Source organism: Janibacter indicus (assembly GCF_900176385.1).
GTDB lineage: Bacteria > Actinomycetota > Actinomycetes > Actinomycetales > Dermatophilaceae > Janibacter > Janibacter indicus.
Window position 1 is genome coordinate 168,510 of record NZ_FWXN01000001.1, and the last position, 57,671, is coordinate 226,180.

Sequence of the window (57,671 nt, forward strand, 5' to 3'; positions counted from 1 at the left end):
GCCGCCCGGTCCGCTACGCCAGCGCCTACGGCAAGTACAAGTGGCCCACGGTCCGCCTGGCCAAGAAGCGCGCCATGGGCAGCTCGACCGCCGGCACGGTCAAGACCCGCGCCTACGTCTGCACCACGCGCTACTACTGACAGACCGCGCTCCGCACGCAGGGCCGTCCCGACACCGTCGGGGCGGCCCCGCGCCGTACCCGGGTCACCTGGTGAGCACGGTCTCCTGATCCACGGCGAGCAGCTTGTGCGGGTTGCGCACAATGTAGGCCGCGGTGACCCGACCCTGCGTCACGGCAAAGGTGACGATCGCCTCGAGCGCGCCGTCGAGCTCCAGGCGAAGGGCGGGGGCGCCGTTGACGAGGACCGGCGCACCCCGTGTGGCCGCCACATAGACGCCGGTGAGGAAGCGCAGGACCTTGTCCACGCCGACGATGGGGCGCAGGGCGGCCTGCTTGACGCCGCCGCCGTCGGTGAGCAGCACGACCTCGGGGTCGAGCACGTCGACGAGCAGTTGCAGGTCGTCGCCGGCGACCGCCGCGAGGAAGCGCTCGACCACTGCCTGCTGCTCGGCGACCGTGACCTCCCGGCGCGGTCGACGGGCCGCGACGTGCTCGCGCGCCCGGTGCGCGATCTGCCGCACGGCCGCAGGGCTGCGAGCGGTCGCCTCGGCGATCTCGTCGTAGGGCAGCTCGAAGACCTCGCGCAGGACGAAGACCGCCCGCTCCGTCGGGCCGAGGGTCTCGAGGACGAGGAGCATCGCCGTCGAGACGCTCTCGGCCAGCTCGACGTCTTCGGCGACGTCGGGGGTGGTGAGCAGCGGCTCGGGCAGCCACGGGCCGACGTAGTCCTCGCGACGTCGGCTGTGCGCCCGCAGGGCGTTGAGCGACAGGCGCGTGGTGATCCGCACGAGGTAGGCGCGGGGGTCGTGCACCGTGTCGGTCACGCGGGACCAGCGCAGCCAGACCTCCTGAAGCACGTCCTCGGCGTCGGCGGCTGACCCGAGCATCTCGTAGGCGACGGTGAAGAGCAGGTTGCGGTGGGTCACCCACGCGTCGGTGCCGGGGTGGAGGCTCACCCGGTCACCGTCCCATGTCCGTGCCCGTGCCGGCGAGGGGCAGCTCGCACACGTCGGAGTAGCCCTGGCTGGCCAGGCCGGCGGCGCAGTTGAAGCGGGAGCGTTCGTTCTCCACCGCGATGATCATCGTCAGCTCGACGAGCGCAGGGGTGCCGAGCTGCTCGCGCAGGCTCGTCGACATCTCGTCGGTGACCGTCGGCGGGGTGGCGGTCATCGCCTCGGCGTAGCCCATGACCTCGCGCTCCAGGGGTGAGAAGACGTCGGACTGGCGCCAGCGCGGCACCTCCCGGACCTTGTCGAGGTTGAGACCGTCCTCGTGGGCGACGTAGTAGCCGAAGTCCAGGCACCACGAGCAGCCGATGACCGCGGCGGAGGCCATGACGGCGTAGGACTTCAGGTGCGGGTCGAGGGCGTCCCAGCCGGCGACCTTGCGCTCGAAGCCGAAGACGCTCCACGCCACCTTGCGGTCGTGGGCCAGGACGTAGGCGTTGTCGGGCACCTCGCCGTAGAGGCGTCGGCAGATCGCGACGACGAGACGGCCGAAGGGGGAGGACATGTCGTTGCGAGGGATGCGGAAGGTGCTGGGCACGGTGGTCTCCTGGGTCCGTCGGCCCCGGGTCGGGCCGCTCACCATGGAGACACCGCTCGCTCTGCGGGTGTGACAGGCGGTCGGTGAGCGCCCAGTCACAGGGGCAGCGTCAGATGACGGAAGGTCGAGACGACCTCCATCCCCAGGTGCTCGTAGAGACCCAGTGCGCCGGTGCTCATGCGAGCCCAGCGTCTTCCCTTCGCCCTCGTGTCGTCACCCGAGTTGTCGTGGGTACCGCTCCCCATGGCGCGTCCGGCGACGCAGCGGCAGGATCGGATCAGACCGGAAACCGCCACGTACACAAGGGGAACCGTGAGCCAGCAGACCAGCACGACCGACGGTGGGACGCCCACCCAGCCCACGACGAACCACCCCAAGGCGCTGCCGAAGCCCTTCTGGGTCGGACTGGCCTTCGCGCTCGCCGCATTCGTGGTCCACCTGTCGTCCACGCGCACGAGCAGGGTCAATGGCGTCGTCGTCGAGTGTTCCTACATGGACTACTTCGCGCTCCTCGCGGCCGTGGCCGTCGCCGCGTGCGCGGTGGCCGTCGCCAAGACGGCCTTCGCGCGCCACAACCCGTGGTCGAAGATTGCCCGCCCGACGCGCGGTCTGCTCTTCGGCGCCAGCGCGGTGCTCCTCGTCTTCGCGGTCGTCCACGTGCTCCGGGGGCTGGGGATGCTCGGCGGTCCCTGCTGAGCCGCCGCCCGGCTCCCGACGGCCGCGTCCCACATCGTGGGCGCGGTTGTCTCATTCATTGACACGCTCGCTGCCGCGGGAGAGAGTTGTCCGCATGGCCCTCCTCCTCGTACTTCCCCGGCGCGCTGCCTGAGCGACGACCCGTTCGTCGACGCAGCGCGCGCCCTTCACGTCCGGACCAGGACTGAAGGGCTTTTTCATGCCGGGAGAAGATGTGAGGAGCAGGACGGATGGCACGGCAAACCGAAGGACACACGGTGACTGACACGACCAGCAGCGCCCCGACCCCGGCAGCGCTGGCGCGCCGGGCGGAGGCCCGACCGACCCCAGAGCAGGTGACCGGAGCGCAGAGCCTCGTCCTCTCGCTCGAGAGCGTCGGTGCCGAGGTCGTCTTCGGGATCCCCGGTGGCGCGATCCTGCCCGCCTACGACCCGCTGATGGACTCGGTCAAGGTGCGTCACATCCTCGTGCGGCACGAGCAGGGCGCCGGTCACGCCGCCGAGGGCTATGCCTCCGCGACCGGCAAGGTCGGCGTGTGCATGGCGACCTCCGGGCCGGGCGCCACCAACCTCGTCACGGCCATCGCCGACGCCCACATGGACTCGGTCCCGATCGTCGCGATCACCGGGCAGGTCGCCTCGAGCTCGATCGGGACCGACGCCTTCCAGGAGGCGGACATCCGCGGCATCACCATGCCGATCACCAAGCACAACTACCTCGTGACCGACGCCGCGGAGATCCCGCGGGTCATCGCCGAGGCCTTCCACATCGCGAGCACCGGCCGACCCGGCCCCGTCCTCGTCGACATCTCCAAGGACGCGCTGCAGGCCACCACCACCTTCGCGTGGCCGCCGCAGATCGCCCTGCCGGGCTACCACCCGGTGACGCGTCCGCACGCAAAGCAGATCCGTGAGGCCGTGCGCCTCATGGCCGGCAGCCGTCAGCCGGTCCTCTACGTCGGCGGCGGCGTCATCCGCGCCGGCGCCGCGGAGGAGCTGCGACGGCTTGCCGAGCTGACCGGCATCCCGGTCGTCACGACGCTCATGGCCCGCGGTGCCTTCCCCGACGGGCACCCGCTGCACCTGGGCATGCCCGGCATGCACGGCTCCGTCGCCGCGGTCACCGGTCTGCAGCGCAGCGACCTGCTCATCGCCCTCGGCGCCCGCTTCGACGATCGCGTCACCGGCCAGCTGTCGTCCTTCGCCCCCGGGGCCAAGGTCATCCACGCCGACATCGACCCGGCCGAGATCTCCAAGAACCGCGTGGCCGACGTGCCGATCGTCGGTGACGCCAAGGCGATCATCGGCGAGCTCATCGCCGCGATCGAGGCGGGCGAAGGGGAGGCCGCCAGCATCGGCCCCGACCTCTACCGCGACTGGTCGGCGACGACGACGCGGTGGTCGCAGGACTACCCGGTCGGGTACACCTCGCACGGCGAGGGTGCCCTCATGCCCCAGCAGGTCATCGAGCGGCTCGGCGCGATCGCCGGCCCCGAGGCGATCTACGCCGCCGGCGTCGGCCAGCACCAGATGTGGGCGGCGCAGTTCATCGGCTACGAGCGCCCCAATGCCTGGCTCAACTCCGGCGGCGCCGGCACGATGGGCTACTCCGTGCCGGCCGCCATGGGAGCCAAGGTCGGCGAGCCCGACAGGGTCGTGTGGGCCATCGACGGCGACGGGTGCTTCCAGATGACCAACCAGGAGCTCGCGACCTGCGTCATCAACGACATCCCGATCAAGGTCGCGGTCATCAACAACTCCAGCCTGGGCATGGTCCGGCAGTGGCAGTCGCTCTTCTACAACGAGCGCTACTCCAACACCGACCTGCACACCTCGGTCGGCAGCCGGATCCCCGACTTCGTCAAGCTCGCCGACGCCTACGGGTGCGTCGGGCTGCGCTGCGAGCGTCCCGAGGACCTCGACGCGACGATCGAGCAGGCGATGGCGATCAACGACCGCCCCGTGATCATCGACTTCGTCGTCGAGCGCGACGCCATGGTGTGGCCGATGGTCCCCGCCGGCGTGAGCAACGACGCCATCCAGATCGCCCGCGACGCCGCCCCCGAGTGGGACCGCGAGGAGTCCGAGGCGATCGAGCAGTCCACCGACGCCGACCACGACGGCAAGTGAGGTAGCGCCACCGTGAGCACCAAGCACACCCTGTCCGTCCTCGTCGAGAACAAGCCCGGCGTCCTCGCCCGGATCTCGGCGCTCTTCTCCCGGCGCGGGTTCAACATCGACTCGCTGGCCGTCGGCCCGACCGAGCACGACGAGATCTCGCGGATGACCGTCGTCGTCGACGTCGAGGACCTGCCGCTGGAGCAGGTGACCAAGCAGCTCAACAAGCTCGTCGAGGTGCTCAAGGTCGTCGAGCTCGACCCGCTCGCGTCGGTGACCAGCCAGATCGTCCTGGTCAAGGTCCGCGCCGAGGCGAGCAACCGCAGCGGCATCCTCGAGACCGCGCAGATGTTCAAGGCCAAGATCGTCGACACGACGACCGACGCGATGACCCTGCAGGTCTACGGCAACTCCGACAAGATCGCCGCGATGCTCGAGATCCTCGAGCCCTACGGCATCAAGGAGCTCGTCCAGTCCGGCGTCGTGGCCATCGGCCGCGGCCCCCGCTCCATCACCGACCGCTCCCGACACTGACCCCCCCTTCGTCCCCGTCCGAGGAGACGGGAGACGATGACGACCACCCCCGACTGCACCACCACGACACAAGGAGAAGTGCCCCATGGCCGCCGAACTGATCTACGACGACGACGCCGACCTGTCCATCATCCAGGGCCGCAAGGTTGCCGTCATCGGCTATGGCTCGCAGGGCCACGCACACGCGCTCAACCTGCGCGACAGCGGCGTCGACGTGCGCGTCGGCCTCAAGGAGGGCAGCAAGAGCCGGGCCAAGGCCGAGGCCGAGGGGCTGAAGGTCCTCACGCCGCGCGAGGCCGCCGCCGAGGCCGACGTCATCGTCATCCTCGCCCCCGACCAGGTCCAGCGTCACCTCTACGCCGACGACATCGCGCCGGAGCTGAAGGACGGCGACGTCCTCGTCTTCGGTCACGGCTTCAACGTCCGCTTCGGCTACATCCAGGCGCCCGACGGCGTCGACGTCATCCTCGTCGCGCCCAAGGCGCCGGGCCACACCGTGCGTCGCGAGTTCGTCGACGGCCGCGGCATCCCGGACATCATCGCCGTCGAGCAGGACGCCTCGGGCAAGGCCTGGGACATTGCTGCCTCCTACGCCAAGGGCATCGGTGGTACCCGCGCCGGCGTCATCAAGACGACCTTCACCGAGGAGACCGAGACCGACCTCTTCGGCGAGCAGGCCGTCCTGTGCGGTGGCATGTCGCACCTCGTCCAGGCGGGCTTCGAGACGCTGACCGAGGCGGGCTACCAGCCGGAGATCGCCTACTTCGAGGTGCTCCACGAGCTCAAGCTCATCGTCGACCTCATGTGGGAGGGCGGCATCGCCAAGCAGCGCTGGTCGATCTCCGACACCGCCGAGTACGGCGACTACGTCTCCGGCCCGCGGGTCGTCGACGCCAAGGTCAAGGAGTCGATGAAGGGCATCCTCGCCGACATCCAGGACGGCTCCTTCGCCAAGCGCTTCATCGAGGACCAGGACAAGGGCGCCACCGAGTTCCAGCAGCTGCGCGAGCAGGAGGCCGGTCACCCGATCGAGGCGACGGGCAAGGCGCTGCGGGCGCACTTCGCGTGGCAGTCCGGGGACGACGACTACACCGAGGGCTCAGCCGCTCGCTGATCCACCACCTGACCCCCGACGCGGTCACCCCGCGGACGGTCCCCGACGGGGGCGCCCACCGGCTCACCAGCCGGGGCGCCCCCTTCGTCGTGCCCCGGCCCTGCTCCAGGAGGCGGGTCACCGGGCCCACGTGGTGGGTCAGGTCCGGCAGCGCGATGACCGCAGGGGGCGATGGTGGTGACTACGCCCCTGCTCCACGAGGCGGGTCACCGTGACCCGCGTGGTGGAGCAGGGCCGTAGTGCGCGGGAGGCCCCGCCGTCGGCGGCCCCGGCGGTGCTGACCCGTGTGGTGGAGCAGGACCGCCGTGCGTGGACCGGGCTTCGCGAGGTCGGTCAGCCCGCCAGGTGGCCCCACGTGGGGGAGAGCTCGGCCCAGGGCCCGACGGCGGCGGCCCGACCGCCGACGAGGACGACGACCCGGTCGGCCTGCTCGAGCGCGGCGCGCTTGGACGTCGCGCCGATGACCGTGGCGCCGCGGTCGCGCAGACCGCGCCACAGGGCGATCTCGGTCGTCGCGTCGAGCGCCGAGGAGACGTCGTCGGCGAGGAGCAGCTCGGCCTCGGTGGCCAGCGCCCGGGCCAGGGCGAGACGCTGGACCTGACCGCCCGACAGGCGCACACCGCGGTGACCGACGAGCGAGTCGGGACCGCCGGCGGCGGCGACGTCCTCGCTCAGCCGCGCCAGCGCGACCGGCTCGTCGAAGGGCCGCTCGTGCCCGAGCCGGACGTTGTCGGTGAAGGTCCCCGAGAGCACCCGCGGTACCTGGGCGACGTGGGCGACTCGGCCGGGGCGCAGGGTGCGCTGCGCGTCGGTGACGGGGGAGCCGTTCCACAGCAGGGCACCGCGGTGGTCGACGAGCCCGGCGAGGGCCGCGAGCAGGCTCGACTTGCCGGACCCGACCTGCCCGACGAGCAGGACGAGCTCGCCGCGCTCGACGCTCAGGTTGATGTCGCTCGCACCGACGGTGCCGTCGTCATGGACGACGCTGACATCGCGCAGGTCGAGTCGCTGGAGGGGCTCGCGCCCGCCCTCGACGGGAGCGGGAGCGCTGCCGTCGACGAGGTCGACCCCCTCGGGCAGGTCCATCAGGTCGACCCCGCCGGCGAAGCGCGCGGTCTCTGCCTGCCACGCCCGGGTGCCGGGTGCCTCGGTGACGACCATGCTCGCGACGCGGCCGAACCAGTCGAAGCCCATGACCGCCCCCGAGACGAGGATGGCGGTGCCCAGGCCCCATCCGCCCGCGACGTGGATCCACCACGTGACGACGACGCCGCACTGGACCATGACGAGCGGGACGGCGTCGAGCACGGCCTGGACGCGGTGCTCGCGCACGGCTGCCTCGACGCGGCCGCCGTCGACCTCACGCAGGCGCCGGCGGACGAAGGGGGTCGCCGCCGCGAGCTTGATCGTGCGCACCGACTCGAGGGCGGAGACGACCGCCCGACCGAAACGTGCCCGAGCAGCCGACGCCGCCGCGGCCGAGCGCCCGGCGATCGGTCGACCGAAGGTCGCCGCGCCGGCCGAGGTCGCCATCACCGTGAGCAGGACGGCGCCGGCGACCCAGGTGCCGGCGAGCACCGCGGTGAGCGCGGCGATGATCAGGCCGTTGATGAAGTCGACCCACCGGTCGGCGTAGCGCGCGTAGCGGTCGGCGTCCATCGACCGGGCGACGACCTCACCGGGAGGCGTGCGCGGCAGTCGCTCGGCGCGGGTCTGCCCGACGAGCACGGCCATGCGGGTGCGCAGCATGACCTCGATCCACCAGCGCGGGTAGCGGTAGAAGGCCGAGGCGCTGAGGAAGGGCACGACGAGCAGGCAGACCACGAGGACCGCGCCGAGCAGGGTCGGGGTGCGACCCGTCTGGAGGTCCTCGACGACGGTGCCCCACACGAGACCGGTGATCGCGCCCTGCGCGCCGAGCACCGACATGAAGAGGAAGCACAGGGCGCCGGCGATGCCCCACGTCGGCTTGACCGACAGGGCGTGGGCGATGCCGCGGGCCAGCGAGGGTCCGCTGCCGATCTCGACCGCCTCGGGGGGAGTGGTCGTGCGGCGTCGACCGCCGACCGGGTCGAGGTCGGCGTGGTCGACATCGACGAACGAAGGGGGCTGCTCGCCCGGTGCCGCCGACGCCAGGTCGGCCTCGGCCCGGCTGTCGAGCAGGAGGCTGCGGAAGGGGCCGGGCTCTTGGGCGAGCACGGTCCGGCGGCCCTGCTGGATGACCTGACCGTGGTCGAGCACGACGACGTGCGGGGCCCGCTCGATGGTGTTGAGCCGGTGGGCGATGAGGACCCCGGTGCGGCCGACGAGCAGACGGTCGGCGGCCGAGACGACCCGGCGCTCGGTGAGCGGGTCCATGCGGGCGGTCGCCTCGTCGAGGACGACGACGCGCACGTCGCGCACGAGCAGCCGGGCGAAGGCGACGAGCTGCTCCTCGCCCGAGGACAGCGTCGTGCCGCCGGGGCCGAGGAGGGTGTCGAGTCCGTCGGGCAGACCCTCGACCCACTCGCCGAGCCCGAGCTCGCGCACGGCGGACTCGACGTCGTCGCGTGGGGTGTCGTCGAAGAGGGCGATGTTGTCGGCCAGCGTGCCGGCGATGATCTCGGTGCGCTGGGTGACGACGCCGACATCGGTGCGCAGCAGCTGCAGGTCGATCTCGCGCACGTCGACCCCGCCGACGAAGACGCTGCCGCGCGGGGGCTCGACGGCGCGCGAGATGAAGGAGGCGAGCGTCGACTTGCCGGACCCGGTGCGCCCGACGAGGGCGACCGTCTCGCCGGCGGGGACGCTGAAGGTCACGTCGCGCAGCGCAAAGCTGCCCTCGGCGTAGGAGAAGTCGAGCCCGCGCACCTCGACGGCCAGCTGGGCGCCCGCGGGGACGGGGGTGCCCCCCTTCGGCTCCGGCTCGACGGCCAGCATCTGGCGCAGGCGGATCACGGCACCGAGCCCGGCCTGCAGGTCGGGCAGCTGGTGCGAGAGCTGGTTGATCAGGCCGACGAAGGTCGAGGTGACGATGAAGAGGGTGACGAGCGAGCCCACCGAGAGCGAGCCGTCGACGGCGAGGGCGATGCCCGTGACGCCGATGCCCGCCAGGAGCGTGTGGAGCAGGAGCCCGGCCCGACGCGCGAGCCGACTCTCGAGCACGAGCACGTCGGCGAAGCGGGCATGCACCCGCGCGGTGATCGTCGCCAGGCGCTGGACCATGTGGGCCTGACCCAGGCTGGTGCGCAGGTCGTCACGTCCGGCGATGCCCTCCTCGAGCGCGCTCGCGTGGTCGGTCCAGGCCATCTCCTCGATGACCTTGCGGCGGGAGATCTCGCCGAGCAGCGGGCGCACGGCGAGCCCGGTGACGAGCGCGAGCAGCGGGAAGAGCAGCCACGCCGGCCACCACGTCACGCCGGCGACGACCCACATCGGGATCACGGAGAAGGCGGTGCGGGCGAACATCCACACCTGCCACCGCATGAGGTTGCCGACCTCGTGGGTGTCGTCGTCGACGCGGTCGAGGATCTCGCCGGCCGCCTGCTCGGAGAGCGTCGCGACGGGCTGGGCGAGCGCCGCGTCGAGCAGGTCGTCGCGCAGCACGCCCTCGGCCCGGTCGGACAGCCCGACCCACACGACCTTGCCGAGGTTGTCGACGAGGGCGCCCCCGATGACGAGGACGGCGAGGACCTGGACGAGAGCGGTCGTCGGGGTCTCGGCGAGCCGGCCGACGACGAGCGTGCCGAGGGTGAGCGAGACCGCGGCCACGGCCGAGCACACCAGGGCCGCCGCGGCCGCGGGCGAGCGCATCCGACGCCAGTCGACGGTGCGCTCCGGCGGGGTCGGCGCGGTGGTGGTGGGGTGCGGCGGGGCGGTCCGCTCGAGGGTCTGCGTCATGGCCGCTCAAGGCTATGTCCGCTCACCGACACCGCGCCTCCGATTTTTCGAGACGGTGGTCCACGGAGCGGACGGGGCATTCCGTGGCGGGAGGGGAGCGGCGTACCGTCGCTCGATCGGCAGCCACACCCGGCCACGCCCCCTTCGCACCACCGGCACCCCCACCCACGTCGTGCCCACCCGAGTTACCGCACGATCACGAGGAGCCGTCATGAGCGACGAGGCCGCCGAGGCGCGCCGCGCCCTCCAGGAGAGCCTGGACCGCCGCGACAGCGGTGAGTGAGCGCAGCCACCACCCATCACGACCGACCGCCCTGCGTCTCGAGGCTCGCAAGCTCGCACCTCGACGAACGTGGGGCGGTCTGCATGTGAGACGCGGTATCAACCTCCGGACCGGCGGCATACCGTGGATCCCATGCCGCAGCTTCGATCCCGCACGACCACCCACGGACGCAACATGGCCGGTGCTCGCGCGCTCTGGCGCGCGACCGGCATGGGCGAGGGGGACTTCGGCAAGCCGATCGTCGCGATCGCCAACTCCTTCACCCAGTTCGTCCCCGGGCACGTGCACCTCAAGGACATGGGTCAGCTCGTCGCCGGCGCCGTCGAGGAGGCCGGGGGAGTGGGCAAGGAGTTCAACACCATCGCCGTCGACGACGGCATCGCGATGGGCCACGACGGCATGCTCTACTCGCTGCCGAGCCGCGAGGTCATCGCCGACTCCATCGAGTACATGGTCAACGCGCACTGCGCCGACGCCCTCGTGTGCATCTCCAACTGCGACAAGATCACGCCCGGCATGCTCCTGGCCGCGCTGCGGCTGAACATCCCGACCGTCTTCGTCTCCGGCGGCCCGATGGAGGCCGGCAAGGCGATCATCGGTGACGACGGCGAGACCTACACGCGGCTCGACCTCGTCGACGCGATGGTCAAGGCCGTCGACGACAACGTCAGCGACGACGAGATCACCGCGATCGAGCAGTCCGCCTGCCCGACGTGCGGGTCCTGCTCGGGCATGTTCACCGCCAACTCGATGAACTGCCTCACCGAGGCGCTCGGCCTCTCCCTGCCCGGCAACGGCTCGACGCTCGCGACCGCCTCGGCCCGCCGCGACCTCTTCCTCGACGCCGGCAAGCTGGTCGTCGACCTATGCCGCGACTACTACGACGGCGACGACGAGTCGGTGCTGCCGCGCTCGATCGCGACCAAGCCCGCCTTCGCCAATGCGATGCGACTCGACATCGCCATGGGCGGCTCGACCAACACGATCCTCCACCTGCTCGCCGCGGCCCAGGAGGCCGGCGTCGACTTCGACCAGAGCGACATCGACGCGCTCTCGCGGGTCACGCCCTGCCTGGTCAAGGTGGCGCCCAACAGCGGCGACTACTACATGGAGGACGTCCACCGCGCCGGCGGCATCCCCGCGATCCTCGGCGAGCTGCACCGCGGCGGCATGCTCGACGCGAGCGTCCGATCCGTGCACAGCCCCGACCTCGAGACCTGGCTGTCCGACTGGGACATCCGCTCCGGCGCCACCACGAGCAAGGCCACCGAGCTCTTCCACGCCGCGCCCGGTGGCGTGCGGACGACGCAGGCCTTCTCCTCGACCAACCGGTGGGCGAGCCTCGACACCGACAGTGCCGACGGGTGCATCCGCTCCGTCGAGCACGCCTACACGAGCGAAGGGGGCCTGGCCGTCCTCCACGGCAACCTCGCCCCGGACGGCTGCATCGTCAAGACCGCCGGCGTGCCCGAGCACCAGTGGAACTTCTCCGGCCCGGCCCGCGTCGCCGAGTCGCAGGAGGCCGCGGTCGAGATGATCCTGTCCAAGCAGGTGCAGGAGGGCGAGGTCGTCGTCATCCGCTACGAGGGCCCCAAGGGCGGTCCCGGCATGCAGGAGATGCTCTACCCGACCTCCTACCTCAAGGGCACGGGTCTGGGCCCGAAGTGCGCCCTGATCACCGATGGCCGCTTCTCCGGTGGTTCGTCCGGCCTGTCGATCGGGCACGTCTCCCCGGAGGCCGCCTCCGGCGGGGCGATCGGCCTGGTCCGCGACGGTGACGTCATCGAGTTCGACATCCCCGGCCGCCGGGTCAACCTGCTCGTCGACGACGAGGAGCTCGCCCGTCGCCGCACCGAGCAGGACGCGAAGGGGTGGGCCCCCGCCGCCCCCCGTGAGCGCCACGTCTCGCCGGCCCTGAAGATCTTCGCGAAGTTCGCCCAGTCCGCCGACAAGGGCGCTGCCCGCAAGGTCGACTGACCTCGCCCCTTCCGTCCGGAGGCGCCACACAGGCAGGGAGTGGTCGCCGAGGGCGACCACATGTCGGGACGCAGATTTCACATGTCGGGACGCGCGCCTAGCCTGAGCCCATGAGCACCGACGCAGCGCAGACCAGCTTCGACATCGCCGTCATCGGCGGCGACGGGATCGGCCCCGAGGTGGTGGCCGAGGGGCTCAAGGTCCTCGGGGCGCTCGGCTCCGACGTCTCCGTCACGACGACCGAGTACGACCTCGGCGCGGCCCGCTGGCACCGCACCGGCGAGAAACTGCCGGACTCGGTCGTCGAGGAGCTGCGCGGCCACGACGGCATCCTCCTCGGCGCCATCGGCGACCCGACCGTGCCTTCCGGCGTCCTCGAGCGGGGCGTGCTGCTCCCCCTTCGCTTTGCGCTCGACCACTACGTCAACCTGCGCCCGGCCAAGCTCTTCCCCGGCGTCACCAGCCCGCTCGCCGAGCACGTGACGAGCAAGGGCCTCGACTTCGTCGTCGTCCGTGAGGGGACCGAGGGGCCCTACGTCGGCAACGGCGGCGCGCTGCGCGTCGGCACCCCGCACGAGGTCGCGACCGAGGTGAGCGTCAACACGCGCTTCGGCATCGAGCGGGTCGTGCGTGACGCCTTCGCCCGCGCCCAGGCCCGCCCGCGCAAGCACCTGACCCTGGTCCACAAGCACAACGTGCTCACCCACGCCGGCCACCTGTGGCGTCGCACCGTCGAGGAGGTCGGCGCGGAGTTCCCCGACGTCGAGACCGCCTACCAGCACGTCGACGCGGCGACGATCTTCCTCGCGACCGACCCGGCGCGCTTCGACGTCATCGTCACCGACAACCTCTTCGGCGACATCATCACCGACATCGCCGCGGCCGTCGCCGGCGGTATCGGCCTGGCCGCGAGCGGCAACATCAACCCCACCCGCGAGGCCCCGAGCATGTTCGAGCCGGTCCACGGCTCCGCGCCCGACATCGCCGGTCAGGGCAAGGCCGACCCGACCGCCGCGATCCTCTCCGCGGCGATGCTGCTCGACCACCTCGGTCTCGCCGAGCAGGCGACCCGGGTCGAGGCGGCCGTCGCCGCCGACCTCGCCGAGCGCGCGGGGGAGCGCTCCACGAGCCAGATCGGGGATGCGATCGCTGCCCGCGTATGACGTGTCCCACATGGTGGGACTACCCTGCGAGCAGACCCGCACCCCCGAGGAGACGTACCCCAGATGACCGCCGAGCTGACCTTCACCACCACCCGCAGCGACGCCCCCCTTCCTGATGCCGACCGCGAGGCCGTCCTGGCCGACCCCGGCTTCGGGTCGACCTTCACCGACCACATGGCCCTCGCCACGTGGACGAAGGGGGAGGGCTGGCACGACGGGCAGGTGCGCGCCTTCGGGCCGCTGCAGCTCAGCCCGGCCGCGGCCGTCCTGCACTACGCGCAGGAGGTCTTCGAAGGGATGAAGGCCTACCGCCACGAGGACGGCTCGGTGTGGACCTTCCGCCCCGACCGCAACGCGGCGCGCATGGCCCGCAGCTGCGAGCGGCTCGCGCTGCCGGTGCTGCCGGAGGAGGACTTCGTCGGGGCGATCCGCGCGCTCGTCCAGGCCGACGAGCCCTGGGTGCCCGCCTACGGCACCGGTGAGACCAGCCTCTACCTGCGGCCCTTCATGTTCGCCTCCGAGGCCTTCCTCGGGGTGCGCCCGGCCAACGAGGTGACCTTCTCGGTCATCGCCAGCCCGGCCGGTGCCTACTTCTCCGGCGGACTCAAGCCGGTCAACCTCTGGGTCAGCCAGGACTACGCCCGCGCCGGCGAGGGCGGCACCGGCGACGCCAAGTGCGGCGGCAACTACGCCTCCTCGCTCGCCGGCCAGCTCGAGGGTCAGGCCCAGGGCTGCGACCAGGCCGTCTTCCTCGACTCCTCGACGCACACCTACATCGAGGAGCTCGGCGGGATGAACCTCTTCTTCGTCACCAAGGACGGCCGCCTGCGCACCCCGGCGCTCACCGGCTCGATCCTCGAGGGCGTCACCCGCGACTCGATCCTCGAGCTCGCGCCCGACCTCGGCCTCACCCCCGAGGAGTCGCGCATCGAGATCGACTGGTGGAAGGAGGGCGTCGCCTCCGGCGAGATCACCGAGGTCTTCGCCTGCGGCACCGCCGCCGTCGTCACGCCGGTCGGCGAGCTGCGCTGGGCGGGCGGCTCGGCCCCGTCCACCGGCGGCGAGGGCGGAGGCGAGATCACCCGCACGATCCGCCAGAGTCTGCTCGACATCCAGTACGGCGTCGCCGAGGACACCCGTGGCTGGATGACCCGCCTCGTCTGACCGCCCTTCGCACCGGAGTGACTCCTCGGCTCATCGCCACCGACCTCGACGGCACCCTCCTGCGCAGTGACGGGACCGTCTCGCCCCGCTCGATCGACGCCCTTCGTGCCGTCGCCGACGCAGGTCTCGAGACGGTCCTCGTCACCGCGCGCCCCCCGCGCTGGCTCGACGAGCTGGCGCACGTCGTCGGCACGCGCGGGGTCGCGATCTGCGGCAACGGTGCCTTCCGCTACGACGTCGCCGAGCGGCGGGTCTTCGGCGTGCGCGCCATCCCGCGCGAGGTCGTCACCGAGATCGTGCTCGACCTGCGCGACCAGTTGCCCGGCACGGGTTTCGCCGCCGAGCGGCACACGGGGCTGGCCGCGGAGAGCATGTTTGCCGCGATCCACGACCACCCCGAAGACCTCGTGACGACCCCGGCCATCGAGCGGCTCGACGACGCGCTCGTCGGCAAGCTGCTCGCCCGCAACCCCCACCTGACCGACGACGAGTTCATCACCGCGGTCACCGAGATCGTCGGCGACCGCGCGGTCGTCGCCTTCAGCGGTGCCGGCGGGCTGGCCGAGATCTCGGCGAAGGGGGTCACCAAGGCCGCCGCGCTCGCCGGCTGGTGCGCCGAGCTCGGGATCGACGCGGGGGAGGTGTGGGCCTTCGGCGACATGCCCAACGACCTGCCGATGCTCACCTGGGCGGGGCGGTCCTTCGCCGTGGCCAACGCACACGGCGAGGTCCTGGCGGCCGCCACCGACCGCGCCCCGGCCAACGACGACGACGGCGTCGCGCAGGTGCTCGAAGGGCTTCTCTCCCACCTCGCCTGACGGGGTCGGGGGTGGCCCCCTTCGCGCCGGTCCCATGATGCGGACGTGGGAGGCGGTGGGGGTGCGCAGGTGCCATGGTGGTCGGGTGATGCCCCAGATGACGACCCGAGCTGCCACCGCAGCCGAGCTCATTATCTAGGCGCGACGAGCCACCTGCTCGTCGCGCGGACCTCCCACACCCGGGGGGTCTTTCGCTTTTCTCGGGCAGGGGACGAGACAAGCGGACGGGTCCGGAGCATCACCCCCGCCACGGACGGGCGCGACGAGCAGGTGTCACACTCCCTCGAGGAGGCGAGCTCGCCTCCCTTCGTCCGAAGCGAGAGATCCACATGCACGGCTTCCACGTCTACGACACGACGATGCGCGACGGCGCCCAGCAGGAGGGGATCAACCTCTCCGTCGGGGACAAGCTGACCATCGCCCGTCACCTCGACGAGCTGGGCGTGACCCACATCGAAGGGGGCTGGCCCGGGGCCAACCCCAACGACACCGAGTTCTTCCGCCGGGCCCGCACCGAGTTGGAGCTGCGCTGCGCGACGCTCGTCGCCTTCGGCGCGACGCGCAAGGCCGGCGGCTTCGCCGCCAGTGACCCGCAGGTGCAGGCGCTGCTCGACTCCGGCGCCGAGGTCATCACCCTCGTGGCGAAGATGCACCCCGGCCACGTCGAGCGCGCGCTGCGCACGACTCGCGAGGAAAACCTGGCGATGATCACCGACACCGTCGCCCACCTGCGGTCGCAGGGGCACACGGTCATGGTCGACGGCGAGCACTTCTTCGACGGCTACCAGCTCGACCGCGACTACGCCCTCGCCTGCGTGCGCGCCGCCCACGAGGCCGGCGCCGAGGTCATCGCGCTGTGCGACACCAACGGCGGCATGCTGCCCGGACAGGTGCGCGACGCTGTCGCCGACGTGCGCGAGGCGACCGGTGCGCGGCTGGGCATCCACTGCCACAACGACACCGGGTGCGCCGTCGCCAACACGATGGCGGCCGTCGAGGCCGGCGCCGACCACGTGCAGGGCACGGTCAACGCCTACGGCGAGCGCACCGGCAATGCCGACCTCATCACCGTCGTCGCCAACCTCCAGCTCAAGCTCGGCATGGATCTCGTCGAGCCCTACCGGCTGCAGGACGCCACGCGGATCGCCCACGCGGTGAGCGAGGTGACCAACTTCCCGCACTTTTCCCGACAGCCCTATGTCGGCTCGGGGGCCTTCGCGCACAAGGCCGGGCTGCACGCGAGCGCGATCAAGGTCGACCCCGACCTCTACCAGCACATCGAGCCCAAGGATGTCGGCAACGACATGCGCATGCTCGTCTCCGACATGGCCGGGCGGGCCACGGTGGAGCTGAAGAGCCGCGAGTTCGGCGTCGACCTCGCTGGCGACGACGCGGCCCTGACCCGCGTGCTGGCCAAGGTCAAGGAGCTCGAGCAGCGGGGCTACACCTTCGACGCGGCCGACGCGAGCTTCGAGCTGCTGCTGCGGCGCGAGCTGCAGGAGGAGGCGCTGGAGTACGCGCAGGTCGAGTCCTGGCGGATCATGATCGACGCCCGCGGCGGTGACGACGCCCTCTCGGAGGCGACGGTCAAGGCGGTCGCCGGCGGGCAGCGGCTCGTCGCGACGGGGGAGGGCAATGGCCCGGTCAACGCTCTCGACCAGGGCCTGCGGCAGGCCCTCGTCACCGTCTACCCGGAGGTCGAGCAGATCGAGCTCATCGACTACAAGGTGCGCATCCTCGACGCCGCCCACGGCACCGACGCGACGACCCGTGTGCTCATCGAGCACAGCGACGAGCACACGTCGTGGACGACCGTCGGGGTCGCGCCCAACATCGTCGAGGCCTCGTGGCAGGCGCTCGTCGACGGCATCACCTACGGCCTGATGCGCGCCGGCGTGCCCGTGCGCTGACCCCGGGGTCACTGAGCAAGGGAAACTGCCCCTTCGCAAGAGTTTCAAACTCTTGCGAAGGGGCAGTTTCGCGGGTCACCCGAGAATCGTGGGACTCATGAGGTGGGGTCAGCCGGCCACGTGGCCGAAGCGGTGACGGGTGGTGCTCACCGCCTGCTCCCGGACGAAGGGGAGGACCTCGCGTCGTCCCGTGGCCAGCACCTCGCCGGTGATGACGTCCACACCTGCGGCGACGAGCTCGTCGACGAGCGACGGGGCGAGCGCACCGATCGCGCGGACGCGCACGTCGCCGGCGCGGGAGGCGCGCGCGACGAAGGCCGCGTCGTCCTCGCGCACGACCTGCACGTGGCCGATGCTCGACGGGAGGTCGAGGCCTGTCGCCGCCGAGACGACGACGTGGGCACCGGTGAGCGTGGCCGCGGCGACGAGGCGCAGCAGCTCGACGACACGCGTGCCGTCACCGGCGCGCACGAGCACCCGCGGGTGCGGGCGGTAGCGGAAGACATTGGACTCCACGACGAGGGCGCTCTCGTCGTGCTCGACGCCGAGCTCGTCGGCCCAGGCGGCCGCGTCGCTGGCGAGTGCCGCGTCGAGCCACGCCCGCTCGTCGTCGCCGACCGAGGAGCCGAGGGTGGCCAGCTGGGCGTCGACGGTGGCGCGGACCGCGGTGGCGACGGGTGCCCCCTTCGTCGGCAGGCCGGCTGCCGACCACGTGCCGAGCTGCGCGACGTAATTGGGGCCGCCGGCCTTGGCGCCGGGACCGATGGAGCTGGCCTTCCACCCACCGAAGGACTGGCGGCGCACGATGGCGCCGGTGATGTGCCGGTTGACGTAGGCATTGCCGACGGCGACCGTCTCGGTCCAGTGGGCGATCTCGCCCTCGTCGAGGCTGTGCAGGCCTCCGGTGAGGCCGAAGTCGGTGGCGTTCTGCAGCTCGATCGCCTCGTCGAGCGAGTCGGCGCGCATCAGGCCGAGGACCGGGCCGAAGACCTCGGTGAGGTGGAAGAAGGACCCCTGGCGCACGCCGTCCTTGACGCCCGGCGACCAGAGCCGGCCGGTGTCGTCGAGCTGGCGCGGCTCGACGAGCCACGACTCGCCCGGCTCGAGGGTGGTGAGGGCGCGACGCAGCTTGCCGGTCGGCTCCTCGATGACCGGACCCATGCGGGTGCCCAGGTCGGCGGGCCAGCCGACGGCGATCGACTCGACGGCGTCCACGAGCTGGCGGCGGAAGCGCTCCGACGTGCCGATCGAGCCGACGAGGATGCCGAGGGAGGCGGCCGAGCACTTCTGGCCGGCGTGGCCGAAGGCCGAGCTGACGAGGTCGGCGACCGCGAGGTCGATGTCGGCGGAGGGGGTGATGACCAGGGCGTTCTTGCCGGAGGTCTCGCCGAGGACGCGGGCGCCGTGCTCGCGCCCGGCACGCCAGCCGGCGAAGAGTCGCGCGGTCTCGCTCGCGCCGGTGAGCACGACGGCGTCGACGTCCGCGTGCGCGACGAGGTGCTGACCCACCTCGTCCTCGTCGGTGCGCACGACGTGCAGCACCTCGCGGGGGATGCCGGCGTCGTGCAGCGCGGCGACGGTGACCTCGACGCAGACGGGGGTCTGCGGGGCGGGCTTGATGACGACCGCGGACCCGGCGGCAAGCGCCGCGAGGACGCCACCGATCGGGATGGCGACGGGGAAGTTCCACGGCGGCGTCACGAGCGTCAGGGCGAAGGGGGTGAAGCTCGCCCCGTCGACCATGGCCCCGTCCTCGAGCTCGAGGGCCCGGTCGGCGTAGTAGCGGGCGAAGTCGACCGCCTCGGAGATCTCGGGGTCGGCCTCGGCGACGGTCTTGCCGGCCTCGGCGGCCATGACCGCGAGGATCTGCTCGCGGCGGGAGTCGATCTCGCGAGCAGCCTTGCGCAGCAGGTCTGCTCGCTCGGCGACGGGGCGGGCCGCCCAGCCCTCGTGCGCGGTGCGCGCCGTGGCGACGACCTCGTCGACCTGGGCGGTGCTCGTCAGGTGCGGGGAGGTCGGCTCCGGCCGGGGCGCGGCGACGGCGCGAGCGGCCCACGCGCGGTGGCCGGGCAGGGCGGCGTCGGAGTCGGGCGTGTTGTCGAAGGTGTCACCGATCGGCGGGCGCTCGGCGGAGCGGCGCGGCCCGAGGGGCGTGCTGCCGATGGCCTCGACGCTCGCCCGGAAGCGGGCCTCCTGGTCGGGGATCGCCGCGGCGTCCTCGGAGAAGAAGGCGTGGATGTAGTTCTCGGGGGAGGCGCTCTCCTCGAGACGCCGCACGAGGTAGGAGACCGCGGCGTCGAAGTCCTCGGGGGCGACGACCGGGGTGTAGAGGATGACCGTGCCGACCTCGTCGCGCACGGCGCGCGCCTGTGCGGGCGACATGCCTTGGAGCATCTCGATGTCGAGGCTGTCCTGGGCCCCGCGGTCGGTCGCGAGCAGGTGCGCCGCGGCGACGTCGTAGAGGTTGTGCGAGGCGACACCGATGCGCAGGGCGCCGACGGCGTCGGGCCGCAGCGCCCGCTCGACGCAGCGCAGGTAGTTGGCGTCGACGTCGGCCTTGGTCGTGTAGGGGGCCTGCTCCCAGCCGTGCATGACGGCCTCGACGCGCTCCATTGCGAGGTTGGCGCCCTTGACGAGGCGCACCTTGATCGGGGCGCCGCCGGCGGCGCGACGGGCGACGGCGAAGTCGATGAGCCGCTCGAGGGCGGGCAGGGCGTCGGGCAGGTAGGCCTGCAGGACGATGCCGGCCTCGAGGTCGTGGAACTGCGGCTCGGAGAGCATCCGGGTGAAGACCTCGATGGTCATCTCGAGGTCGCGGTACTCCTCCATGTCGAGGTTGACGAAGGAGTGCGGGGTCGACGCCTTGGCGGTCTCGTAGAGCGGACGCAGCCGGGTCAGGCAGCGCTCGACGGTGCCCTCGGTGTCCCACGTGCTGATCTGGCTGACGAGCGAGGAGACCTTGATCGAGACGTAGTCGACGTCGGGTCGCTCGAGCAGCTCGCGGGTGCGCTCGGTGCGGCTGGCGGCCTCGCCCTCGCCGAGCACGGCCTCGCCGAGGAGGTTGATGTTGAGGCGGAAGCCGTCCTCGCGAGCCGCGGCCAGGTGCTTGCCGAGCCTGGGGTCGCGGGCGTCGACGAGCAGGTGGCCGACCATCTGCTTCATCCGGGCGCGGGCGGCGGGCACGACGACCTTGGGCGCGATGCGCGCGGCGCGGGCGCCCAGCCCGAGCAGGCCACGGTCGACCCGGCCGAGGAAGGAGGCCGAGTCCGAGGCGGTGATCCGGCTGAGGGCATTGGCCGCGACCCGGTCGTCCTCCGGCCGGGCGACGCGGTCGACGAAGAAGACGGCCATGTCGAGGCCGGCGTGGTCGGACAACAGCGCGGCGAGCTGACCGGTCGACTGCGCCTCACGCATGGTCTGACCGGCGTGGGCGGCGGCGGCCCAGCGGTCCGCGAGCCGCACCGCGTCCTCGACGAAGGGGGCGAAGGCGGCAGTGGCCGGGTCGGTGTGCGTGGGGGTGGTCGTCATCCTTCGACGGTAGGACGCCGCGGTGGTCGGTGCCACAGACATCTGTCGCGCATGGTCGGCTAGAGGGCATACATTTGTCTGACACCTCGGTGGTCGAGGTGCGACGCAGGAGCCTCGAGACCCACATGCCCCCTGTCCAGGACCTCGTCGACGAGGCCTCCGCGATCCTGCGTGCCCCGGTGACCCTCGAGGACCGGCGCTTCCGACTGCTCGCCTTCGCGGCCCACGAGGGGGACGCGGACAGCGTGCGCGTCGAGACCGTCCTCTCCCGCGGGGCGCACCCGCGCACTCGCGAGTGGTTCGAGAGCTTCGGCATCGCGCGGGCGACCGGCCCGGTGCACGTGCCCGCCGACCCCGAGCGCGGCACGGCTGCCCGACTCTGCCTGCCCGCGCGTTGGCACGGCGTGGTGCAGGGCTACCTGTGGGCGGTCGAGCCCCCCGCCGGGCTGTCGGCCGAGCGGGTGCGCGCGGCGGGTGTCGTCGCCGAGCAGGCGGGGGAGCACCTCGCCCGCCTGACGTCACGGCGGCGCGAGACCGAGCGTCTCGTCCTCGACCTGCTCGACGCCGCGCCCGATGCCCGGATCGGCCCGGCCCGCGAGCTCGCCGACCAGCTGGCCGTCGACCCCGGCGCCCGGGCCGCCGTCGTCATGCTCGGGGCGGCCCCCGGCGTGCGGCTGCGCTCCGACGAGGTCCTCGGCCCCGGGGGCCTCCCGCGCCGGATCGGGGTCGCCGAGCGCTCGGGTGACCTCGTCCTCGTCGTCCCGGCGCGGTCCGATGCGGAGGTGCACGACGCCGCCGAGACGGCGCTCCTCGGCATCGCCAGGGTGTCGGACGCGCACGTCGTCGCCGGGGTCGGGGCCCTGCTGCCGCTCACCAGCACGGCGACGTCGCTGCGGGAGGCGCGCGCCGCCCTTCGCGTGGTGCGTCCGGCGACCCCCGACCTGCCGCGCCCGCCCGCGGCCGCCCGGGTCCACCCGTGGGCCGCGCTGGGCATCGAGCGGCTCCTCGGCGGCAGCGCCGGTGACGAGCTGGTGGAGGCCGTGCGCACGCCGGCGGTGGCCGAGCTGCTCTCTGCCGCAACGGAGCTCGTCGAGACCGCCTGGGTGCACCTCGAGGAGGGGTGCTCCGTCGGGGCCACCTCGACCCGCCTCGGCCTGCACCGCCAGAGCGTCTACGCGCGGCTGCGGCGGATCGAGTCCGTGACCGGACTCGACCTCTCCCGTGGTCGCGACCGCCTCGAGCTCCACCTCGGCCTGCTCGTCCTGCGCCCCTGAGGCTGCATTGCCCTACGGCAATGCGCACCTGAGGCTGCATTGCCCTACGGCTATGCGCACCTGAGGCTGCATTGCCGTAGGGCAATGCAGCCTCAGGGGGTCGTCGCGCGGGTGACGAGGCGTTCGGCGACCTGGTAGACGCCGGTGAGCAGGGCGACGGCCGCCGTCACGTGGAGCAGCAGGGCCAGGGCGACGCCGGCGATGATGCCCGCGGCCCGCAGCCGCCCCCACGTGAGGCCGAGCAGCACAGGGACGACGACGGCGCCGGCGGCACCGGTGAGCAGCTCGACCCACCAGGCCCGCTCGCCCATCCACGGCACGCCGCCGACGAGCGGCACCGCGACGTCGAAGAGGTCGAGCGTGGCCAGCACCCCCAGCACGGCGACGAGCCCCAGGGTCACCACGGCCGTGACCTGCCGGCGCAGCCGCTCGCCCGCCGACCGCGTCCCGCTGCGGTCCTGGAAGATCGTCCCGAGGGTCACCGCGGTCCACATCAGCCACCGCCGGATCAGTCCGGTCCCGGTGTCCGCCATGGCCGCCCGGAAGACGAGGTCGGCGCGCTCGCGGTCGATCCGCACGCCCGGCGCCGCGGCGAAGGAACCGCGCACCAGTCCGTCGTGCAGCAAGGCCGCGGGCAGGTGTCGGCCGGTGCGCGGCACGAGCCAGAGGAAGACCGACGGCACCGAGGTCAGGTCGGTCGTGAAGGTCGTCGGGTCGACGGGCACGAGCAGCTGCCCCAGCTCGCGGTCGCGGTAGCCCAGCCGTCGCCCCATGCGGAACTCCTCGACCGACATGTCGAGGGTGCGCTCGAGGACGATGAGCGGCGGCGACGTGGGGTCGGGCTGCCCGTCGGGCGGCCCGCCGTCGTAGAAGCGTCTCGCCTGGGTCTCCAGCGGCCGGTCCATGACCCCAGCGTGGCAGCGCGCGGTGTCAGCGGGGGAGCAGTCGGTCGCAGACCTCGACGATCCGACGACGAAGGGAGTTGGACGTCACCATGAGCTCTCGCTGGCGGGCGACGTACTCGGCCTTGCCCTCGGGCGTCTCGATGGTCACCGGGTCCAGCCCGAGCCCCGACACGTCGTAGGGCGAGGCCTGCATGTCCAGCCGTCGCACCCGCAGGGCGTGCCGGAAGGCGTCGAGGGTCACCTCCGACGGCATCGCCGGCGCGAGCTTGAAGGCCCACTTGTAGGTGTCCATGCCCGCGTGCAGGCAGGCCGGCTGCTCGTGGTCGGCTTGGTCCTCACGCGTCGGGCGAAGGGTGTTGCGCCCCACCGCATCCGGCGTGAAGAAGCGGTAGGCGTCGTAGTGGCTGCAGCGGATGCGGTGACCCTCGACGACCGCATCGGTCGCCTCCTGCGCCAGGCGAAGGGGGAGCTGCTCGTGCCGCTGCTCGCCGGGCTGGAGGCGGTAGACCATCGCCCACTCGTGCAGGCCGAAGCAGTCGTGGGTGCCGGGGCGCGACAGGGTCGCCGTGAGCAGGTCCCTGACGAAGGTGACGGTCCGCCCCCTTCGCCCGACGAAGTCGTCGACGTCGAGGCGGGCGCTGCCGTCCGAATCCACCGTGTAGCCGGAGCGCCCGGTGTAGACGTCGGCGGCGTCGAGCAGGGTCATGTCGGGTCCCGGGTGCCAGCGGCGCAGGTGCGACGGGCGGTGGGCGTAGTACTCGAAGAGGAAGTCCTCGACCGCGTGGCGCTCGCCGCGTCCCCGCCGGTCACGGTGGGCGGCCGTCAGCTCGTCGACCGCCGCTTCGTGGGCCCGCGCACGAGCACGCCACTCGTCACGGGTCAGGGTCGTCATCGGGGGCAAGGCTAGATGGTCACTAGGGTGGTGCCGTGCGCATCGCGAGATACACCGAAGGTGACGACCCCGTCTACGGGCTCGTCGACGCAGACGGCAAGAAGATCGCCGAGGTGACCGGCGACCCGCTCTACCAGCGGATCGAGCTGACCGGTCGCACGACGACGGTCGACGAGGTGCGACTGCTCGCACCCGTCATCCCCCGCAGCAAGATCATCGGCATCGGCCGCAACTACGCCGACCACGCGGCCGAGATGGGCAACGAGGTCCCGGCCGAGCCGATGATGTTCCTCGTGCCCAACACCGCGGTCGTCGGCCCCGGCGACCCGGTCGTCATCCCGACGGAGCTGACGTCCAAGGTCAGCTTCGAGGGCGAGCTCGCGGTGATCATCGGGCGCATGTGCAAGGACATCGAGCCCGAGGAGGCCAAGAAGGTCATCTTCGGCTACACGATCGCCAACGACGTCACGGCTCGCGACCTCCAGCGCGGCGACGGCCAGTGGGCCCGCGCCAAGGGCATGGACACCTTCTGCCCGCTCGGCCCGTGGATCGAGACCGACCTCGACCCGCAGGACGTCTCGATCGTCACCCGCCTCGACGGCGAGGTGGCCCAGGACGGCCACAGCTCCGACATGGTCCACGGCGTCGCGGCCCTCATCAGCCACGCGTCGAAGTCCTTCACCCTCCTGCCCGGCGACGTCATCCTCACCGGCACCCCGGCGGGCGTCGGCCTCGTCGACCCCGGGCAGCGGGTCGAGATCGACATCGACGCGATCGGGACCTTGTCCAACCCCTTCGTCGCCTCCGAGTGACGCGGGTCTGACGTGGACGTCGCCCGCTCGGTCCCGCTCTTCGTCCTCGCCGCACTCCTCGAGATCGGTGGGGCCTGGCTGGTGTGGCAGGGGCTGCGCGAGCACCGCGGCTGGCTGTGGGTCGGCGCAGGCGTCGTCGCGCTCGGCCTCTACGGCGCGGTGGCGACGCTACAGCCGGACGCGAACTTCGGTCGCATCCTCGCCGCCTACGGCGGCGTGTTCGTCGCCGGGTCGCTGCTGTGGGGCATGGCGCTCGACGGCTTCCGTCCCGACCGCTGGGACGTCGCCGGCGCCTTGATCTGCCTGGTCGGCGTCGCCGTGATCATGTACGCACCCCGGTCCGCCTGACCTCCCTTCGTCACAGCGGCGAAGGGGGGAGTCCTCCCCATGTCCGGCACCGGTCGGGGTGGCTAGGGTCACGGCAAACGGATCGGGAGACCTCATGACCCTCACCCACGGCGCCGACGCCGCGCGCCTTCGCCAGATCGCCGCACAGCTGCGCGGTCAGGCCAAGCTGACCAGTCGGATCGGCGCCGAGGGCGGCGCTCGCACCAGCGTGATCTCGGCGGTGTGGGAGGGGCCCGACCGCGACGACTTCGTGCGGGACTGGCGCGTGGCCGAGCGCTCGCTCGACGACTGCGCGGCGATGCTCACGACGATGGCCGACCGGATGATCGAGCAGGCCGAGCAGCAGCTCGACGCGAGCAACGAGATGGGCGGCCCGGCGCCTGCGGCACCGCCGACGCCCTCGCCCGAGCAGCCCACCGACCCGCGACCTCCGGGGATGCCCGGCCCGACCGGCCCGCCCGAGGGGGTCGACGTCGACCAGCTGCCCTACCACACGAGATCACCCGAGGGCTCGACCTTCGACGACGAGGTGCGCGGGACGGAGGGCAAGCCGGTCGACAAGGAACTGTGGGACCTCGCCTTCTACGCCCAGGGCACCGAGCACCCGCTCTGGGGCATCCCGGTCGTCGGCTACACGCAGCCGCCGCTGCCCGAGGGCTACGAGATCGCCGACCCGGAGGCGCTGGGGCTGGACCCCAACAAGTTCGGGCCCAACTCCAACCCGCAGGCCTACCTTTTCCAGACGCCCGACGGCGGTCTCGTCGTCGCCTTCCAGGGGTCGGTCGAGGGCGGCGACTGGGTGACCAACGGTCGTCAGGCCCTCGGGCACGACGACCCCCAGTACCAGCGGGCCATGGAGCTGGCGGTCGAGGTCAACGAGGCGAGCGGGGGCAATGTCACCTTCACCGGGCACAGCCTCGGCGGCGGGTTCGCCGCAGCCGCAGCGATGGCGACCGGCCAGCCGGCGGTGACCTTCGACGCGTCGGGCGTCCACGACAACACCGCGGCCGCTGCCGCGGAGATGCGGGGCGACGGGTCCACCGCCGCCAGCGTGCAGGCCGAAGCCAGCCAGGGGCAGATGCGTGCCTACCGGATGGAGACCGACGGGCTGACCAACGTGCAGGAGGCGACGGGCCTGCCCGACGCCCCCGGCACCCCGATCACCCTCGAGACCCCGCCGAGCCTCGGCCGCGACATCACGGTGGGCGCGACCGGCGCCGGCGGCGCCCTCGTCGGTGGCGCCGTGGGCGGGGTCACCGGGCTCTTCGACGGCAACCCCTTCGACGTCGGTGACGACATCGCCGAGGGTGCCCAGGCCGGCGCCCGGACCGGCGTCGCGGTCGGCGAGGGCGTCTGGGGCCACAGCTGGTCGCCGATGGACGACGCCATGGAGGAGCGCTACCCCGACTAGGTGACGGGTACCCCCTTCGTCGCGGCGATACGATCGGCGCATCATGAGCCACTCCTCTGCACCGACCGAGCCCACCGCCCCTCGCCTGCGCGTCGCGCCGTCGCCCACCGGCGACCCGCACGTCGGCACCGCCTACATGGCCCTGTTCAACCTCGCCTTCGCGCGACAGCAGGGTGGCCAGTTCGTCCTGCGCATCGAGGACACCGACCGGGCGCGGTTCAACGAGACGAGCGAGCAGCAGCTCTACGACACCCTCGGCTGGCTCGGGCTGCGGTGGGACGAGGGGCCCGACGTCGGCGGCCCCTACGCGCCCTACCGGCAGAGCGAGCGCCTCGAGACCTATCGGCCCTACGTCGACAAGCTCATCGAGGACGGCCACGCCTACTACTGCTGGTGCTCCACCGAGCGCCTCACCGCGATGCGCGAGAAGCAGCAGAAGCTCAAGCTGCCCACCGGCTACGACCGCCTGTGCGTGGGCAAGACGCGTGAGGAGCGGGCCGAGCTCGAGGGCTTCAACGAGACCCCGGTCGTGCGCATGCTCGTGCCCGACGACGCGCCGACGACCTTCGAGGACGTCATCCGCGGCACCGTCTCCGCGCCGCGTCCCGACGACCAGGTGATCCTCAAGGCCGACGGCTTCCCGACCTATCACATGGCCGTCGTCGTCGACGACCACGAGATGGGCATCACCCACGTCGTCCGCGGCGAGGAGTGGATCTCCTCGACGCCCAAGCACGTGCTGCTCTACCAGTGGCTCGGGCTGACGCCGCCGCAGTTCGCGCACATGCCGTTGCTGCGCAACACCAACAAGTCGAAGATCTCCAAGCGCAAGAACCCCGAGGCCCGCCTCACGTGGTTCCAGGAGCAGGGCTACCTGCCCGAGGCCGTCGTCAACTTCCTCGGCCTGCTGGCCTACCCGCCGGCGAAGGGGGAGGACGGTCAGGACGTCGAGAAGTTCACCTTCGCGGAGTTCAGCCGCGACTTCGCCTGGAGCAAGGTCAACACCGTCGGCCCGATCTTCGACCTCAAGAAGCTCGAGTGGCTCAACGGCGCGTGGATCCGCGACCTCGAGCTCGAGGACTTCACCTCGCGCCTGCTGCCCTACCTGCAGGCCGACGGCGTCCTCGGCGACAACCCCTCGCTGGGGGAGCTGGCCCGGCTGAAGTCGGTCGCCGAGCTGATCCAGACGCGCATCGCGCTGCTCACCGAGGCGAGCGCCCTCGTGCGGCCCTTCTACACCGCCGACGCCGACCTGCAGATCGACGAGGACGCGCGAGCAGGCCTGAAGGACAACGCTGCCGAGGTACTCGACGCGGCGATCACCGCCCTCGAGGCGCTGCAGGTGCCGGCCGGGGTCCTCTCGCAGGAGAGCCGCGACGGCAACGAGTGGCACGCCGAGCAGATCGAGGCCACGCTGCGCGAGGTCATCGTCGATGGTCTGGGCATCAAGCCGCGCTTCGCCTTCGGCCCGCTGCGCACCGCCGTCTCGGGGGCGCGGGTCAGCCCGCCGCTCTTCGAGTCGATGGAGATCCTGGGGCAGGCGTCGACGCTCGAGCGGCTGCGCTCGCTGCGCGCCTCGCTGGCCTGAGGCGCGATTTGGGGAGTCGCCGATCGGCGGGTAGCATCGTCTCTCGGTTCACAGGCCGCGCGGACTTCGGTCCGAAGGGTCGGTGATACCCCCTTGGGGTATGGTGTAATTGGCAACACGGCTGATTCTGGTTCAGTTGTTCTAGGTTCGAGTCCTGGTACCCCAGCGCTGAGAGCGGTTCGCCGCTCGATTTCGGAAAGAGCCCCCCTCGGGGTTAAGGTTCTCTCCGTTGCCCAGCCGGTCCGCCGGCCCGGGAAGCACACATGGCCCCGTTGTGTAGTGGCCTAGCACGCCGCCCTCTCAAGGCGGTAGCGCGGGTTCGAATCCCGTCGGGGCTACATCGGTCGAAGGCCCCCGCTCATCCGAGCGGGGGTCTTCGTCGTGTTCTGGGACGCGGTACGAGCCCCGAGACCCCGTTCGCTCCGAGCCTGACGTCGTTGATGCCACCTGGTTGCCCGTCTCTGGTCAGCCAGGTGGCGTGAACGCTGCCGGGTGGCGTCAACGACGACAGGCAGGGCGAAGGGGGGAGCCCCCCTTCGCCCTGTGGTCCCGTCGCGACTCGTCGTCACTCGGTGTCGCGGTCGGCGGCCTCGGCCGCCTTGGCGTGCTTCTCCAGGACCTCGGTGAGCTTGTTGGCGCCGGCGATGACGGTCGCGGCGTGCAGGCGACCGGGCTGGCGGGACAGTCGCTCGATCGGGCCCGAGATCGACACGGCCGCGATGACCCGGCCGGAGGGGGAGCGGACCGGGGCCGAGACCGACGCGACGCCGGCCTCGCGCTCGCCGACGCTCTGCGCCCACCCGCGACGGCGCACCGCCGAGAGCATGGTCGCGGTGAATGCCGCCTCCTGCAGGCCGCGGTGCAGGCGGTCGGGCTCCTCCCACGCGAGCAGCACCTGGGCGGCTGAGCCGGCGTGCATCGACAGCGTCGCGCCGACGGGGATCGAGTCGCGCAGGCCGACGGGGCGCTCGGCGGCCGACACGCAGACGCGGTGCTCGCCCTGGCGGCGGAAGAGCTGGGCCGACTCGTTGGTGTGGTCACGCAGCGCGCCGAGCACGGGCCCGGCGGCGACGAGGAGCTTGTCCTCGCCGGCAGAGGCGGCGAGCTCGCCCAGGCGCGGGCCGAGGACGAAGCGTCCCTGCATGTCGCGCGCGACGAGTCGGTGGTGCTCGAGGGCGACTGCGAGCCGATGCGCCGTGGGGCGTGCCAGACCTGTCGCCGCGACGAGCTGGGCGAGGGTCGAGGGACCTGCCTCGAGAGCGCCCAGCACGACTGCGGCCTTGTCCAGAACGCCGACTCCGCTACCGTTGTCCATGGAGTGATACTGACATCTCATGTCGTGAGACGCAAGATCCGGGGCCCCGGGGACGTGCGAATCTCGAGGTGAGGGACCGTCCACACACCGTGGCACCACCGCTGGGATGGGAAGAGAGAGATGGCTGGAACGCTGGCCGAGAAGGTCTGGGACGCACACGTCGTCCGACGCAACGACGGGGAGCCCGACCTCCTCTACATCGACCTGCACCTCCTGCACGAGGTGACGAGCCCGCAGGCCTTCGAGGGACTGCGCATCGCCGGCCGGCCGGTCCGCCGCCCCGACCTCACGCTCGCGACCGAGGACCACAACGTCCCGACGACGCCGGGCCCGATCACCGACCCGGTGAGCAAGGTCCAGGTCGAGACGCTGCGGGACAACTGCGCCGAGTTCGGCGTGCAGATCTATCCCATGGGTGACGCCGAGCAGGGCATCGTCCACGTCGTCGGCCCGCAGCTCGGGCTGACCCAGCCGGGCACCACCGTCGTCTGCGGCGACAGCCACACGAGCACCCACGGCGCCTTCGGTGCGCTCGCCTTCGGCATCGGCACGAGCGAGGTCGAGCACGTGCTCGCCACGCAGACCCTCTCGCTCAACCCCTTCAAGACCATGGCGATCAACGTCACCGGTCAGCTGCAGCCGGGCGTCACGGCCAAGGACATCATCCTCGCCGTCATCGCCAAGATCGGCACGGGTGGCGGTCAGGGCTACGTCCTCGAGTACCGCGGCGAGGCCATCGAGGCACTGTCGATGGAAGCCCGCATGACGGTGTGCAACATGTCGATCGAGGCCGGCGCCCGCGCCGGCATGATCGCGCCCGACGAGACGACCTTCGAGTACCTCAAGGGCCGTGACCACGCGCCGACGGGCGCCGACTGGGACGCCGCCGTCGAGGCCTGGCGCGAGCTGCGCACCGACGACGACGCGGTCTTCGACGCCGAGGTCGACATCGACGCCTCGACACTCACCCCCTTCGTCACGTGGGGCACCAACCCCGGCCAGGGCTCGCCCCTCGGCGAGGCCGTGCCCGACCCGGAGGCCATGGGCGACGACAACGAGCGCGTCGCTGCGGCAAAGGCACTCGAGTACATGGGGCTGACCGCCGGCACCCCGCTGCGCGAGGTCGCCGTCGACACCGTCTTCGTCGGCTCGTGCACCAACGGTCGCATCGAGGACCTGCGCGCCGCGGCCGAGGTCATCAAGGGCCGCCACGTCGCCGAGTCCGTCCGCATGCTCGTCGTGCCCGGCTCCGCCCGCGTGCGACTGCAGGCCGAGGGGGAGGGCCTGGACAAGGTCTTCACCGAAGCCGGCGCCGAGTGGCGCCTGCCCGGCTGCTCGATGTGCCTGGGGATGAACCCCGACACCCTCGCGCCCGGCGAGCGCTCCGCCTCGACGAGCAACCGCAACTTCGAGGGCCGCCAGGGCAAGGGCGGGCGCACCCACCTCGTCAGCCCGCTCGTCGCCGCGGCCACTGCCGTGCTCGGCACGCTGTCGAGCCCGGCCGACCTCGACGCCCTGCCCGCCACCGACCTCGTCACCGAAGGGGCCTGAGCCATGGACGCATTCACCACGCACACCGGCACCGGTGTCCCGCTGCGCCGCAGCAATGTCGACACCGACCAGATCATCCCGGCGGTCTACCTCAAGCGCGTCTCCCGCACGGGCTTCGAGGACGGGCTCTTCGCGGCCTGGCGCGGTGACGAGACCTTCGTGCTCAACCAGCCCGCCTACCGCGACGGCTCCGTGCTCGTCGCCGGCCCCGACTTCGGCACCGGCTCCTCGCGAGAGCACGCCGTGTGGGCGCTCAAGGACTACGGCTTCCGCGTCGTCATCTCCTCGCGCTTCGCCGACATCTTCCGCGGCAACTCGAGCAAGCAGGGTCTGCTCGCCGCCCAGGTGAGCCAGGACGACGTCGAGCTGCTGTGGAAGTACCTCGAGAACACCCCCGGTGCCGAGATCACCGTCGACCTCACCGCGCGGACCGTCACCGCCGGCGACATCGTCTGTGCCTTCCACGTCGACGACTACACGCGCTGGCGCCTGCTCGAGGGTCTCGACGACATCGGCCTCACCCTGCGTCACGAGCAGGACATCACCGATTTCGAGTCGACCCGGCCGAGCTGGAAGCCGACGACGACGCCTGTCTGACCGGCGTGTCGGTGCCGCGATGACGAAGGGGGTGCCGCGGCACCCCCTTCGTCGTGCCGTCCTCGTGCGGCTGCGGTCGTGACGTCACACCTTGATCCAATCCCGTTGTGCTGCAGGTCAACCCATCGCACGACGAAGGGAGGGTCACGCACCCGGCGCGGTGGGCCGACGTCGAAAGCGCTTGTGCGGCAAGAAAAGGCGACGTCGAAATGACCCACTGGGGCTTCCGACGCCAATACCGTCGGAACAGGTCGGGTGTACGGCTCGGCCTTCCCAGCCGGGGGACGACCGGCGCCGTACCGCTACGGGAGTGACCGTGAACAAGGCAGAACTCGTCAAGGCTCTCGAGGAGAGGCTCGGCAGCCGGAAGGCCGCCCAGGAAGCGCTGGAGGTCGTGCTCGACACGATCGTCCGTGAGGTCGCCAAGGGGGGCCGCGTCGCCATCACCGGATTCGGCACCTTCGAGAAGGCGGCGCGCGCTGCCCGTACCGGCCGCAACCCCCGCACGGGTGAGGTCGTCAAGATCAAGAAGACCTCCGTCCCGCGCTTCAAGGCCGGCACGAGCTTCAAGGGCTATGTGGCCGACCCGCGTTCGCTGCCCAAGGCGGCGCCGGCCGCGGCTCGTGCTGCCGCCGGCACCGTGACGAGCGCGGCCGCGGCTGCGAGCGGCACGGCGATGTCGATCGCCGAGGGAGCCCTCTCCGCCGGACGCAAGCCGAAGAAGGCCTCGACCACCAAGAGCACGGCGAAGAAGTCCACGCCGGCGAAGAAGTCGGCTCCGGCCAAGAAGTCGGCTCCGGCCAAGAAGGCCTCGACCGCCAAGAAGAGCACGGCGAAGAAGGCCTCGACCACGACCAAGAAGGCCACGCCCGCGAAGAAGTCCACCGCCAAGAAGTCCACGGCGAAGAAGTCGACCCCCGCCAAGAAGACCACGGCGAAGAAGACGACCCCCGCCAAGAAGACCACGGCGAAGAAGACCACGGCAGCCAAGAAGACGGCGAGCTCCTCCGGCAGCGACAGCTGACCACGTGCGACGAGGGCCGGCGACCACCACGATCGTCGGCCCTCGTCGTACCGGCGCTGCTCGCGCCGAGCGGTCAGGGTCAGCCGATCGTCTCGCCGTCGCCGATGCCGACGATCCACAGCCGGGTGACGACTCCCTCCGACACCGTGATGCTCACCCGCTGGCCCGGGCGCAGGAAGCGCAGCGAGCTCGCGGCGAAGACCTCGGACGTGGCCTGGAGGCGCACGCCCTCGTCGGTGACGACGACGGTGCCGTCGTCGGGGCTGTGGGAGAAGACCGTCGCTTGCACATGCCGAGCGTATCCGTGGCCTAGGGTGATCACGCCGCGAGAGCGTCGCACCGAGGCCGCACAGCAAGAAGAGGTGACATGGTCGTCCACCGCACGCACACGCCCGTGATGTACCGGGTGGCCGCCGGGCTGCTGCGTGGCGCGATGCGCGTCGTGGCCCGCTACGAGGTGAGCGGTCTGGAGCACGTGCCCGAGCAGGGCGGCTTCCTCATCACCCCCAACCACATCTCGCACGTCGACCCCTTCCCGTGGGCGCACGTGCTCTACAACCGCGGCTACAGCCCGGTCTACCTGGCCAAGAGCACGCTCTTCGACACCCCGGTCGTCGGCTGGGTGCTGCGCCACGCCAAGCAGGTGCGCGTCGACCGCGAGACCTCCACCGCCGGCGCCGCCCTCGTCCATGCCGTCCGCGCCCTCGACGAAGGGGAGTGCGTCGTCGTCTATCCCGAGGGGTCGCTCACCCGCGACCCCGACCTGTGGCCCATGCGCGGCAAGACGGGGGCCGCGCGCCTGGCGCTGCAGTCCGGTGCGCCAGTGATCCCGGTCGCGCAGTGGGGCCCGCAGGAACTGTTGCCGCGCTACGCCAAGCGGCCTCGGCTGTCGCGTCACCGCCGACTCATGCGGGTGCGCTTCGGGCCGCCCGTCGACCTGGGCGACCTGCGTGACCAACCGCTGAACGCCCCGACGGTCACCGCTGCCACGGCGCGCATCATGGCGGCGATCACCACCGAGCTCGAGGTGCTGCGCGGTGAGCGTGCGCCCGCCGAGCGCTTCGACCCGAAAGCCCATGGCCTGCGCGTCACGGGCGACTACCGATCAGGAGAGCAGTCGTGAGCCACATCGCAGTCTTCGGAGCCGGCAGCTGGGGCACCGCCTTCGCCTCGATCCTCGCCGACGGCGGCAACGACGTGCGGGTCTGGGGTCGACGCCCCGAGCTCGTCGAGCAGCTCAACCGCGGGGTCAACGACGACTACCTGCCGGGCGTGCAACTCCCGGATGGCATCAGCGCGTCGACGGACCCGGCCGAGGTCACCGAGGGCGCCGAGATCGTCATCCTGTCGGTGCCGTCGCAGTCGCTGCGCACCAACCTCACCGAGTGGGCGCCGCTCCTCGGCGACAAGATCGTCGTCTCGCTGATGAAGGGCATCGAGCTCGGCACGACGAAGCGGATGAGCGAGGTCATCCACGAGGTCGCCGGGGTCCCGGCCGAGCGGATCGGGGTCGTGAGCGGACCCAACCTCGCCCGAGAGATCGTCCAGCGCCAGCCCGCCGCCACGGTCGTCGCCTGCCCCGACGTCTCCGCCGCCGACCGGGTCGCCGCGGCCTGCTCGACGAGCTACTTCCGCCCCTACACGAGCCAGGACGTCGTCGGTGCCGAGCTCGGGGGAGCGGTCAAGAACGTCATCGCCCTCGCCGTCGGCATGGCCGCCGGCCTCGGCTTCGGCGACAACACCAAGGCCACGCTCATCACCCGGGGCCTGGCCGAGACCACCCGCCTGGCGATGGCCCTCGGCGCCGACCCCCGCACGATGGCCGGGCTGGCCGGCGTCGGTGACCTCATCGCGACGTGCATGTCGCCGCTCTCGCGCAACCACTCCTTCGGCGTCAAGCTCGGCGAGGGCCTGTCCGTCGCCGAGGTCACCGAGGTCACCAAGCAGACCGCCGAGGGTGTGAAGTCCTGCGCCTCGATCCTCGACCTCGCCCGCGCCCACGGCGTCGACGTGCCCATCACCGAGATGGTCAACCGCGTCGTCCACGAGGGCTTCGCCCCCGCCGACATGGTCGAGGTCCTGCTCGCCCGCGCCCGCAAGCACGAGACCGAGTAACCCCCCGGTCCCCTCAGATCTGGTCGAGGGCCTGCTGCAGGTCGGCCCAGAGGTCGTCGACGTCCTCGACGCCGACCGACAGGCGCACCAGGCCGACGGGCACGGCCTCGGGCTCGCCGGGCTGGCGGCGGCGGCGCTCGAGCTGGGACTCGACGCCGCCCAGGCTCGTCGAGGGCGACCAGATGCGGGTGCCGGCCGCGAGGGCCTCGGCCGCGGCGGCGTCGTCGCCGTCACCGGCGACCTCGACCGAGACGATCGCTCCCCAGCCGGGGTAGCGCACCCGCGAGATCCGCGGGTGGGTGGCCAGACGCTCGGCGAGGTCGGCCGCATTGGCGCACGCCCGCTCCAGACGAAGGGAGAGCGTGCGCAGCCCGCGCAGGGCGAGCCAGGCCTCCATCGGTCCGGCGATCGCCCCACCGAGGGTGCGGTGGCGGGTGAGCCGGGCGTGCAGCTTCCGACCCGCGTCGGTGCCGGGGGTGACGGTCAGGCCGAGGATGACGTCGGAGTGCCCGGAGAGGTACTTCGTCGCCGAGTGCACGACGACGTCGACACCGTCCTCGAGCGGCCGCTGCAGCAGCGGCGTGGCGAAGGTGTTGTCGACGACGACGAGCGCCCCCGCCGCGTGCGCGGCCGCGGTCAGGCCGGCGATGTCGGCGACCTCGAGCAGCGGGTTGGACGGTGACTCCAGCCACAGCAGGTCCGCGCCGGGCAGGGCCGCGATCGTCGCGGCGCTGTCGGTGACGTCGACCCACCGCACGGCGAGCCGACCGTCGCGCTGCGCCTCGGTGAGCGTGACGACGACGCCGTTGTAGGCGGCCGCCGGTGCGACGACCGTGCCCCCCACGGGGACGAGCGAGAGCGCCGCCTGCACCGCGGCCATGCCGGAGGAGTAGAGGAGCGCGTCGCCCCCTTCGAGCTCGCCGACGGCCTCCTCGAAGGGGGTCCACGTCGGGTTGTCGACCCGCGCGTAGTTGACCGGCCCGTCCTGGATGTAGGTCGAGGTGAAGGTCACCGGCGGGTTGAGCGGCGCGCCCGGCACCCGCTCGGGCCGGCCGAGGGCGACGACCCGGGTGCGGGGGGAGAGGGGCTGCGCGGCGTCATGGTGCTCCATGGTGGCGAGGCTAGACGTTAGTCTCTCCCCGATGAGCAGCCAGTCCAGCCGCAAGCCCCGCGTCGCCGTCGTCTTCGGCGGGCGCTCCTCCGAGCACGCCGTCTCGTGCGCCACGGCCGCGGGCGTGCTGCGCGCGATCGACCGTGACGCCTACGACGTCGTGCCCGTCGGCATCACCCGCGAGGGCGCCTGGGTCCTGGCGAGCGACGACCCCGAGGCCCTGGCGCTCACGCCGGGCCACACCCCCGAGGTCACCGACACCGGCGCCGCCGTCATCCTCCCGACCCGCGTCGGCGACTCGACCCTCACGGTGCACCGCACCGGTCAGGCGCTCGAGGCGCTCGGCGAGGTCGACGTCGTCTTCCCGCTGCTGCACGGTCCCTACGGCGAGGACGGCACCCTCCAGGGCATGCTCGAGCTCGCCGACATCCGCTACGTCGGGTCCGGGGTCCTGGCCTCGGCGGCCGGCATGGACAAGCACTACATGAAGGTCGTCTTCGCGGGTGCCGGCCTGCCGGTCGGTCCCTACACGGTCATCACCGACGCCCAGTGGCGCCGGGACAAGGCCGCCGCGATGGACGCGGTCAACGCGCTGACCTTCCCCGTCTTCGTCAAGCCCTGCCGGGCCGGCTCGTCCATGGGCGTGTCCAAGGTCGACACCCCCGAGGGGCTCGAGGCAGCCATCGAGGCCGCCCGCGAGCACGACCTCAAGGTCATCGTCGAGTCCGGCATCGTCGGACGCGAGATCGAGTGCGCCGTCCTCCAGGGGCGGGGGCTCGATGCGCCGCGCACCTCGCTGCCGGGCGAGATCGTCGTCGAGGCCGGGCACGGGCACGACTTCTACGACTTCGAGGCCAAGTACCTCGACGAGGCCTCGGTCGTCCTCTCCTGCCCCGCCGACCTGCCCGCTGGTGCGGCCGACGAGGTCCGTCGCCTGGCCGCGGCCGCCTTCGAGTCGCTCGCCTGCGAGGGTCTGGCCCGTGTCGACTGCTTCGTCACCGAGCGCGGCGAGGTCGTCATCAACGAGATCAACACGATGCCCGGCTTCACGCCGCACTCGATGTACCCGCGCATGTGGGACGCCAGCGGCGTGGCCTACCCGCAGCTCGTCGACGAGCTCATCCAGCTCGCCCTCGAGCGGCCCGTCGGCCTGCGCTGACCCTCCCTTCTCCCGCATTGCCGTAGGACATTCACGGTTGAGGCTGCATTGCCCTACGGCAATGCGCGGGGAGGCCGCATTGCCGTAGGGCAATGCGGAGCGAGGAGGTGGCTCAGGCGCACTCGCGGCCGTTGGTCGGCAGCTCCTCGACGGCGTCGCTGAAGGCCGGCAGCAGCAGCGGCCCCGGGCCGTGCTCGTCGGGCACGATGACCTCGATCGCCGGGTCGTGCCCGTAGGTCGTCAGACGGGTCCCGTCGCCGAGCTCCTCGGCCACCCACCCGATCTCGTCCACGACGACGCACTGGTCCTGCGTCGGTCCCAGGGCGGGCATCCCGCACCGCGCGACGATCGCCGGGTCGCCCCACGCCCGCACGCCGGGGTCGGCCGGGTCGGTCTCGCGGACCTCGAGGTCGTTGAGCGTGGACGGCCAGTGCTTCGCCGCGGCGACGCACGGCGGGTTGTCGGCGGCGTCGGGCACGGCCACCTCGACCGCGCCGCCGCACCCGGCGAGCAGCAGGGGCACGGTGCAGCCCAGCGCGAGGAGGGCAGGAGGTCGGCGGGTGGTGGGCACGGCCGGGAGGCTACCGTGCGGTGCTGACCCCCCTTCGCCTCGATGGAGCGTGACCGATGCCCGCGACCCGCCTGTCCGACCTGTCCGAGGCGGACCTCCTCGCCCGCCTCTTCCCGGTCTACGCAGGGGCGAAGGGCGGCGACGCCGACGTGGTCATCGGGCCGGGGGACGACGCCGCGGTGCTGGCCGCGCCGGGTGGTTCGGTGGTCCTCACGACCGACACGATGGTCCGGGGCCGTGACTGGCGTGACGACTGGTCGTCGCCGCACGAGGTCGGCCACAAGGCCGTCGTGCAGAACGTCGCCGACATCGCGGCGATGGGTGCCACGCCCACGGGGCTGCTCGTCGCGCTCGCCGCCGACCCGGCCACCGAGGTCGACTGGGCGCTCGGTCTGGCCGAGGGCATCGCCGCGGCCGCGCGCGAGGCTTCGGCGCCGGTCCTCGGCGGTGACCTGTCCTCTGCCGGCCCGGGCACGGTCATGGTGGCGATCACCGCGGTCGGCGACCTCGGCGGTCGCGCCGCGGTCCGTCGCGACGGTGCCCGCCCCGGCGATGTCGTCGCGGTCTGCGGCACGCTCGGCCGCTCCGGGGGTGGGCTGCAGCTCCTCCTCGCCGATCGGGGGCTCCCTCACGACGCCCCTGACCCGACTCCTGCCGACCGTGTCGTCCACGACCTGTGCCTGGCCCACCGGACCGCCGGTCGACCGCCGTGGGAGCAGGGCCCGGTCGCCGCCGACGCCGGCGCGACCTCGATGATCGACCTGTCCGACGGGCTCGTGCGCGACCTGGGTCGCATCGCCCGGGCGAGCGGGGTGGGTGTCGAGCTGGACGGCGAGGCTCTGCGGGAGCACGCGGCCGGGCCGCTCACCGAGGCGCTCGGCGCCGACGAGGCGATGCGCCAGGTGCTGTCCGGGGGAGAGGAGCACTCGCTCGTGGCGACCTTCGCGCCGGGCGAGGTGCCGGCGGGCTGGCACCTGCTCGGTCGGTGCACGGCCGGGGCGCCGGCGGTCCTCGTCGACGGGGCGGTGCCCGAGGTCACCGGGTGGGACCACTTCCGGGGGTGACCCCCTTCGTCCCGACGGCATCGGCCTCGGGAACGAAAAAGCCGCCGTCCCCGTGAAGGGGAGCGGCGGCGATGTCGTCAGGCTCGGGTCAGCGCTTGACCTTGCCGGCCTTGAGGCACGAGGTGCAGACGTTGAGACGCTTCGGGGTCACCCCGGCGTCGCCCACCTTGGCCCGAACGCGCTGGATGTTCGGGTTCCAGCGACGCTTGGTGCGGCGGTGCGAGTGCGAGATGGAGTGTCCGAAGGACGGTCCCTTGCCGCAGACGTCGCAGTTGGCAGCCACGGGTATCTCCTGTGTTCGTCAGTCAGTGAGTGGTGCGCCCGGGCTGTCCACCACGAAGGGGGGACCCGTCACCGGGCAACCGGTACAGAGTAGCCGAGGTGGGACCGCAGAGACAAAACGGCGTCACCCGGCCGTCTCGGTCCGTGCCACATCGTGCCGCACGCCCCGCCGTGGCGCACGTCTCCACTAACGTGACCGACGTGCTGGAGGTACTCGACGTCGACTCTGTCCGCCGGTGGGTCGTCATGACCCGCGCGGCCCTTGCGGCGCGCCGCACCGAGATCGACGCGCTCAACGTCTACCCGGTGCCCGACGGCGACACCGGCACCAACATGTACCTCACCCTCGACGAGGCCCTCGCGGGTGCGATGCGCGAGCAGGAGGCCCTCGGGGTCGTCGGCGAGGCGCCGCTCGCGGTGGAGGCCGCGGTGATGTCGCGCTCCGCGCTGATGTCGGCCCGGGGCAACTCCGGCGTGATCCTCAGCCAGCTCGTGCGCGGCGTGAGCGAGGTCGTCTCCTCGGAGAGCCTCGACGAGGTCGACGCGGCTGCCGTCGGCCGGGCCGTGCGCCAAGGGGCACGACGGGCCCGCGAGAGCGTCGTGCGCCCGCAGGAGGGCACGATCCTCACCGTCGCCGATGCCACCGCCGACGCGGTCGAGGCGGTCCTCGTCGGGGGCGCCACCCTCGGTGAGGTGACCCGTGCCGCGGTCGAGGCCGCCCGGGCCGCACTGGCCCGCACCCCCGACCAGCTGCAGGTGCTGCGCGACGCCGGGGTCGTCGACGCCGGGGGAGCGGGCTACCTGCTCTTCGTCGAGGCGCTCGACCAGGTCGTCCACGAGCAGGGTGCGCCCACGCAGTACGCCGTCGACGACTTCACCCTCAACCCCTCGCTCGAGCGGCGGCCCGACTGGTCCTCCTCCGGTGCCGGGGCGGTCACCGAGCCGCGGCGGCACGAGGGGCCGGCCTACGAGGTGATGTACCTCCTGCACGACGTCGCCGATGACGACGTGGCACGGCTGCGGCAGCGCCTGGACGAGATCGGCGACAGCGTCGTCGTCTCGACCGCGTGGGACCTCACCAACGTCCACGTCCACACCGACGACATCGGCGCCGCGCTCGAGGCCGGCCTGCTGCACGCCGCGCCGCAGCGCGTCGCGGTGACCCTCCTCGAGACCGTCGACCGGGCGCCGCGGGCGGGCGTGTCGATCGTCGCGTGCGCCGCGGGCCCCGGCATCGCCCGGGTGCTCGAGGCCGCGGGCGCCGTCACGGTGCCATCGGGCCCCGGGCGACGGGCCTCGGCGGGGGAGATCGTCACCGCGGTGCGCGAGGCGGGCACCGACGAGGTCATCCTCCTGCCCAACGACCGCGACACCCGCCTGGCCGCCGATGCCGCGGCCCATGCCGCCGAGCAGGAGGGGCGCCGGGTGCACGTCATCGGCTCGGGCACTGCCGTGCAGGGGCTGGCCGCCGTCGCCGTGCACGACCCCACGCTGCCCACGCACCACAACGTCCTCGCGATGACCCATGCCGCCGCGGCGACCCGGCACGGCGCGCTGACGATCGCCGCCAAGGCCGGGCTGACGAGCGGCGGCATGTGTGCCGTCGGCGACGTCCTCGGCGTCGTGAGCGGCGACATCACGATCGTCGGGTCCGACGTCGACGAGGTCGCCCACGAGGTGCTCGACGGCATCCTCGCCCCCGGCACCGAGCTGGTGACGCTCGTCGTCGGTGCCGACGCGCCCGACGGTCTCGTCGGCCGGCTCGAGCGGTGGATCGAGGAGCGCCGTGACGGCATCGAGGTCCAAGTCGTCGACGGGGGGCAGCCGCACTACCTGCTCCTGCTCGGGGCCGAGTAGTGGCGACCGAGGAGACCAGGCTCAAGGGCCTGCTCGGAGGCCAGGCGGCGAGCAAGCTGGCCAAGCACCGCGACATCGAGACCGTCGGCGACCTGCTCGCCTTCGCGCCGCGTCGCTACCGCACCGCCGAGGCCGACCTCGGCCACCCCGCGGTCGGCGACTTCCTCGTGGCGGTCGCGAGGGTCGAGTCGGCGAGCACGCGGCAGATGGCCAAGCGCCGCGGGCGCATGCTCGAGGCGACGATCACCGACGGTCGTTCGCACATGAGGGTGACCTTCTTCGACGCGCGCGGTCACGAGCACAAGCTCGTCGCCGGCCGCGAGCTGCTCTTCGCGGGGACGGTCTCGCAGTTCCGCGGGCAGACGCAGCTGGCCCACCCCGGCTACGCCACGCTCGAGGAGGCGGCCGCCCTCGGCGAGCTCGGCGACGCCGACCACACCGGGCTCATCCCGATCTACCGGCACGTCCCCGGCGTCCACCCGTGGACCATCACCCGCTGCGTGCGGCTCGTCCTCGGCCAGCTCGACGGGGTCGTCGACACGATCCCTGAGATCCTGCGGAGCAAGCGCGATCTGCTCGACCGGGCCGGCGCCCTTCGCGCCCTGCACGCCCCACGCGACCACGGTGAGGTCGACGCGGCCCGTCGCCACCTGCGCTACGAGGAGGCCCTCGTCCTGCAGAGCCTGCTCGGGCAGCGTCGGATCGCCGCCGCGGCGGTGGCGACCCGGGGCCGCTCGGCGCGCGACGGCGGACTGCTCGCCGAGTTCGACGCGCGCCTGCCCTTCGAGCTGACCGCTGGCCAGCAGCAGGTGAGCGCCGAGATCCTCGGCGAGATGGCGCGGCCGACCCCGATGCAGCGGCTGCTGCAGGGCGAGGTCGGCTCCGGCAAGACCGTCGTCGCCCTGCGCGCCATGCTCGCCGCGGTCGACTCCGGCGGGCAGGCGGCCCTGCTCGCGCCCACCGAGGTGCTCGCGGCGCAGCACGCCGGCTCGATCCGCGCCATGCTCGGCGACCTCGCCGAGGCCGGGATGCTCGGCGGCGCCGAGCAGGCCACCCGGGTCACGCTGCTCACCGGCTCGATGTCGGCCGCCAGGCGCAAGCAGGCGATGCTCGACATCGCCTCCGGCGACGCCGGCATCGTCATCGGCACCCACGCCCTGCTCGAGGACAAGGTGACCTTCGCCGACCTCGCGCTCGTCGTCGTGGACGAGCAGCACCGCTTCGGTGTCGAGCAGCGCGACGCGCTGCGGGCGAAGGGGAGGACGCCTCCCCACGTGCTCGTCATGACCGCGACCCCGATCCCGCGCACCGTCGCGATGACCGTCTTCGGCGACATGGAGACCTCGACGCTGCGCGAGCTGCCACGAGGCCGGCAGCCGATCACGACGCACGTCGTCCCGACGCAGAAGCCCGGGTGGGTCGACCGGACGTGGCAGCGCGTCGCCGAGGAGGTCGCCGCCGGCCGGCAGGCCTATGTCGTCTGCCCGCGCATCGGCGGCGACGGCCCCGACGACCTCGACGGCATCGACCTCGTCGACGAGCACGGACCGGCCGACGACGAGGCCGACGGCGAGCGGGTCGAGGAGCCGGAGGCGCCCCAACGACCGCTCGCCGCCGTCGAGGAGGTCATCGAGACGCTGCGTGCCCACCCCGCCCTCGAGGGTCTGACCCTGGCCGCGCTCCACGGGCGGATGGCACCGGACGACAAGGACGCCGTCATGGCCGCCTTCAGCTCCGGCGGCATCGACGTGCTCGTCTCGACGACGGTCATCGAGGTCGGCGTCGACGTGCCCAATGCCTCGACGATGGTCATCCTCGACGCCGATCGCTTCGGCGTCTCGCAGCTGCACCAGCTGCGTGGCCGCGTCGGTCGCGGTGGCGACCCCGGCGTGTGCCTGCTCATGACGGCCACCGAGAGCGACGTGGCCGGGGAGCGTCTCGCGGCGGTCGCCCGCAGCTCCGACGGCTTCGAGCTGGCGCGGCTCGACCTCGAGCTGCGGCGGGAGGGTGATGTGCTCGGGCGGGCCCAGCACGGCGCTCGCAACCACCTGCAGCACCTGTCCGTGCTGCGCGACGAGGCGATCATCGAGCTGGCCCGTGAGGACGCCCAGGCGCTCCTCGCCGACGACCCCGAGCTCTCGGCCCACCCGCAGCTGCGTGCCCGGGTCGACGACTGGGCCGACGAGGAGCAGGCCGCCTACCTCGAAAAGGGGTGAGTCACCCCCCTTCGTCCTCGCGGGTGGTTGGTCCCCACTGCCGGCGATGGCGCATCATGGGTGCGTGACTCGGATCATCAGCGGCGAGGCCGGCGGGCGGCGACTGCGCACGCCCGCGGGCGACGGCACCCGGCCCACCACCGACCGTGTGCGCGAGGCGCTCTTCTCCTCGCTCGAGGCGCGCGGCGTCATCGACGGCGCCCATGTCATGGACCTCTACGCCGGCTCCGGGGCCCTCGGCCTCGAGGCCGCCAGCCGCGGCGCCGCGAGCGTGCTGCTCGTCGAGTCCGACCGCGGGGCGTCCGCGACGATCCGCGCCAACATCTCCGACCTCGGCGTCGCCGGGGCGCGGCTGCAGTCCTGCTCCGTCGAGCAGGCGCTCGACCGGCCGGCCTCGCTGATGTACGACCTCGTCCTCGCCGACCCGCCCTACGACGTCACCGAGGAGTCGCTCGGCGCGGTCCTCGAGATGCTCCTCGCCCACCAGTGGCTCGCGCAGGAGCCGGTCATCGTCATCGAGCGCTCGTCGCGCTCGCCGGAGCCGACCTGGCCCGACGGGATCGTCACCGAGGGGTCGAAGTCCTACGGCGAGACGACCCTGTGGTTCGCGACCCGGGTCGCGCCCGACTACCAGATCTGAGCGCCCCGCATCCCACCGCGGGCCCGTGCATCCGGTAGGAATGGGGCCATGAGCGACTACACGATCCCGCGCCCGGCCGCTGGGGACATCACCGACCTCATCGCCGACGACCACCGGCTCTTCGAGGACCTCATGCGCGACATGCGTGATGTCAGCGCCGACCGCGACGGGGCCCGCAGCGCATTCGCCGCGCTGCTCATCGCGCACAGCGAGGCCGAGGAGGAGGTCGTCTACCCCAAGCTCGTCCGACGCGATGTCATCGAGGGCGAGGAGGAGCACCACGGGGAAAAGGAGCACGCCGCGACCAACGAGGCGCTGCTCCACCTGCTGCAGGCCAAGGGCACCGACACCCAGAAGTTCGACGACGCCGTGGAGGCGGTCGCCGAGGTGCTGAACCACCACATCGGCGAGGAGGAGCAGACCATCCTCAACCCGGCGCGCGAGGACGCCTCCGAGGAGCTGCGCCAGCAGCTGGGTGCCGACTGGGCCGCCCGACGCAACGAGCTGCTCGAGGACGGCGCCGGGTCGCTCGAGCAGGTCGAGTCGCTGGTGAAGCAGGCCTACGAGGACGGGCTCCTGCCCAACGACGACCAGCCGTCATGACGCGCGCTGTCTGCCCGGGCTCCTACGACCCGGTCACCGTCGGCCACGTCGACGTCTTCCGCCGGGCCGCCACGCTCTTCGACGAGGTCGTCGTGGCGATCCTGCACAACCCCGCCAAGCAGGGGACCTTCACCGTCGACGAGCGGGTCGCCCTCATCGAGGCGCAGGTGGCCGACCTCGACAACGTGCGGGTGCAAGCCTTCGCCAACCGGCTGATCGTCGACGTGTGCACCGAGCTCGAGGCCCGGGTGCTGCTCAAGGGCCTGCGCGGGGAGACCGACTTCTCCTACGAGTGGCCGATGGCGCTCATGAACCGTCATCTCACCGGTGTCGAGACCCTCTTCATCCCCGGCGACCCGCGCCACGAGCACGTCTCCTCCTCGCTGGTCAAGGAGGTCGCGCGCTTCGGCGGCGACGTCACCGGTCTCGTCTCCGACGAGGTGCGCGACGCCCTCGTCGAGCGTCTGCCCCGGCCCTGAGGCCCACTCCCTTCGTCGGTTTGGGACGAAGGGGGGATCGCCGGTAGTCTGGTGCGTCGGTCTACGTCGTCGTGTCGTGGACCGTTCTGTCGGAGACTGGAGCCATGAACCGCAACGCCCCCGCCTCGCCCTTGGTGCTCGACGCCAAGAACGTGGGCCGACGACCCGGGTCGATGCACGAAGTGTCGCTCCAGGCCGACGCACCCGCCGACTTCGGCACGGACGTGCTCACCGTCCCGCAGGGCCAGCCCATGGACCTGCAGGCGCGCATGGAGTCCGTGCACGAGGGCGTGCTGGTGAGCGGAACGGTCTCTGCCACGGCGACGGGTGCCTGCGTGCGGTGCCTGGACGAGATCGACCTGCCGGTCGACAGTTCGTTCCAGGAGCTGTTCGTCTGGCCCGATCGGGCGAAGCACCACCGCGAGGTGGACGCGGAGGCCGACGAGGAGGAAGAGCACCGGATCGAGGACGACATGATCGATCTCGAGCCGGTGCTGCGGGACGCGGTTCTGCCGAACCTGCCGTTCCAACCGGTGTGCCGGGACGACTGCCCGGGACTGTGCTCCGAGTGCGGAGCCAGGCTCGAGGACGACCCGGAGCACCACCACGAGCTGATCGACCCCCGGTGGGCGGCACTCGAGGCGCTTGCGCCTCTGGCCACCACGCCGGGGGATGAGGACAACGAAGAGAAGAGGAACTGACGTGGCCGTCCCGAAGCGGAAGATGTCGCGCTCCAACACCCGTAGCCGTCGGGCCAACTGGAAGGCGACGCCCACCGCGCTGTCGACCTGCCCGCAGTGCAAGTCGCCGGCGCCGGCCCACCAGGCCTGCCCGAGCTGCGGTACCTACAAGGGTCGCTACTACGCGACCGCGGACCGCACCGAGCACCAGGCCTGAGCCACCTGTCGCAATGAGCGACAGGACCTCACCGGAGCAGCGGCCCGCCGAGGAGCTCTCCCGATACCTCGTCGAGGTGACCGGAGAGCCCGTCGACGAGCCGCTGCTCACGCGTGCCCTCACCCACCGTTCCTACTCCTACGAGAACGGCGGACTGCCGCACAACGAGCGCCTGGAGTTCCTCGGCGACTCGGTGCTCGGCCTCGTCGTCACCGACCACCTGCACGGCGCTCACCCCGACCTCAGCGAGGGTGAGCTGGCCAAGCTGCGGGCGGCGGTGGTCAACATGCGTGCCCTCGCCGACGTCGGGCGCACCATCGGCCTGGGCGACTTCGTCATGCTCGGCAAGGGCGAGGAGAGCACCGGCGGTCGCGACAAGGACTCGATCCTCGCGGACACCGTCGAGGCGGTCATCGGCGCGGTCTACCTCTCCACGGCCAAACCCGGCGGTCTCGATGCCGCGAGCCGGCTGGTCCACTCCCTCCTGGACCCGCTGATGAAGCACTCCGCGACCCTCGGCGCGGGACTCGACTGGAAGACCTCGCTGCAGGAGGTCGCGGCGGCGCAGGACCTCGGCGCGGTCCAGTACCGCACGAGCGACGAGGGTCCCGACCACGACAAGACCTTCACCGCCGAGGTCCTCGTCGGTGAGCAGGTGCGCGGGCGTGGTGCCGGCCGCACCAAGAAGGTCGCCGAGCAGAAGGCAGCCGCCGACGCCTACGCGGCGCTCACGGCCGACCAGCCGGCCTGACGTGCCGGAGCTGCCCGAGGTCGAGGTCGTCCGTCGCGGCCTGGCCGACCACGTGAGTGGCCGCACCCTCGAGCACGTCGTCCTCACGGGGGAGCGGGTCGCGCGACGTCACGTGCCCGGGCCGCGTGACCTCGAGGACCGCCTCGCCGGGCGGGCGATCACCGGCGCCCACCGCCGGGGCAAGTACCTGTGGCTCTCCCTGGCCGACGCCCCCGACGCCGTCCCCGACGAGGGGCTGATCGTCCACCTCGGCATGAGCGGGCAGATGCTCGTCACCGATCCTGTCGACCCGCTGGCCAAGCACACGCACGGGCGTCTGGTCTTCACCGACGGCGGGCACGAGCTGCGCTTCGTCGACCAGCGCACCTTCGGCGGCTTCGCCCTGGCCGATCTCGTCGACGGAGTGCCGAGCACCGTCGCCCACATCGCGCTCGACCCCTTCGACCCGGGCTACGACCGCGACGCCGTCGTGCGCGACATCAAGCGCCGACGCAGCGGCATCAAGCGGGTCCTGCTCAACCAGACGGTCGTGTCGGGCATCGGCAACATCTACGCCGACGAGGCCCTGTGGCGGGCGGGGGTCCACGGGGAGCGGCTGGCCTCCTCGCTGACCAAGCCGGCCATCGCCCGGCTGCTCGACCATGCCCGCGACGTCATGGCGCAGGCACTCGACCAGGGCGGCACGAGCTTCGATGCGCTCTACGTCAACGTCAACGGCGCCTCGGGCTACTTCGACCGGTCGCTCGCCGCCTACGGCCAGGAGGGCCGCCCCTGTCCACGGTGTGGCACGACGATGCGTCGCGAGCAGTTCATGAACCGCAGCTCGACCAGCTGCCCCCGCTGCCAGGTGCGGCCGCGGGCGGCCCGGGGCTGACCCCCTTCGTCATGACCTGGGGGACATGCGACGTCAGGGGCGGGGAAGCTCCTTGAGCTGCACGGCCTTGCCGGTGTGCTTCTCGGAGAGGTCGGCGAAGGCCTGCCGGATCGTGGCGGCGTAGGTGTGCGCACCGCCGAGCGAGGGGTGGATGCCGTCGGACTGGAGGTCCTCGGCGCTCACCGCGGCGTCCCAGTCGGCGAGGGCGACGTTGGGGTGCTCGTCGGCGATCCGCTCGAGCGCGGCGTTGTCGTCGTCGATGCGGGAGAGGCGGTCGGCGTGGAGGTTGACGATGACGACCATGCGGTCGTCGCCGATCTCCTCGAGGATCTGCTCGACGGTGTCGGGATCGGTGCCGGCATTGGTGCCGAAGGCCAGGACCACGGCGCGGCGCAGCGAGTCGCCGGCGGACTCGACGGCTGACAGCCCCGCGGACCACTGGCGGTTGGAGCGGGCGTCGATCTGGATGCCGGGGAAGTAGTACTCGAGCGCGGGGACCGAGCCGACGACCATCGAGTCGCCGAAGACGTCGATCTCGTCGCCCTCGGGCATCGTGAAGCTCTTGGTCCCGGAGAAGGTCGGGGCCGGCTCGGTCTTGCGCGGGGCGGCCGCCTTGGCCTGGTTGGCCTCGATCGTGCGCTGCGTGCTCGTGCGGTCGGGGGCCGTGACGAGCACGACGGTGAGCACGAGCGCGGCGGCCAGGGCGGCGCCGGCGACGACCCGGCGCACTCGCACGGAGCGCAGGTGGGCGAAGGCGCCGAGGACGCGTCGCCCGCTCTCGCGGAAACCGAGCCGCCGCACCGGCGTCTCGACGAAGCGGTAGGACAGGTCGGCGAGGGCGAGCGTCACGACGACGGCCCACACCCGGGTCCAGACGAAGGGGGCGGTGCCGGCGTTGGTCGGGATGTCCTGGGCGATGATGAGGATGACCGGCCAGTGCCACAGGTAGATGCCGTAGGACCGCTGTCCGATCCACGTCAGCGGCGGCAGCTCGAGCACGGTCCGCAGGCGGCCGGGGCGCTCGACTGCCGCGAGCAGCAGTGCGGCCGTGGCCAGGGAGACGAGCGGGATCCCGAGCGAGAAGGTCCAGGCGTGCTCCTCGCCGGCCAGGAAGAACAGGGCGGCGATCGTCACGGCCGAGCCACCGATGACCCAACGCCGGCGGGAGCACCACACCGAGGAGGTCGTGTAGGCCCGCAGCGGGCCGGCCCAGACGATGGCCAGGGCGGCGCCGAGCATCAGCCCGAAGAGGTGGGTGTCAGTGCCGTAGTAGGCCCGGGTGGGGTTGGCCGCGTCGTAGGTCAGGGCCATCTTCAGCGCGGAGGCGACACCGACGCCGAGGACGAGGCTCGCGAGGACCCCCTCGGTGAGCGCGAAGCGCCGGTGCAGCGCGAGCAGGCCGAGCATCGCGAGGGGCCAGACGAGGTAGAACTGCTCCTCGACCGCGAGGCTCCAGAAGTTCATGAACAGCTGCGGGGAGGTCGCCGCGAAGTAGTTGGAGCCGCCGGCGATCTCGAGCCAGTTGGTCGAGAAGGTCAGCGCGCCGAGCGCCTGCCGGCGGATGCCGACGAGCAGGTCGGCCTCGACGGTGCGCGCGATGAGGACCGCGGCCGGCACGACGAGGAGCAGGGCGGGCAGCAGGCGGCGGGCCCGCCGGGTCCAGAAGCCGCGCAGGTCCACGCCGCCGGTCGAGCGGCGCTCGCGGACGAGCAGGGTCGTGATGAGGAAGCCGGAGATGACGAAGAAGACGTCGACCCCGAGGAAGCCGCCGGGTAGCCACGCGGGGTCGAGGTGGAAGACGACGACGGCGACGATCGCCAGGGCGCGCAGACCGTCGAGGCCCGCCAGGTGGCCACGCAGAGGCCGCCCCTGCGCCGACGTGGCGGCGGCGGGGGCGAGCGCGTCGGGCGCGGACGGGGCGTCGACGGTGGCGGAAGGCTGCTGACCCACGGGCACGACGCTAGGCACAAGCGGCGCCCGGGTGGGGGAGGCGCACCGTGCGGCCGGGTAGTTTCGCCCGCATGAGCAGCACGCAGCGCGCCACGTGGTTCGTCCGCGGTCGGGTCCAGGGGGTCGGCTTCCGCTGGTGGACCCGCTCCCGGGCCCTCGAGCTGGGCCTCGTCGGGCACGCCCGCAACACCGACGACGGGCGGGTCGAGGTCGTGGGGGAGGGTCCCCCTTCGTCCCTGGAGGGGCTCGACCGGCTGCTGCGGGAGGAGCCGTCGACGACGCGGCGCCCCGGCCACGTCACCTCGGTGGTGCGCCAGGACGCTCCGGCGAAGGGAGGGATCGCCGGCTTCGTCGAGAAGTGAGACGGCCCGTCGGGCGCCTGCCAGCGGTGACCTAACCTTGAGCGGGTGAGCGAGACACCCCCCGAGCTGCTGCGCCTGCGCCAGTCGATCGACAACATCGACGCGGCCCTGATCCACCTGCTGGCCGAGCGCTTCAAGGCAACCCAGAGCGTCGGGGTGCTCAAGGCGCGGATGGACCTGCCGCCCGCCGACCCGGCCCGCGAGGAGCGGCAGATCGCGCGGCTGCGCGACCTCGCCGACACCGCCGGTCTCGACCCGGTCTTCGCGGAGAAGTTCCTCACCTTCGTCATCGCCGAGGTCATCCACCACCACGAGCAGATCGCCCACGAGCAGGCCGCCGGCGAGCAGGGGGAGACCCGATGATCGAGCTGAAGACGCCCACCGAGATCGAGGCGATGCGCCCGGCCGGTCGGCTCGTGCGCGACGTGCTCGCCGCCCTCACCGAGGCCGCCGACGTCGGCGTCAACCTCCTCGAGCTCGACGCCCTCGCGCACCGCATGATCGACGCGGCCGGCGGGACCTCCTGCTACATCGACTACCACCCCTCCTTCGGGGCCAGCCCCTTCGGCAAGGTGCTGTGCACCTCGGTCAACGACGCCGTGCTGCACGGGCTGCCGCACGACTACCGGCTGCGTGACGGCGACCTGCTGTCGGTCGACTTCGCCGTCTCCGTCGGCGGCTGGGTCTGCGACGCGGCGAAGTCCTTCGTCGTCGGCACCCCCGACCCGCAGGACCTGCGGATCATCGACACGACCGAGCGCGCCCTGGCAGCCGGCATCGCGCAGGCCCGCGGCGGCAACAAGATGGGCGACATCAGCGCCGCCATCGCCGCCGTCGCGCGCGGCGAGGGCTACTCGATCAACACCCAGTTCGGCGGTCACGGCGTCGGCCGGGAGATGCACGGTGACCCGCACGTGTCCAACGACGGGCGCGCGGGCCGGGGCATCCCCCTTCGTCCCGGTCTCGTCATCGCCATCGAGCCGTGGTTCATGGCCGGCACCGACGAGATCCTCACCGATCCCGACGGGTGGACCCTGCGCAGCGCCGACGGCTCCCGCGGGGCGCACAGCGAGCACACGGTCGCCATCACCGACGGCGACCCGCTCATCCTCACAGCCTGACGGCCAGCTCAAGCGTCATGAAGACGCTGTTGGGGTCCTCCCGGTACCTACCGAAGGGAGGGCACGGGCCGAATCCGTGCCGCCCGTACAGCGCACGCGCCGGGGCGAAGAAGTCCATGCTCCCCGTCTCGAGGGAGACCCGGGTGACCTCGCGCGCCCGCGCGTCGGCGAGGGCATGCTGCAGGAGCGCACCGGCGACCCCGTGACCGCGCAGGTCGGGTGCGGTGCGCATGCTCTTCAGCTCCTCGTGCCCGGGCGTCAGCGGCGCGAGGGCTACCGTCCCGGCGAGCGCGCTGCCGAGGTGCCCGATCCACACGCGCACCCCACCGGTCTGCAACCCCGAGAGGTCCAGGGCGTGACGGCTTTCCGGAGGGGCGGTGGGCTCCATCTCGCGCAGGTGCTCGGAGAGGAAGGCCGGGAGCCGAGGGTCGTCCCAGTCGGCCGGGGAGATGGTGAGGTTCACCTGGGCGAGTCAACCACCGTGCGCGCTTTCCCTGGGTGTGATGCGGCCGGAAAGTAGAGTGGCCCGCACTGGCCGGCCCACACCCGCCCCAACCCGACCACCGTCTGCCCGAGGAGCGCCCCGCTCGTGTACGTCAAGAGCCTCACCCTCAAGGGCTTCAAGTCGTTCGCCTCGGCGACCCACATGCGGCTCGAGCCGGGCATCACGTGCATCGTCGGGCCCAACGGCTCGGGCAAGTCCAATGTCGTCGACGCGCTCGCCTGGGTCATGGGGGAGCAGGGGGCCAAGTCCCTGCGCGGCGGCAAGATGGAGGACGTCATCTTCGCCGGCACCACGGGTCGTGCGGCCCTGGGCCGCGCCGAGGTGACGATGACGATCGACAACTCCGACGGCGCGCTGCCGATCGACTACACCGAGGTGACGATCAGCCGCACGATGTTCCGCAACGGCGGCTCGGAGTACGCGATCAACGGCACCTCGTGCCGGCTGCTCGACATCCAGGAGCTGCTCTCCGACTCCGGCATCGGTCGCGAGATGCACGTCATCGTCGGGCAGGGGCAGCTCGACGCCGTGCTGCGCGCGACGCCCGAGGAGCGACGTGGCTTCATCGAGGAGGCCGCCGGCGTCCTCAAGCACCGCAAGCGCAAGGAAAAGGCGATCCGCAAGCTCGAGGGGATGGAGGCCAACCTCTCGCGCGTCGCCGACCTGACGACCGAGATCCGTCGCCAGCTCGGGCCCCTCGGCCGTCAGGCCGAGACCGCGCGCAAGGCCGCCGTCATCCAGGCCGACGCCCGCGACGCCCGCCACCGCCTCCTTGCCGATGACCTCGTGCGCATGACCTCCGCCCTCCAGCAGGAGGTGGCCGACGAGCAGGCGATGCTCGAGCGCCGCAAGGTCCTCGAGCAGGCGGTGCTCGCCGCCCGCACCCGCATCACCGAGCACGAGGAGGCCGGTGCCTCGGCGGCCGCCGAGCTGGCCGCCGCCCAGCAGCGGGCCGTGCGCCTGGCCTCGCTCACCGACAAGCTGACCGCGACCGCGTCGCTCGCCGCCGAGCGCGTGCGCCTGCTCGGGCAGGACGAGGAGGTCGAGACGACGAGCGGCCGTGACCCGGAGGCGCTGCGCGAGCAGGCCGCCCGGGCCCGCGCCGACGAGGAGGAGCTGCGCGCCGACATCGCCCGCGTCGGCGAGGAGCTCGCCGCGGCCGTCGCCGCCCGCGAGGCCGCCGAGCGCGCGCACGCGGCGGAGCAGCAGCGCATCGCCGCCCTGGCCCAGCGCGCCGCCGACCGCCGCGAGGGCCTGGCCCGGCTCGCCGGGCAGGTCGGGGCCCGACGCTCCCGCATCGAGGCGCGCGAGGCCGAGGTCGGCCGCCTCGAGGAGGTCGTGGCCACCGCTCTCGCCCGAGCCGACGAGGCCGACCGTGAGTTCACCCGGCTCGAGGGCACCATCGCCGACGAGGAGGGCAGCGAGGAGGGGCTCGACGAGGTCTACGAGCGCGCTGCCGAGGCCCATGACGCCGCCGAGGCCGAGGTCGAGCGGATCGTCGAGGCCGGCCGGGTCGCCGACCGCGACCGACAGTCCGCGCAGGCCCGTCTCGAGGCGCTCGAGCTCAGCCTGCGCCGCAAGGACGGCGTCGAGGCCCTGCGCGAGGCCGCCGAGGACGAGCACGAGATCCTCGGCTCGGTCGCCGAGCTGGTCACGGTGACCGGGGGCCACGAGGCCGCCGTCGCCGCCGCACTCGATCAGGCCGGCAATGCCCTCGCCCTCGGCAGCATCGATGCCGCTGCCCGGGCCGTCGAGCGGCTGCGCACCGACGACGCCGGCCGCGCGACGCTCGTCGTCGGGGCAACCGCACGCCCCTCCGACCGGACCGCGTGGCCCTCGCTGCCGGCAGGCGCCGTGTGGGCGCTCGACGTCGTCACCGCACCCGAGAGCGTGCGACCCGCCGTCGAGCAGGTGCTCGAGCGGGTCGCCCTCGTGGCCGACACCCCGGCCGCCCTGGCCCTGCTCGACGAGGTCGGCGACCTCACGGCGGTGACGGAGGAGGGCGACGTCTACGGGCCGGGCTTCGTGCGCGGTGGCTCGAGTGCCGCACCGAGCCTGCTCGAGCTGCAGGCCGCCGTCGACGAGACCCGCGAGGTGCTGCTCGACGCCACCCGGCGCAGCGAGGAGTCGACCTTTGCGCTGACCTCCGCCCGGGCGACCCTCGCCGAGCGGGTCGAGGCCCGTGACGCGGCCATGGAGGCCCTCCACGAGTCCGACGCGCGGATGGCCGCGGTCGCGGAGCAGCTCGGGGGTCTGGGCACGACCACGCGCACGGCCCGGGCCGAGGCCGAGCGCACCCGCGCCAAGATCGCCGACGTCACCACCGCGCTCGATGCCGATCGCACCGAGCTCGCCGAGCTCGAGCAGCGGCTCGAGGACGCCTCGTCCGAGCCCACCGACGACGATGGCGACGACGCGACCGACGACCGCGAGCGGCTGGAGCTCGAGGCCAGCTCGGCCCGCACCGCCGAGACCGAGGTGCGTCTCTCCCTTCGCACCAAGGAGGAGCGCGCCCGCTCCCTGCACGGTCGCGCCGAGTCCCTCGAGGGTGCCGCCCGCAACGAGATCGCCGCCCGCGAGCGCCTGCGCGCCCGTCGTGAGCGTCGGCGTCGTGAGGCCGAGGTCGCTGCCACCGTCGAGACCGCGGCGACGTGGTCGGCCGAGCGGACGGCAGCGGCCGCGACGGTCGCTGCGCAGCAGCGTGACGCGGGCGAGGCCGCGCGCGCCGAGCGCGACGAGGCCCTGCGCGGCCTGCGCACCGAGCTCACCGAGCAGCAGGACGCCCTGCGCGAGCTCACCGACGAGGTCCACCGTGACGAGGTGGCCCGGGCCCAGCAGATCGCGAAGATCGAGCAGCTGCAGACCAAGGCCATCGAGGAGCTCGGGATGGACCCCGACGTCCTCATGGAGGAGTACGGCCCGCACCAGCTCGTGCCGCACGTCGCGGGCCCCGACGAGGACCCGGAGGCCGAGGACTTCCCCGAGCCGCAGCCCTACGTGCGTGAGCTGCAGGAAAAGCGCCTGCGGACCGCGGAGCGGGGGCTGAAGTCCCTGGGCAAGGTCAACCCCCTGGCGCTCGAGGAGTTCGCGGCGCTCGAGGAGCGGCACACCTTCCTCACCACGCAGCTGGAGGACCTGCGCCAGTCGAAGAAGGACCTGCTCGACATCGTCGCCGAGATCGACGAGCGGGTCGAGCAGGTCTTCTCCGAGGCCTTCGCCGACACCGCCGAGCAGTTCGAAGGGGTGTTCTCGCGCCTCTTCCCCGGCGGCGAGGGGCGCCTCGTGCTCACCGACCCCGGCAACATGCTCACCACGGGCATCGAGGTCGAGGCCCGCCCCCCGGGTAAGAAGGTCAAGCGCCTGTCGCTGCTCTCCGGTGGCGAGCGCTCGCTCGTGGCCGTCGCCCTGCTCGTGTCGATCTTCAAGGCACGGCCCTCGCCCTTCTACATCATGGACGAGGTCGAGGCCGCCCTCGACGACACCAACCTCGGGCGCCTGATCATGCTCTTCGAGGAGCTGCGCGACTCCAGCCAGCTCATCGTCATCACGCACCAGAAGAAGACGATGGAGGTGGCCGACGCCCTCTACGGCGTCTCGATGCGCAGCGACGGCATCACCACCGTCGTCAGCCAGCGGCTGCGTGACGTGGCCCCCGCCGACGAGCAGGCCCAGCCGGCCTGAAGCGGATGCTGCCCGGTTCCTGACGCCGGATTCAGCCTTCGGGACTCCCGGCGGGTCGAGTTGAGCCGGTCGCCCGCACGGGGGAGCATGGGGCCATGACCGCCATGATCGTGGGCCTGCTGGTCTGCCTCGCCCTGTCCGTCGCCGTGATGGGGCTCGTCGCAGTGCCCGCCCGCCGTGAGGGGCGCGAGATCCTCACCGCCCGCGGGGAGCGCGTCGTGGTCAAGGTCCGTGAGAGCGCCGACGGCGCCGCGAGCCGCACGTCCGGCCTGATCTCGAGCGCGAGCCCCGGCAAGCGCAAGGCCTCATGAGCGGCGACCTCGACCAGCTGAGCATCCGCGGGGCCGTCGACGAGGAGGTCCGTCCCCAGGACGACCTCTTCGGCCACGTCAACAACCACTGGCTGCGGTCGGTGGAGATCCCGGCCGACCGGGGCCGCTACGGCGTCTTCGACGTGCTGCGCGAGCGCGCCGAGCGCGATGTGCGCGTCCTCATCGACGAGGTCGCGGCGTCCGTCGAGTCCGGCGAGGCCGATGTCCCGGTGTCCGCCAAGGTGGGCGGCCTCTACCGCTCCTTCATGGACGAGGCCCGTGCCGACGAGCTGGGCGTCGAGCCGATCCGCGACCTGCTCGCCGCCGTCGACGCGGTGACGAGCGTGCCCGACCTCGTCGGGCTCACAGGACGGCTGGCCCGCGACGGGGTGAGCGGCTTCGTCCTCCCCTTCGTCAACACCGACGACAAGGACTCCTCCCGCTACGTGCTCTACCTCGAGCAGGGTGGTCTGGGGCTGCCCGACGAGTCCTACTACCGCGAGGAGCAGCACGAGGCGGCCCTTGCGGCCTACCGCGAGCACGTCGCGCGCCTGCTCGTCCTGGCCCTGGAGCTCGACGAGGAGGCCGCGGCCGAGACCGCGGGCCGCGTCGTCGAGCTCGAGACCCGTCTGGCCGGGGAGCACTGGGACCGCGTCACCAACCGCGACCCGCTCAAGACCTACACCCTCGTCGACGCCGCCGGGCTCACCGAGCTCGCCCCGGCCGTCGACTGGAGCGCCTGGGCCAGCGGCCTGGGGGCGGCGACCCCCTTCGCCGAGGTCGTCGTGCGCCAGCCCGACTTCCTGCGCGGGCTCTCGACCGCCCTCGACACGGTCGACCTCGCGACCTGGCAGGACTGGCTGCGGCTGCGCATCGTCCAGGCGCACGCGGCCTACCTCGACGCCGACATCGTCGCCGCCGAGTTCGACTTCGTCGGTCGCACGCTCTCCGGCATCCCCGACCAGCGTGCCCGCTGGAAGCGCGGCGTCTCGCTCGTCGACGCCTCCCTCGGCGAGGCCGTCGGCCGGCTCTACGTCGAGCGGCACTTCCCGCCGGCGGCGCGCGAGCGGATGGGGGAGCTCGTCGACAACCTCGTCGAGGCCTTCCACCGCTCCTTCGCGCAGTCCTCGTGGATGAGCGAGGCGACGCAGACCGAGGCCGCCGCCAAGCTCGAGGCCTTCACCCCCAAGATCGGGCACCCGCAGTCGTGGCGCGACTACTCGCAGCTCGAGATCGCCGCCGACGACCTCGTCGGCAACGTTCGCCGCGTCGCGGCCTTCGAGGTGGACCGCGCGCTGGGCAAGCTCGGCGGCCCGGTCGACCGCGACGAGTGGTTCCTCACCCCGCAGACGGTCAACGCCTACTACAACCCCGGGCTCAACGAGATCGTCTTCCCGGCGGCCATCCTGCAACCGCCCTTCTTCGACGCCGACGGCGACGACGCCGACAACTACGGCGGTATCGGCGCGGTCATCGGCCACGAGATCGGGCACGGGTTCGACGACGCCGGCTCGACCTTCGACGGGCAGGGCAACCTCCGCGACTGGTGGACCGAGGCCGACCGAGCGGCCTTCGAGGAGCGTCGAGACGCGCTCATCGCGCAGTTCGACCGCTACTCGACGCGCCACGCACCCGGCCACACGGTCAACGGCGCGCTGACCGTCGGCGAGAACATCGGCGACATCGGCGGTCTGGCCATCGGCCACGCTGCCTACCGGATCGCCGTCGGCGACGCGGCCGAGCAGGTCGGCGACGACGGGCTGACCGGCGACCAGCGCTTCTTCAGCAACTGGGCCCGGGTCTGGTGCGGTGACGCCCGGCCCGAGGAGGCCGTGCGGCTGCTCTCGATCGACCCGCACAGCCCGCAGGACGTCCGCGCCAACGCCGTGCGCAACATCGACGCCTTCCACGAGGCCTTCGGCACCGCCGAGGGCGACGAGATGTGGCTCGACCCGCAGCAGCGGGTCTCGCTCTTCTGAGGTCGTGGTGACGTCGTCCGGTGCCGACCGTGACCGGGACGCGCACGGCCGCGCCGAAAATGCCCGGCCCCGCGACGGTCTGGGCCGGCCGCTGCCGCACGGCAGCCCCGGCGTCGAACGCGTCGAGGCGCGCGATCGCACCCCTGACGAGGCGCTGGCCGAGGCGCAGGAGTACCTCGACCACGAGATGCCCTTCCACGCCCACGAGGTCCTCGAGGAGCAGTGGAAGTCCGCCCCCGACCCTGAGCGGGCCCTGTGGCAGGGGCTGGCCCAGCTTGCCGTCGGGCTGACCCACCAGCGACGCGGCAACACCCGCGGCGCGGCGAGCGTCGCCTCGCGCGGGGCCGATGCCATCGAGCGCTACGTGGCGATCGCGCCCCACGGGATCGACGTCGCCGGGCTGGTCGCCTGGGCGCGGGCGATGACGGGCGACCCGTCGGCCGAGGTGCCGGTGCCCTCCCTTCGCTCCTGAGGCACGGGTGACCGCGGGCGGCGACCAGGTTCGTCGCGGCCCGCTCACCCTGAGAAGATGACCGGGTGATGGGTATCGACACGCTGACCGAGTACATCGTCGTCG

At 72.3% G+C, this 57,671-nt stretch carries 53 protein-coding genes and 2 tRNA genes (2 of these 55 cut by a window edge); 41 read left to right on the forward strand and 14 right to left on the reverse strand.

Features of this window, described 5'->3' with window-relative positions; translation table 11 throughout:
* On the forward strand, positions 1–140 hold the 3' portion of the coding sequence (locus B9B60_RS00795; protein ID WP_072624065.1) for a DUF4189 domain-containing protein. It extends 310 nt beyond the left edge of the window; 140 of the gene's 450 nt are visible here — the last part of the coding sequence; the start codon falls outside the window, past its left edge; the stop codon is at positions 138–140.
* Positions 141–204: 64 nt separating this feature from the next.
* On the opposite strand, the gene B9B60_RS00800 is transcribed toward B9B60_RS00795, so the two are convergent.
* From B9B60_RS00800 to B9B60_RS17085, 3 genes are all read right to left on the reverse strand, one after another.
* The gene (locus B9B60_RS00800; RefSeq protein WP_072624066.1) at positions 205–1,077 is read right to left on the reverse strand and encodes an RNA polymerase sigma-70 factor; all 873 of its coding nucleotides are present in this window, start codon (positions 1,075–1,077) and stop codon (positions 205–207) included.
* Positions 1,078–1,081: 4 nt separating this feature from the next.
* A complete protein-coding gene (locus tag B9B60_RS00805) occupies positions 1,082–1,666 on the reverse strand; it encodes a carboxymuconolactone decarboxylase family protein (protein ID WP_072626135.1) in 585 nt (194 codons plus the stop codon).
* Between the two features lie 95 nt (positions 1,667–1,761).
* Entirely contained in the window at positions 1,762–1,911 is a 150-nt protein-coding gene (locus B9B60_RS17085; protein WP_159451125.1) for a hypothetical protein, read from the reverse strand.
* 67 nt (positions 1,912–1,978) lie between these two features.
* Here B9B60_RS17085 and B9B60_RS00810 point away from each other — a divergent pair, with 67 nt between their 5' ends.
* The 4 genes from B9B60_RS00810 to ilvC all read left to right on the forward strand — a co-directional run bounded on the left by B9B60_RS00810 (position 1,979) and on the right by ilvC (position 6,127).
* Positions 1,979–2,362, forward strand: a complete 384-nt coding sequence (locus B9B60_RS00810) for a hypothetical protein (RefSeq protein WP_084449424.1) — start codon at positions 1,979–1,981, stop codon at positions 2,360–2,362.
* Between the two features lie 230 nt (positions 2,363–2,592).
* A complete protein-coding gene (locus tag B9B60_RS00815) occupies positions 2,593–4,491 on the forward strand; it encodes an acetolactate synthase large subunit (protein ID WP_084449425.1) in 1,899 nt (632 codons plus the stop codon).
* Between the two features lie 12 nt (positions 4,492–4,503).
* The gene (gene ilvN, locus B9B60_RS00820) at positions 4,504–5,013 is read left to right on the forward strand and encodes an acetolactate synthase small subunit (RefSeq protein WP_072624069.1); all 510 of its coding nucleotides are present in this window, start codon (positions 4,504–4,506) and stop codon (positions 5,011–5,013) included.
* A gap of 85 nt (positions 5,014–5,098) precedes the next feature.
* Entirely contained in the window at positions 5,099–6,127 is a 1,029-nt protein-coding gene (ilvC, locus tag B9B60_RS00825; RefSeq protein ID WP_072624070.1) for a ketol-acid reductoisomerase, read from the forward strand.
* 333 nt (positions 6,128–6,460) lie between these two features.
* Here the strand turns inward: ilvC and B9B60_RS00830 are convergent, their stop codons facing one another.
* The gene (locus B9B60_RS00830) at positions 6,461–10,006 is read right to left on the reverse strand and encodes an ATP-binding cassette domain-containing protein (protein ID WP_084449426.1); all 3,546 of its coding nucleotides are present in this window, start codon (positions 10,004–10,006) and stop codon (positions 6,461–6,463) included.
* Between the two features lie 415 nt (positions 10,007–10,421).
* Between B9B60_RS00830 and ilvD the strand changes: the two genes are divergently transcribed.
* The 5 genes from ilvD (at position 10,422) to cimA (ending at position 17,321) form a co-directional block, all read left to right on the forward strand.
* Positions 10,422–12,266, forward strand: a complete 1,845-nt coding sequence (gene ilvD / locus B9B60_RS00835) for a dihydroxy-acid dehydratase (protein WP_084449427.1) — start codon at positions 10,422–10,424, stop codon at positions 12,264–12,266.
* Between the two features lie 110 nt (positions 12,267–12,376).
* Positions 12,377–13,429, forward strand: a complete 1,053-nt coding sequence (locus tag B9B60_RS00840) for a 3-isopropylmalate dehydrogenase (protein ID WP_084449428.1) — start codon at positions 12,377–12,379, stop codon at positions 13,427–13,429.
* Between the two features lie 63 nt (positions 13,430–13,492).
* Complete coding sequence (locus B9B60_RS00845) at positions 13,493–14,593, forward strand: branched-chain amino acid aminotransferase (RefSeq protein ID WP_084449429.1); 1,101 nt, start codon at positions 13,493–13,495, stop codon at positions 14,591–14,593.
* Positions 14,594–14,610: 17 nt separating this feature from the next.
* Complete coding sequence (locus B9B60_RS00850; RefSeq protein ID WP_084449430.1) at positions 14,611–15,411, forward strand: HAD family hydrolase; 801 nt, start codon at positions 14,611–14,613, stop codon at positions 15,409–15,411.
* Positions 15,412–15,740: 329 nt separating this feature from the next.
* The gene (gene cimA, locus B9B60_RS00855; RefSeq protein WP_084449431.1) at positions 15,741–17,321 is read left to right on the forward strand and encodes a citramalate synthase; all 1,581 of its coding nucleotides are present in this window, start codon (positions 15,741–15,743) and stop codon (positions 17,319–17,321) included.
* Between the two features lie 108 nt (positions 17,322–17,429).
* Here cimA and B9B60_RS00860 read toward each other — a convergent pair whose 3' ends face one another.
* Positions 17,430–20,849, reverse strand: a complete 3,420-nt coding sequence (locus tag B9B60_RS00860; RefSeq protein WP_084449432.1) for a proline dehydrogenase family protein — start codon at positions 20,847–20,849, stop codon at positions 17,430–17,432.
* 125 nt (positions 20,850–20,974) lie between these two features.
* Here B9B60_RS00860 and B9B60_RS00865 point away from each other — a divergent pair, with 125 nt between their 5' ends.
* The gene (locus B9B60_RS00865) at positions 20,975–22,123 is read left to right on the forward strand and encodes a PucR family transcriptional regulator (protein ID WP_143445377.1); all 1,149 of its coding nucleotides are present in this window, start codon (positions 20,975–20,977) and stop codon (positions 22,121–22,123) included.
* A 92-nt stretch (positions 22,124–22,215) separates the two neighbouring features.
* Here the strand turns inward: B9B60_RS00865 and B9B60_RS00870 are convergent, their stop codons facing one another.
* Complete coding sequence (locus B9B60_RS00870) at positions 22,216–23,028, reverse strand: DUF1353 domain-containing protein (RefSeq protein WP_084449434.1); 813 nt, start codon at positions 23,026–23,028, stop codon at positions 22,216–22,218.
* A 25-nt stretch (positions 23,029–23,053) separates the two neighbouring features.
* Positions 23,054–23,920, reverse strand: a complete 867-nt coding sequence (locus B9B60_RS00875) for a 3-methyladenine DNA glycosylase (protein ID WP_084449435.1) — start codon at positions 23,918–23,920, stop codon at positions 23,054–23,056.
* Between the two features lie 35 nt (positions 23,921–23,955).
* Here B9B60_RS00875 and B9B60_RS00880 point away from each other — a divergent pair, with 35 nt between their 5' ends.
* From B9B60_RS00880 to B9B60_RS00905, 6 genes are all read left to right on the forward strand, one after another.
* Positions 23,956–24,732, forward strand: a complete 777-nt coding sequence (locus tag B9B60_RS00880) for a fumarylacetoacetate hydrolase family protein (RefSeq protein ID WP_084449436.1) — start codon at positions 23,956–23,958, stop codon at positions 24,730–24,732.
* Positions 24,733–24,744: 12 nt separating this feature from the next.
* Positions 24,745–25,080, forward strand: coding sequence for a YnfA family protein (locus B9B60_RS00885; protein ID WP_084449437.1), 336 nt, complete (start codon positions 24,745–24,747; stop codon positions 25,078–25,080).
* Positions 25,081–25,174: 94 nt separating this feature from the next.
* Positions 25,175–26,491: a Tle-like phospholipase domain-containing protein gene (locus B9B60_RS00890; protein WP_084449438.1), complete on the forward strand. Its 1,317-nt coding sequence runs from the start codon at positions 25,175–25,177 to the stop codon at positions 26,489–26,491.
* Between the two features lie 43 nt (positions 26,492–26,534).
* Positions 26,535–28,079: a glutamate--tRNA ligase gene (gltX, locus tag B9B60_RS00895; RefSeq protein WP_084449439.1), complete on the forward strand. Its 1,545-nt coding sequence runs from the start codon at positions 26,535–26,537 to the stop codon at positions 28,077–28,079.
* 94 nt (positions 28,080–28,173) lie between these two features.
* A tRNA-Gln gene (locus B9B60_RS00900) sits at positions 28,174–28,245 on the forward strand.
* A 99-nt stretch (positions 28,246–28,344) separates the two neighbouring features.
* Positions 28,345–28,417 (forward strand) — tRNA-Glu (locus B9B60_RS00905).
* Positions 28,418–28,644: 227 nt separating this feature from the next.
* Here the strand turns inward: B9B60_RS00905 and B9B60_RS00910 are convergent.
* Positions 28,645–29,394 (reverse strand): IclR family transcriptional regulator, encoded by a 750-nt coding sequence (locus B9B60_RS00910; protein WP_084449440.1) that lies wholly within the window; start codon positions 29,392–29,394, stop codon positions 28,645–28,647.
* A gap of 120 nt (positions 29,395–29,514) precedes the next feature.
* On the opposite strand from B9B60_RS00910, the gene leuC reads away from it, so the two are divergent.
* From leuC to B9B60_RS00925, 3 genes are all read left to right on the forward strand, one after another.
* Complete coding sequence (gene leuC / locus B9B60_RS00915; RefSeq protein WP_084449441.1) at positions 29,515–30,945, forward strand: 3-isopropylmalate dehydratase large subunit; 1,431 nt, start codon at positions 29,515–29,517, stop codon at positions 30,943–30,945.
* Positions 30,946–30,948: 3 nt separating this feature from the next.
* Entirely contained in the window at positions 30,949–31,542 is a 594-nt protein-coding gene (gene leuD, locus B9B60_RS00920) for a 3-isopropylmalate dehydratase small subunit (protein WP_084449442.1), read from the forward strand.
* A 316-nt stretch (positions 31,543–31,858) separates the two neighbouring features.
* A complete protein-coding gene (locus tag B9B60_RS00925) occupies positions 31,859–32,566 on the forward strand; it encodes an HU family DNA-binding protein (protein WP_084449592.1) in 708 nt (235 codons plus the stop codon).
* A gap of 79 nt (positions 32,567–32,645) precedes the next feature.
* On the opposite strand, the gene B9B60_RS00930 is transcribed toward B9B60_RS00925, so the two are convergent.
* On the reverse strand, positions 32,646–32,855 hold the full coding sequence (locus B9B60_RS00930; RefSeq protein WP_084449443.1) for a hypothetical protein: 210 nt from the start codon (positions 32,853–32,855) through the stop codon (positions 32,646–32,648).
* 78 nt (positions 32,856–32,933) lie between these two features.
* Here B9B60_RS00930 and B9B60_RS00935 point away from each other — a divergent pair, with 78 nt between their 5' ends.
* A complete protein-coding gene (locus B9B60_RS00935) occupies positions 32,934–33,689 on the forward strand; it encodes a lysophospholipid acyltransferase family protein (protein ID WP_084449444.1) in 756 nt (251 codons plus the stop codon).
* Positions 33,686–34,681, forward strand: coding sequence for an NAD(P)H-dependent glycerol-3-phosphate dehydrogenase (locus B9B60_RS00940; protein ID WP_084449445.1), 996 nt, complete (start codon positions 33,686–33,688; stop codon positions 34,679–34,681). Before B9B60_RS00935 ends, B9B60_RS00940 begins: the two co-directional genes overlap by 4 nt.
* Positions 34,682–34,694: 13 nt before the next feature.
* Here B9B60_RS00940 and B9B60_RS00945 read toward each other — a convergent pair whose 3' ends face one another.
* Entirely contained in the window at positions 34,695–35,792 is a 1,098-nt protein-coding gene (locus B9B60_RS00945; protein ID WP_084449446.1) for a trans-sulfuration enzyme family protein, read from the reverse strand.
* Positions 35,793–35,823: 31 nt separating this feature from the next.
* On the opposite strand from B9B60_RS00945, the gene B9B60_RS00950 reads away from it, so the two are divergent.
* Positions 35,824–36,951 (forward strand): D-alanine--D-alanine ligase family protein, encoded by a 1,128-nt coding sequence (locus tag B9B60_RS00950; protein WP_185221815.1) that lies wholly within the window; start codon positions 35,824–35,826, stop codon positions 36,949–36,951.
* 112 nt (positions 36,952–37,063) lie between these two features.
* On the opposite strand, the gene B9B60_RS00955 is transcribed toward B9B60_RS00950, so the two are convergent.
* On the reverse strand, positions 37,064–37,522 hold the full coding sequence (locus tag B9B60_RS00955) for a DUF3515 family protein (protein WP_084449448.1): 459 nt from the start codon (positions 37,520–37,522) through the stop codon (positions 37,064–37,066).
* A gap of 56 nt (positions 37,523–37,578) precedes the next feature.
* Here B9B60_RS00955 and thiL point away from each other — a divergent pair, with 56 nt between their 5' ends.
* On the forward strand, positions 37,579–38,586 hold the full coding sequence (gene thiL, locus B9B60_RS00960; protein WP_084449449.1) for a thiamine-phosphate kinase: 1,008 nt from the start codon (positions 37,579–37,581) through the stop codon (positions 38,584–38,586).
* A gap of 88 nt (positions 38,587–38,674) precedes the next feature.
* Here thiL and rpmB read toward each other — a convergent pair whose 3' ends face one another.
* Positions 38,675–38,869: a 50S ribosomal protein L28 gene (gene rpmB, locus B9B60_RS00965; RefSeq protein WP_007927862.1), complete on the reverse strand. Its 195-nt coding sequence runs from the start codon at positions 38,867–38,869 to the stop codon at positions 38,675–38,677.
* A 200-nt stretch (positions 38,870–39,069) separates the two neighbouring features.
* Between rpmB and B9B60_RS00970 the strand changes: the two genes are divergently transcribed.
* The 9 genes from B9B60_RS00970 (at position 39,070) to mutM (ending at position 47,185) form a co-directional block, all read left to right on the forward strand.
* Positions 39,070–40,725, forward strand: a complete 1,656-nt coding sequence (locus tag B9B60_RS00970) for a DAK2 domain-containing protein (RefSeq protein ID WP_234993682.1) — start codon at positions 39,070–39,072, stop codon at positions 40,723–40,725.
* Complete coding sequence (locus B9B60_RS00975) at positions 40,725–42,941, forward strand: ATP-dependent DNA helicase RecG (RefSeq protein WP_084449450.1); 2,217 nt, start codon at positions 40,725–40,727, stop codon at positions 42,939–42,941. The genes B9B60_RS00970 and B9B60_RS00975 overlap by 1 nt, the downstream gene beginning before the upstream one ends.
* Before the next feature lie 64 nt (positions 42,942–43,005).
* Complete coding sequence (gene rsmD, locus B9B60_RS00980; protein ID WP_084449451.1) at positions 43,006–43,581, forward strand: 16S rRNA (guanine(966)-N(2))-methyltransferase RsmD; 576 nt, start codon at positions 43,006–43,008, stop codon at positions 43,579–43,581.
* A gap of 48 nt (positions 43,582–43,629) precedes the next feature.
* Positions 43,630–44,184: a hemerythrin domain-containing protein gene (locus tag B9B60_RS00985; RefSeq protein WP_084449452.1), complete on the forward strand. Its 555-nt coding sequence runs from the start codon at positions 43,630–43,632 to the stop codon at positions 44,182–44,184.
* Positions 44,181–44,663: a pantetheine-phosphate adenylyltransferase gene (gene coaD, locus B9B60_RS00990; protein ID WP_084449453.1), complete on the forward strand. Its 483-nt coding sequence runs from the start codon at positions 44,181–44,183 to the stop codon at positions 44,661–44,663. The genes B9B60_RS00985 and coaD overlap by 4 nt, the downstream gene beginning before the upstream one ends.
* Before the next feature lie 104 nt (positions 44,664–44,767).
* Positions 44,768–45,364, forward strand: coding sequence for a YceD family protein (locus B9B60_RS00995; RefSeq protein WP_185221819.1), 597 nt, complete (start codon positions 44,768–44,770; stop codon positions 45,362–45,364).
* A 1-nt stretch (position 45,365) separates the two neighbouring features.
* Positions 45,366–45,560 carry a 50S ribosomal protein L32 gene (rpmF, locus tag B9B60_RS01000; RefSeq protein WP_007927847.1) on the forward strand — a complete coding sequence of 65 codons (195 nt, stop codon included), beginning with the start codon at positions 45,366–45,368 and terminating at the stop codon, positions 45,558–45,560.
* Positions 45,561–45,573: 13 nt separating this feature from the next.
* On the forward strand, positions 45,574–46,311 hold the full coding sequence (gene rnc / locus B9B60_RS01005; RefSeq protein ID WP_084449455.1) for a ribonuclease III: 738 nt from the start codon (positions 45,574–45,576) through the stop codon (positions 46,309–46,311).
* Between the two features lies 1 nt (position 46,312).
* Positions 46,313–47,185 (forward strand): bifunctional DNA-formamidopyrimidine glycosylase/DNA-(apurinic or apyrimidinic site) lyase, encoded by an 873-nt coding sequence (gene mutM, locus B9B60_RS01010; protein WP_084449456.1) that lies wholly within the window; start codon positions 46,313–46,315, stop codon positions 47,183–47,185.
* A gap of 33 nt (positions 47,186–47,218) precedes the next feature.
* Here the strand turns inward: mutM and B9B60_RS01015 are convergent, their stop codons facing one another.
* The gene (locus tag B9B60_RS01015) at positions 47,219–49,135 is read right to left on the reverse strand and encodes an acyltransferase family protein (RefSeq protein WP_084449457.1); all 1,917 of its coding nucleotides are present in this window, start codon (positions 49,133–49,135) and stop codon (positions 47,219–47,221) included.
* A gap of 71 nt (positions 49,136–49,206) precedes the next feature.
* Between B9B60_RS01015 and B9B60_RS01020 the strand changes: the two genes are divergently transcribed.
* The 3 genes from B9B60_RS01020 to map are packed head-to-tail and all read left to right on the forward strand — an operon-like array spanning position 49,207 to position 50,618.
* On the forward strand, positions 49,207–49,497 hold the full coding sequence (locus B9B60_RS01020) for an acylphosphatase (protein ID WP_072624111.1): 291 nt from the start codon (positions 49,207–49,209) through the stop codon (positions 49,495–49,497).
* A 45-nt stretch (positions 49,498–49,542) separates the two neighbouring features.
* Positions 49,543–49,860 (forward strand): chorismate mutase, encoded by a 318-nt coding sequence (locus tag B9B60_RS01025; protein ID WP_072624112.1) that lies wholly within the window; start codon positions 49,543–49,545, stop codon positions 49,858–49,860.
* Positions 49,857–50,618, forward strand: coding sequence for a type I methionyl aminopeptidase (map, locus tag B9B60_RS01030; RefSeq protein WP_084449458.1), 762 nt, complete (start codon positions 49,857–49,859; stop codon positions 50,616–50,618). Before B9B60_RS01025 ends, map begins: the two co-directional genes overlap by 4 nt.
* On the opposite strand, the gene B9B60_RS01035 is transcribed toward map, so the two are convergent.
* Positions 50,608–51,081, reverse strand: coding sequence for a GNAT family N-acetyltransferase (locus tag B9B60_RS01035; RefSeq protein WP_143445378.1), 474 nt, complete (start codon positions 51,079–51,081; stop codon positions 50,608–50,610). The genes map and B9B60_RS01035 overlap by 11 nt on opposite strands.
* A 126-nt stretch (positions 51,082–51,207) precedes the next feature.
* Between B9B60_RS01035 and smc the strand changes: the two genes are divergently transcribed.
* The 5 genes from smc to ftsY form a co-directional block, all read left to right on the forward strand.
* Positions 51,208–54,804: a chromosome segregation protein SMC gene (smc, locus tag B9B60_RS01040; protein WP_084449459.1), complete on the forward strand. Its 3,597-nt coding sequence runs from the start codon at positions 51,208–51,210 to the stop codon at positions 54,802–54,804.
* A gap of 95 nt (positions 54,805–54,899) precedes the next feature.
* On the forward strand, positions 54,900–55,115 hold the full coding sequence (locus B9B60_RS01045) for a hypothetical protein (protein WP_072624116.1): 216 nt from the start codon (positions 54,900–54,902) through the stop codon (positions 55,113–55,115).
* On the forward strand, positions 55,112–57,094 hold the full coding sequence (locus tag B9B60_RS01050; protein ID WP_084449460.1) for a M13 family metallopeptidase: 1,983 nt from the start codon (positions 55,112–55,114) through the stop codon (positions 57,092–57,094). The genes B9B60_RS01045 and B9B60_RS01050 overlap by 4 nt, the downstream gene beginning before the upstream one ends.
* A gap of 4 nt (positions 57,095–57,098) precedes the next feature.
* A complete protein-coding gene (locus tag B9B60_RS01055; protein WP_084449461.1) occupies positions 57,099–57,566 on the forward strand; it encodes a DUF309 domain-containing protein in 468 nt (155 codons plus the stop codon).
* A 68-nt stretch (positions 57,567–57,634) separates the two neighbouring features.
* Positions 57,635–57,671: the 5' portion of a signal recognition particle-docking protein FtsY gene (ftsY, locus tag B9B60_RS01060; protein ID WP_084449462.1), read on the forward strand. The gene runs 1,421 nt beyond the window's last position; only the first 37 of its 1,458 coding nucleotides appear in the window; its start codon is at positions 57,635–57,637; its stop codon lies off the right edge, out of view.

Coding starts and splice junctions, on each gene's coding strand:
- ilvC (WP_072624070.1), top strand. CDS start 5,099: ATGGCCGCCGAACTGATCTACGACGACGACGCCGACCTGTCCATCATC.
- B9B60_RS00840 (WP_084449428.1), top strand. CDS start 12,377: ATGAGCACCGACGCAGCGCAGACCAGCTTCGACATCGCCGTCATCGGC.
- rnc (WP_084449455.1), top strand. CDS start 45,574: ATGAGCGACAGGACCTCACCGGAGCAGCGGCCCGCCGAGGAGCTCTCC.
- B9B60_RS01020 (WP_072624111.1), top strand. CDS start 49,207: ATGAGCAGCACGCAGCGCGCCACGTGGTTCGTCCGCGGTCGGGTCCAG.
- gltX (WP_084449439.1), top strand. CDS start 26,535: ATGAGCCACTCCTCTGCACCGACCGAGCCCACCGCCCCTCGCCTGCGC.
- B9B60_RS00870 (WP_084449434.1), bottom strand. CDS start 23,028: ATGGACCGGCCGCTGGAGACCCAGGCGAGACGCTTCTACGACGGCGGG.
- B9B60_RS00910 (WP_084449440.1), bottom strand. CDS start 29,394: ATGGACAACGGTAGCGGAGTCGGCGTTCTGGACAAGGCCGCAGTCGTG.
- B9B60_RS01050 (WP_084449460.1), top strand. CDS start 55,112: ATGAGCGGCGACCTCGACCAGCTGAGCATCCGCGGGGCCGTCGACGAG.
- leuD (WP_084449442.1), top strand. CDS start 30,949: ATGGACGCATTCACCACGCACACCGGCACCGGTGTCCCGCTGCGCCGC.
- B9B60_RS00950 (WP_185221815.1), top strand. CDS start 35,824: ATGAGCAGCCAGTCCAGCCGCAAGCCCCGCGTCGCCGTCGTCTTCGGC.
- B9B60_RS00985 (WP_084449452.1), top strand. CDS start 43,630: ATGAGCGACTACACGATCCCGCGCCCGGCCGCTGGGGACATCACCGAC.
- ilvD (WP_084449427.1), top strand. CDS start 10,422: ATGCCGCAGCTTCGATCCCGCACGACCACCCACGGACGCAACATGGCC.
- B9B60_RS00890 (WP_084449438.1), top strand. CDS start 25,175: ATGACCCTCACCCACGGCGCCGACGCCGCGCGCCTTCGCCAGATCGCC.
- coaD (WP_084449453.1), top strand. CDS start 44,181: ATGACGCGCGCTGTCTGCCCGGGCTCCTACGACCCGGTCACCGTCGGC.
- B9B60_RS17085 (WP_159451125.1), bottom strand. CDS start 1,911: ATGGGGAGCGGTACCCACGACAACTCGGGTGACGACACGAGGGCGAAG.
- cimA (WP_084449431.1), top strand. CDS start 15,741: ATGCACGGCTTCCACGTCTACGACACGACGATGCGCGACGGCGCCCAG.
- B9B60_RS00845 (WP_084449429.1), top strand. CDS start 13,493: ATGACCGCCGAGCTGACCTTCACCACCACCCGCAGCGACGCCCCCCTT.
- B9B60_RS00865 (WP_143445377.1), top strand. CDS start 20,975: ATGCCCCCTGTCCAGGACCTCGTCGACGAGGCCTCCGCGATCCTGCGT.
- B9B60_RS00945 (WP_084449446.1), bottom strand. CDS start 35,792: ATGGAGCACCATGACGCCGCGCAGCCCCTCTCCCCCCGCACCCGGGTC.
- B9B60_RS01045 (WP_072624116.1), top strand. CDS start 54,900: ATGACCGCCATGATCGTGGGCCTGCTGGTCTGCCTCGCCCTGTCCGTC.
- leuC (WP_084449441.1), top strand. CDS start 29,515: ATGGCTGGAACGCTGGCCGAGAAGGTCTGGGACGCACACGTCGTCCGA.
- B9B60_RS00815 (WP_084449425.1), top strand. CDS start 2,593: ATGGCACGGCAAACCGAAGGACACACGGTGACTGACACGACCAGCAGC.
- map (WP_084449458.1), top strand. CDS start 49,857: ATGATCGAGCTGAAGACGCCCACCGAGATCGAGGCGATGCGCCCGGCC.
- B9B60_RS00860 (WP_084449432.1), bottom strand. CDS start 20,849: ATGACGACCACCCCCACGCACACCGACCCGGCCACTGCCGCCTTCGCC.
- B9B60_RS00875 (WP_084449435.1), bottom strand. CDS start 23,920: ATGACGACCCTGACCCGTGACGAGTGGCGTGCTCGTGCGCGGGCCCAC.
- B9B60_RS00830 (WP_084449426.1), bottom strand. CDS start 10,006: ATGACGCAGACCCTCGAGCGGACCGCCCCGCCGCACCCCACCACCACC.
- B9B60_RS00935 (WP_084449444.1), top strand. CDS start 32,934: ATGGTCGTCCACCGCACGCACACGCCCGTGATGTACCGGGTGGCCGCC.
- B9B60_RS00995 (WP_185221819.1), top strand. CDS start 44,768: ATGAACCGCAACGCCCCCGCCTCGCCCTTGGTGCTCGACGCCAAGAAC.
- thiL (WP_084449449.1), top strand. CDS start 37,579: ATGCCCGCGACCCGCCTGTCCGACCTGTCCGAGGCGGACCTCCTCGCC.